This window comes from Streptomyces sp. NPDC051315 (assembly GCF_044455165.1).
GTDB lineage: Bacteria > Actinomycetota > Actinomycetes > Streptomycetales > Streptomycetaceae > Streptomyces.
On sequence record NZ_JBITEN010000010.1, the window covers coordinates 160345 to 218015 of the forward strand.

49 protein-coding genes and 1 pseudogene (1 of these 50 running past the window's edge) are annotated in these 57671 nt (G+C 71.3%); 36 read left to right on the forward strand and 14 right to left on the reverse strand.

Annotated features, from left to right (window positions below; all coding sequences use genetic code 11):
• The first annotated feature begins 235 nt into the window (after positions 1–235).
• Positions 236–1012 carry a chaplin family protein gene (locus ACIBBD_RS20625; protein ID WP_399420893.1) on the forward strand — a complete coding sequence of 259 codons (777 nt, stop codon included), beginning with the start codon at positions 236–238 and terminating at the stop codon, positions 1010–1012.
• Positions 1013–1093: 81 nt separating this feature from the next.
• Here ACIBBD_RS20625 and ACIBBD_RS20630 read toward each other — a convergent pair whose 3' ends face one another.
• Positions 1094–1282 carry a DUF5703 family protein gene (locus ACIBBD_RS20630; RefSeq protein ID WP_365455908.1) on the reverse strand — a complete coding sequence of 63 codons (189 nt, stop codon included), beginning with the start codon at positions 1280–1282 and terminating at the stop codon, positions 1094–1096.
• 47 nt (positions 1283–1329) lie between these two features.
• Between ACIBBD_RS20630 and ACIBBD_RS20635 the strand changes: the two genes are divergently transcribed.
• Positions 1330–2127 carry a hypothetical protein gene (locus tag ACIBBD_RS20635; RefSeq protein ID WP_399420894.1) on the forward strand — a complete coding sequence of 266 codons (798 nt, stop codon included), beginning with the start codon at positions 1330–1332 and terminating at the stop codon, positions 2125–2127.
• Positions 2128–2218: 91 nt separating this feature from the next.
• On the opposite strand, the gene ACIBBD_RS20640 is transcribed toward ACIBBD_RS20635, so the two are convergent.
• Together ACIBBD_RS20640 and ACIBBD_RS20645 are read right to left on the reverse strand one after the other, a co-directional pair.
• The gene (locus tag ACIBBD_RS20640; protein ID WP_399420895.1) at positions 2219–4717 is read right to left on the reverse strand and encodes a helix-hairpin-helix domain-containing protein; all 2499 of its coding nucleotides are present in this window, start codon (positions 4715–4717) and stop codon (positions 2219–2221) included.
• Positions 4714–5700: an aldo/keto reductase gene (locus ACIBBD_RS20645; protein ID WP_399420896.1), complete on the reverse strand. Its 987-nt coding sequence runs from the start codon at positions 5698–5700 to the stop codon at positions 4714–4716. The genes ACIBBD_RS20640 and ACIBBD_RS20645 overlap by 4 nt, the downstream gene beginning before the upstream one ends.
• Before the next feature lie 200 nt (positions 5701–5900).
• On the opposite strand from ACIBBD_RS20645, the gene ACIBBD_RS20650 reads away from it, so the two are divergent.
• Positions 5901–6956, forward strand: coding sequence for an LLM class F420-dependent oxidoreductase (locus ACIBBD_RS20650; RefSeq protein WP_399420897.1), 1056 nt, complete (start codon positions 5901–5903; stop codon positions 6954–6956).
• Positions 6957–7335: 379 nt separating this feature from the next.
• Here the strand turns inward: ACIBBD_RS20650 and corA are convergent, their stop codons facing one another.
• Positions 7336–8331 carry a magnesium/cobalt transporter CorA gene (gene corA, locus ACIBBD_RS20655; RefSeq protein WP_399420898.1) on the reverse strand — a complete coding sequence of 332 codons (996 nt, stop codon included), beginning with the start codon at positions 8329–8331 and terminating at the stop codon, positions 7336–7338.
• Positions 8332–8393: 62 nt separating this feature from the next.
• Here corA and ACIBBD_RS20660 point away from each other — a divergent pair, with 62 nt between their 5' ends.
• From ACIBBD_RS20660 to ACIBBD_RS20685, 6 genes are all read left to right on the forward strand, one after another.
• Positions 8394–9080 (forward strand): histidine phosphatase family protein, encoded by a 687-nt coding sequence (locus tag ACIBBD_RS20660; RefSeq protein ID WP_399420899.1) that lies wholly within the window; start codon positions 8394–8396, stop codon positions 9078–9080.
• A gap of 87 nt (positions 9081–9167) precedes the next feature.
• On the forward strand, positions 9168–9758 hold the full coding sequence (locus tag ACIBBD_RS20665; RefSeq protein WP_399420900.1) for a DUF3090 domain-containing protein: 591 nt from the start codon (positions 9168–9170) through the stop codon (positions 9756–9758).
• On the forward strand, positions 9722–10555 hold the full coding sequence (locus ACIBBD_RS20670; protein WP_399420902.1) for an SCO1664 family protein: 834 nt from the start codon (positions 9722–9724) through the stop codon (positions 10553–10555). The genes ACIBBD_RS20665 and ACIBBD_RS20670 overlap by 37 nt, the downstream gene beginning before the upstream one ends.
• A gap of 107 nt (positions 10556–10662) precedes the next feature.
• The gene (cpt, locus tag ACIBBD_RS20675) at positions 10663–11184 is read left to right on the forward strand and encodes a chloramphenicol phosphotransferase CPT (RefSeq protein WP_399421029.1); all 522 of its coding nucleotides are present in this window, start codon (positions 10663–10665) and stop codon (positions 11182–11184) included.
• Positions 11185–11415: 231 nt separating this feature from the next.
• On the forward strand, positions 11416–12645 hold the full coding sequence (gene mshC, locus ACIBBD_RS20680) for a cysteine--1-D-myo-inosityl 2-amino-2-deoxy-alpha-D-glucopyranoside ligase (protein WP_399420903.1): 1230 nt from the start codon (positions 11416–11418) through the stop codon (positions 12643–12645).
• A gap of 243 nt (positions 12646–12888) precedes the next feature.
• On the forward strand, positions 12889–13848 hold the full coding sequence (locus tag ACIBBD_RS20685) for an SMP-30/gluconolactonase/LRE family protein (protein ID WP_399420904.1): 960 nt from the start codon (positions 12889–12891) through the stop codon (positions 13846–13848).
• Between the two features lie 42 nt (positions 13849–13890).
• On the opposite strand, the gene ACIBBD_RS20690 is transcribed toward ACIBBD_RS20685, so the two are convergent.
• The 6 genes from ACIBBD_RS20690 to ACIBBD_RS20715 form a co-directional block, all read right to left on the reverse strand.
• Positions 13891–14826 carry a PAC2 family protein gene (locus tag ACIBBD_RS20690; protein ID WP_399420905.1) on the reverse strand — a complete coding sequence of 312 codons (936 nt, stop codon included), beginning with the start codon at positions 14824–14826 and terminating at the stop codon, positions 13891–13893.
• A 142-nt stretch (positions 14827–14968) separates the two neighbouring features.
• Positions 14969–15640, reverse strand: a complete 672-nt coding sequence (locus ACIBBD_RS20695; RefSeq protein ID WP_399420906.1) for a FadR/GntR family transcriptional regulator — start codon at positions 15638–15640, stop codon at positions 14969–14971.
• A 276-nt stretch (positions 15641–15916) separates the two neighbouring features.
• Positions 15917–17533, reverse strand: coding sequence for an FAD-dependent oxidoreductase (locus ACIBBD_RS20700; protein WP_399420907.1), 1617 nt, complete (start codon positions 17531–17533; stop codon positions 15917–15919).
• 63 nt (positions 17534–17596) lie between these two features.
• The gene (glpK, locus tag ACIBBD_RS20705; protein WP_399420908.1) at positions 17597–19135 is read right to left on the reverse strand and encodes a glycerol kinase GlpK; all 1539 of its coding nucleotides are present in this window, start codon (positions 19133–19135) and stop codon (positions 17597–17599) included.
• A gap of 78 nt (positions 19136–19213) precedes the next feature.
• Positions 19214–20008 carry an MIP/aquaporin family protein gene (locus ACIBBD_RS20710; protein ID WP_399420910.1) on the reverse strand — a complete coding sequence of 265 codons (795 nt, stop codon included), beginning with the start codon at positions 20006–20008 and terminating at the stop codon, positions 19214–19216.
• A gap of 339 nt (positions 20009–20347) precedes the next feature.
• Positions 20348–21112, reverse strand: coding sequence for an IclR family transcriptional regulator (locus tag ACIBBD_RS20715; protein WP_399420911.1), 765 nt, complete (start codon positions 21110–21112; stop codon positions 20348–20350).
• 296 nt (positions 21113–21408) lie between these two features.
• Between ACIBBD_RS20715 and metH the strand changes: the two genes are divergently transcribed.
• The 4 genes from metH (at position 21409) to ACIBBD_RS20735 (ending at position 29553) form a co-directional block, all read left to right on the forward strand.
• A complete protein-coding gene (metH, locus tag ACIBBD_RS20720) occupies positions 21409–24924 on the forward strand; it encodes a methionine synthase (RefSeq protein WP_399420913.1) in 3516 nt (1171 codons plus the stop codon).
• A 204-nt stretch (positions 24925–25128) separates the two neighbouring features.
• On the forward strand, positions 25129–25827 hold the full coding sequence (locus ACIBBD_RS20725) for an HAD family hydrolase (RefSeq protein ID WP_399420914.1): 699 nt from the start codon (positions 25129–25131) through the stop codon (positions 25825–25827).
• A 467-nt stretch (positions 25828–26294) separates the two neighbouring features.
• Positions 26295–27902: an ABC transporter substrate-binding protein gene (locus tag ACIBBD_RS20730; protein ID WP_399420915.1), complete on the forward strand. Its 1608-nt coding sequence runs from the start codon at positions 26295–26297 to the stop codon at positions 27900–27902.
• Between the two features lie 70 nt (positions 27903–27972).
• Complete coding sequence (locus ACIBBD_RS20735; protein ID WP_399420916.1) at positions 27973–29553, forward strand: ABC transporter substrate-binding protein; 1581 nt, start codon at positions 27973–27975, stop codon at positions 29551–29553.
• Between the two features lie 87 nt (positions 29554–29640).
• Here the strand turns inward: ACIBBD_RS20735 and ACIBBD_RS20740 are convergent, their stop codons facing one another.
• Both ACIBBD_RS20740 and ACIBBD_RS20745 read right to left on the reverse strand, forming a co-directional pair.
• Complete coding sequence (locus ACIBBD_RS20740) at positions 29641–30312, reverse strand: response regulator (protein WP_399420917.1); 672 nt, start codon at positions 30310–30312, stop codon at positions 29641–29643.
• 14 nt (positions 30313–30326) lie between these two features.
• On the reverse strand, positions 30327–31292 hold the full coding sequence (locus tag ACIBBD_RS20745; protein ID WP_399420918.1) for a RecB family exonuclease: 966 nt from the start codon (positions 31290–31292) through the stop codon (positions 30327–30329).
• 177 nt (positions 31293–31469) lie between these two features.
• On the opposite strand from ACIBBD_RS20745, the gene ACIBBD_RS20750 reads away from it, so the two are divergent.
• From ACIBBD_RS20750 to ACIBBD_RS20760, 3 genes are all read left to right on the forward strand, one after another.
• The gene (locus ACIBBD_RS20750) at positions 31470–33053 is read left to right on the forward strand and encodes a site-2 protease family protein (protein ID WP_399420919.1); all 1584 of its coding nucleotides are present in this window, start codon (positions 31470–31472) and stop codon (positions 33051–33053) included.
• A gap of 58 nt (positions 33054–33111) precedes the next feature.
• Positions 33112–34014: a tRNA (adenine-N1)-methyltransferase gene (locus ACIBBD_RS20755; RefSeq protein WP_189996165.1), complete on the forward strand. Its 903-nt coding sequence runs from the start codon at positions 33112–33114 to the stop codon at positions 34012–34014.
• Between the two features lie 234 nt (positions 34015–34248).
• Positions 34249–34824 (forward strand): hypothetical protein, encoded by a 576-nt coding sequence (locus ACIBBD_RS20760; RefSeq protein ID WP_399420920.1) that lies wholly within the window; start codon positions 34249–34251, stop codon positions 34822–34824.
• Between the two features lie 57 nt (positions 34825–34881).
• Here the strand turns inward: ACIBBD_RS20760 and ACIBBD_RS20765 are convergent, their stop codons facing one another.
• Entirely contained in the window at positions 34882–35187 is a 306-nt protein-coding gene (locus ACIBBD_RS20765; RefSeq protein WP_399420921.1) for a ferredoxin, read from the reverse strand.
• A gap of 243 nt (positions 35188–35430) precedes the next feature.
• Here ACIBBD_RS20765 and arc point away from each other — a divergent pair, with 243 nt between their 5' ends.
• The 5 genes from arc (at position 35431) to prcA (ending at position 41211) form a co-directional block, all read left to right on the forward strand.
• The gene (gene arc, locus ACIBBD_RS20770; RefSeq protein WP_399420923.1) at positions 35431–37197 is read left to right on the forward strand and encodes a proteasome ATPase; all 1767 of its coding nucleotides are present in this window, start codon (positions 35431–35433) and stop codon (positions 37195–37197) included.
• A 229-nt stretch (positions 37198–37426) separates the two neighbouring features.
• Positions 37427–38938, forward strand: coding sequence for a depupylase/deamidase Dop (dop, locus tag ACIBBD_RS20775; RefSeq protein ID WP_399420924.1), 1512 nt, complete (start codon positions 37427–37429; stop codon positions 38936–38938).
• 189 nt (positions 38939–39127) lie between these two features.
• Complete coding sequence (locus ACIBBD_RS20780; RefSeq protein ID WP_062154959.1) at positions 39128–39346, forward strand: ubiquitin-like protein Pup; 219 nt, start codon at positions 39128–39130, stop codon at positions 39344–39346.
• Positions 39347–39568: 222 nt separating this feature from the next.
• Complete coding sequence (prcB, locus tag ACIBBD_RS20785) at positions 39569–40414, forward strand: proteasome subunit beta (RefSeq protein ID WP_399420925.1); 846 nt, start codon at positions 39569–39571, stop codon at positions 40412–40414.
• A gap of 59 nt (positions 40415–40473) precedes the next feature.
• Entirely contained in the window at positions 40474–41211 is a 738-nt protein-coding gene (prcA, locus tag ACIBBD_RS20790) for a proteasome subunit alpha (RefSeq protein WP_399420926.1), read from the forward strand.
• 56 nt (positions 41212–41267) lie between these two features.
• On the opposite strand, the gene ACIBBD_RS20795 is transcribed toward prcA, so the two are convergent.
• Positions 41268–42284, reverse strand: coding sequence for a LacI family DNA-binding transcriptional regulator (locus tag ACIBBD_RS20795; RefSeq protein WP_399420927.1), 1017 nt, complete (start codon positions 42282–42284; stop codon positions 41268–41270).
• A gap of 135 nt (positions 42285–42419) precedes the next feature.
• Between ACIBBD_RS20795 and ACIBBD_RS20800 the strand changes: the two genes are divergently transcribed.
• From ACIBBD_RS20800 to ACIBBD_RS20870, 15 genes and pseudogenes are all read left to right on the forward strand, one after another.
• Positions 42420–43679, forward strand: a complete 1260-nt coding sequence (locus ACIBBD_RS20800) for an MFS transporter (RefSeq protein ID WP_399420928.1) — start codon at positions 42420–42422, stop codon at positions 43677–43679.
• Positions 43680–43688: 9 nt separating this feature from the next.
• Positions 43689–45050, forward strand: a complete 1362-nt coding sequence (gene pafA, locus ACIBBD_RS20805) for a Pup--protein ligase (protein ID WP_055622880.1) — start codon at positions 43689–43691, stop codon at positions 45048–45050.
• 126 nt (positions 45051–45176) lie between these two features.
• Positions 45177–46184 (forward strand): FKBP-type peptidyl-prolyl cis-trans isomerase, encoded by a 1008-nt coding sequence (locus ACIBBD_RS20810; RefSeq protein ID WP_399420929.1) that lies wholly within the window; start codon positions 45177–45179, stop codon positions 46182–46184.
• A gap of 61 nt (positions 46185–46245) precedes the next feature.
• The gene (locus ACIBBD_RS20815; RefSeq protein ID WP_345586804.1) at positions 46246–46617 is read left to right on the forward strand and encodes an FKBP-type peptidyl-prolyl cis-trans isomerase; all 372 of its coding nucleotides are present in this window, start codon (positions 46246–46248) and stop codon (positions 46615–46617) included.
• Between the two features lie 170 nt (positions 46618–46787).
• Complete coding sequence (locus ACIBBD_RS20820; RefSeq protein ID WP_399420930.1) at positions 46788–47741, forward strand: helix-turn-helix transcriptional regulator; 954 nt, start codon at positions 46788–46790, stop codon at positions 47739–47741.
• 18 nt (positions 47742–47759) lie between these two features.
• Entirely contained in the window at positions 47760–49010 is a 1251-nt protein-coding gene (locus ACIBBD_RS20825) for a helix-turn-helix transcriptional regulator (RefSeq protein ID WP_399420931.1), read from the forward strand.
• The gene (locus ACIBBD_RS20830; protein ID WP_399420932.1) at positions 49007–49300 is read left to right on the forward strand and encodes a hypothetical protein; all 294 of its coding nucleotides are present in this window, start codon (positions 49007–49009) and stop codon (positions 49298–49300) included. The genes ACIBBD_RS20825 and ACIBBD_RS20830 overlap by 4 nt, the downstream gene beginning before the upstream one ends.
• Positions 49301–49330: 30 nt before the next feature.
• Positions 49331–49525: a hypothetical protein gene (locus tag ACIBBD_RS20835; protein ID WP_399420933.1), complete on the forward strand. Its 195-nt coding sequence runs from the start codon at positions 49331–49333 to the stop codon at positions 49523–49525.
• Between the two features lie 259 nt (positions 49526–49784).
• Complete coding sequence (gene tatA / locus ACIBBD_RS20840) at positions 49785–50072, forward strand: Sec-independent protein translocase subunit TatA (protein ID WP_399420934.1); 288 nt, start codon at positions 49785–49787, stop codon at positions 50070–50072.
• Between the two features lie 50 nt (positions 50073–50122).
• Entirely contained in the window at positions 50123–51085 is a 963-nt protein-coding gene (gene tatC, locus ACIBBD_RS20845) for a twin-arginine translocase subunit TatC (protein WP_399420935.1), read from the forward strand.
• Between the two features lie 31 nt (positions 51086–51116).
• Positions 51117–52006 (forward strand): annotated as a pseudogene (locus ACIBBD_RS20850) (diacylglycerol kinase).
• Positions 52007–52053: 47 nt separating this feature from the next.
• Entirely contained in the window at positions 52054–54903 is a 2850-nt protein-coding gene (locus ACIBBD_RS20855) for a DEAD/DEAH box helicase (protein ID WP_399420936.1), read from the forward strand.
• 480 nt (positions 54904–55383) lie between these two features.
• Positions 55384–57012 (forward strand): ATP-binding protein, encoded by a 1629-nt coding sequence (locus ACIBBD_RS20860; RefSeq protein WP_399420937.1) that lies wholly within the window; start codon positions 55384–55386, stop codon positions 57010–57012.
• Positions 57009–57416 (forward strand): roadblock/LC7 domain-containing protein, encoded by a 408-nt coding sequence (locus tag ACIBBD_RS20865; RefSeq protein WP_399420938.1) that lies wholly within the window; start codon positions 57009–57011, stop codon positions 57414–57416. Before ACIBBD_RS20860 ends, ACIBBD_RS20865 begins: the two co-directional genes overlap by 4 nt.
• Positions 57413–57671 carry the 5' portion of a DUF742 domain-containing protein gene (locus ACIBBD_RS20870; RefSeq protein WP_399420939.1) on the forward strand. Its footprint extends 149 nt past the window's final position, so only the first 259 of its 408 coding nucleotides appear in the window; its start codon is at positions 57413–57415; its stop codon lies off the right edge, out of view. The genes ACIBBD_RS20865 and ACIBBD_RS20870 overlap by 4 nt, the downstream gene beginning before the upstream one ends.

Sequence of the window (57671 nt, forward strand, 5' to 3'; positions counted from 1 at the left end):
ACACCCCCCCCCCTCCCCACCCCCCCCCCAACCCCCCCCCCCCCCCCCCGGCGCGGCCCCCCCCCCCCCGCCCCCCCCCGCCCCCCCCCCCCCCCCCCCCCCCCCCCACCGGTCTTTTCATGTCACTTCGCGCGAAAGCCGAAGGAAAAGCCGAAGAAGTCGAAGAGCCCGAAGTAATCGCGGAGCTGGAATGATGCCAGCAATTCGGGACGAGATCGAAAGCAGGGATTCAGTAATGCGACAGGCCACCCGCAAGGGCCTCATGACGGTGGCGGCGGCGACGGGGGTGTTCGCCGCTGCAGGCGGCTACGCCCACGCCGACTCGGCGGCGAACGGGTCCGCCTCCCACTCGCCCGGCATCCTGTCCGGCAACACCGTGCAGGCACCGGTGGACGTGCCGGTGAACGTGTGCGGCAACACCGTCGACGTGGTCGGCATCCTCAACCCGGCCATGGGCAACGCCTGCACCAACCAGAGCTCCGGCGGCAACGACGGAGGCGGCTACGGCGAGGGCGGCCAGGGCGGCTCGGACACGAACGGCGGGTCCGGCGGCGCGCAGGCGGACGGACACACCGCCGACTCGCCCGGCGTCGCCTCGGGCAACCACGTCGAGGCGCCGGTCCACGTGCCGGTGAACGTCTGCGGCAACAGCGTCGACGTCGTCGGCCTCCTCAACCCGACGGCGGGCAACGACTGCGTCAACGACAGCGGCCCCGGCGGCGACCACGGCACGCCCCCCGGCGGCGACCAGGAGACCCCGGACCACCCCGGCAACCAGGGCCCCGGCAAGCCGGCCGACTCCAGCACCGCCGGTCCGGCCGCACCCGAGGGCACGCCGACCACCCCGGACCACGTGACCCCGGCCGGCCGCTCGTCCGCCCACCAGCCCGCCCACTCCGCGCAGCTGGCGAACACCGGCAGCGAGCTGCCGCTGGGTCTCGCCCTGCCGGCCGGCGCGGGCGCGCTGCTCGCGGGCGCGGTGCTCTACCGCAAGGCGCGCGCCTCGGTGTAACCACCCCCACACCCCCGCCGCCGTACACAACGGAGCGGGCCCCGCCATCGCGGGGCCCGCTCCGTTTCCGTCATGCCCAGCTCACCATGTGGCACGCACCTGGCGGATGATCCGCCGGCGCAACCGCACCTTGCGGCTGCCGTCGCGCAGCAGGCTCAGACGGTGCAACTCCCAGTGTCCGTACTCTGCATGGTCGGTCAGCAGACGTGTCGCCTCCTTGCGGGAGACCCCGCGCGGTACGTACACGTCGACAAATTCGTATTCCGGCATCGCATCTATTGTGCGGGCTGGGGTCCGGTACGGATAGCGTCTGCACTATGTCTGATGCTGCGCAGCCCACCGCTGCCGAGGTACGCGCCGCCGCCGAGGCGGTCAAGACCGCGCTCGACCGCCACCTGGCCGCGGTCGAACGCAGGACGGGGGAGGACGACCCGGCCGTCTACGAGGCGTTCAACCAGCTGGCCGCGGCCGCGGAGGCGTACGACGAACTGCTGTACGACCGCTACGACGAGGTCACCCCCTTCGAGATCCCCGCAGCGGAGGACTCGCTGCCGCCGTACGCGGGCCCCGAGGAACCGAACGCGCTGAGCGTGCTGATCCGCCGCGACTACGCCGTGGCGGAGCCGCAGCGGCTGCTCGCGCAGGCACAGCGGGTCGAGTCGGCGGACTACGACGGCCCCGTCGGCGCGGACACCCGGGCTTCCGGCACCATCCACGGAGCGCTGGGCCTGCTGTTCGGGGAGTTCGAACCGGACGAGATCGCCTCCCGGCACAAGGAGTTCGGCCTGGAGGAGGGCGACTCCACGCTGTGGGTGCTGGCCGCGGAGGAACCGGCCGAGCCGGGCGAGTGGCTGGAGACGCCCTTCGAACAGCTCGACCCGCAGCGGGTGGTCTGCCGCTTCGACGTGAGCTCGGTGTTCGACGACGACCTCGACGACATCGACGAGCCCCGGAGGATCACGGCGATCGAGAGGATCGAGGACATCGAGGACGTCGAGGACGTCGAGGACATCGACGAGGTGGAGGACGACGTCGAGGACGATCTCGACGCCGACCTGGACGAGGACGGGGACGACAACCTGGAGCCGCTGGACGCGGACCGCGTGGACCGGTAGCCGGGCCCGCACCCACGGACGGCGGCGGTGGCCGGGGGAGGTCCCCCGCGCCACCGCCGCCGTCCGCGTTCTCCCGGCCGGGAGCCGTCCGTCAGCCGGCCGCCGGCATCTGCGTGCGCAGCAGCACCGGCAGCCGGGTCGTCCGGGGCTTCGGCGGGACCTCGGCGACCGCTCTCGGCAGGGCCTGCTCCACGCCGTGGACGACGGACAGGTGGCGCACCGCCCGGCCGAAGGCCGTGTACACCCAGGGGCGGGAGAGGGCCTGCGCGGCATCTCCGGGCAGCACCGCGACCGCCGCCGGCCACCGGCCGCCCACCGCCTGGTGCGCCGTCAGCGCCCATCCGTGCCGCACGGACTGCTCCACCCGCTCCCGCGGTACGACCACGGGGACGCCCGCGCAGGTCAGGTGCAGCCCGTCGGCGTCGGCCTTCACCACCTCGCCCGGCACCGTACGGCCCGGGGCGGGGGAGTAGGCGATCCGGTCACCGGGGTCGAAACCGCCGAAGCGGCCGGGGCCGGGGTTGAGGCGCTCCTTGAGCGCGGCGTTGAGCGCGCGCGTGCCGGCCGCGCCGCCGTGGCCCGGGGTGATCACCACCGTCTGCTCGGGCGCGATGCCGAAGGCCCGCGGCACCGAGTCCGCGACCAGCTGCACGGTCCGGTGCACGGCCTCGCCCGCGTCCCGCACCGGCACGATCACGAGCTCCTTGCCGGGCGCGTCGACCTGGTTCAGCTCACCGATGCCGATACCGGAGACCAACTCGCCGAGCGGGCCCGGATCGGGCGTGCGCGAGGCCACCTGCGGGCACACGCGCGCGGCGAGCAGGTCGGCGAAGACACGGCCGGGCCCGGCCGACCACAGCAGCGCCGGGTCCCCGCTGAGCACCAGCCGGGCTCCGTCCGGCAGCGACTCCACCACCATCGCGGCGGTCTCCACGTCCAGTTGCGGCGCGTCCAGCACGATCAGCAGGTCGAGATCGAGGGCGCCCTCGGCGTCCCGGCCGGGCCCCTCGGCGCCGGAGAGCAGGCCGGGAAGGGTGACGACGGCACCCTGGCCCCCGGCCGTCTCCTCCAGGAGGGCCGAGAGCCGGCGCCGTCCGTCCGGTGTGTGGCAGGCGGCGACCGCACGCAGGCCGAGGGTCCGGGCGGCCGTGAGCAGGGCCGCCGGTTCGGCGCGGGCGGCCTCGCCGCCGGTGTGCAGCACCAGGCTGTGCCCGGCGGCCGCGCGGATCAGCTCGGCGGCGCTGCCGGCCGCGTCGGCCGCGACCGACTCCCACCGCTCGGAGGCCTCCTTGGGCAGGGAGTTGACGACGCGGGCCAGGCCGTCGGCGAGGCTCTCCTCGGCGAGCGCGTACCGCTCCAGGCCGACGAGGACCCGGACCGGGCGTGCCGCCTCCTCGTCCCCGTCCGCCTCGGACTCCCCGGCACCGCTCGCGCCGGCCGGGGCGGCTCCGGGTTCCTCCAGGGCGTCCTGGAAGGCGAGGGCCTCGGCCTCCGCGAGCGTGCTCTGCACGGCCGCGTCCGCGTCGGGCACCCCCCGCTGGGTCAGCGCGGCCGTCAGGGCCGGCAGTTCCAGGGCGGTGTGCCCGGCCAGGGCGGCCTGCTCCAGCAGCCACACGGTCATCGCGCGGGCGCGCCGCTCGTCGTCGGGCGCGCACTCGGCCCCGAGCAGCGCCCGCGCGAAGCCGTCGGCCTGCTCGGGGCGTACACCGGGGACGCGCAGCAACTGCCAGGGGTCCTCACCCAGCACGTCCGGGGCACCCTCGCCGAGGACCGCGGCGACCTGCGGTGCCAGCGCCTCGGGGGCGCCACCGCCGGTCAGCACGCGCCGGACGGCCTCGACGGTCTCCGGGGCGGGTCCCGCGGCGGCGGGCTCGGCGGCCACCGGCTGCGGACGCCGTACGGGCTCCGGGGCCGGGCGGCGCCGGGCCGGTTCGGGCTCGGCGAACACGGTGGCCGGGGGCTTCTGACCGCCCTCGACGGCCCGCACGGCCGCGAGCAGGTCGGCGGCCGTGCCGCTCAGCTTGGCGCCGCTGGCGATGGGCGCCTTCTTCTCGGCCTTGCGTCGCTCGATCCGCTCCCGCTCCCGCTTCTGTGCGGCGAGCTCGGCCTCGGCCTCGGAGAGGCGCTCGGCGGCTTCACCGTCCTTCTCGGTGTCGGGCGTGCCGCTGCCGGCGTCCGTCTCGGTGTCCGGCGTGCGGCTGCCGGCGTCCGCGTCGCCATCGGGCGTGCTGCCGGCGCCGGCGTCCGAGGTGGCGGGCCGAGCGTCGGACGTGTCGGCGTCGGAGTGGTCGGCCTCGCCGGCAGTACCCGCTTCGCTGTCCGGCGTACCGGCGTCGGCCCGGGCGCCCGAGGCGTCCGCCTCGGTGTCCTGCGGACCTCCGCCGTCCCCGGTCCCCGCGCCCGGCGTACCCCCGCCCGCTCCCGCCCCGGCGTCTGGGGCTTTGCTGTCCGCCGTGCTCTCCCCGGAGGTCTCGCCCCGCGCGGTCTCCGGGGCCTGCGGGGCCCGGGCGCCGGTGGCCGGCGCGGTGGCGTCCGGTGTGCCCGGTCCCGTGTTCTGCGTGGTTCCGGCGGGCTCCGGCTCCGTGCTCACAGCGTGCTCCAGTCGTGATCGGGATAGCGGTGCACGGGCGCCGACACGTCGTCGAGCGCCCGGCAGATCTCGTCAGGAAGACTAAGGGCCTCCACTGACAACGCGGCCGTGAGCTGCTGCGCGTTGCGTGCGCCGACGATCGGGGCGGTCACGCCGGGCCGGTCGCGGACCCAGGCGAGGGCGACCTGCAGCGGGGTCACCGCGAGCCCGTCCGCCGCGGTCGTCACGGCGTCCACGATGCGGCTCGCGGTGTCGTCGAGGTACGGCTCGACGAAGGGCGCGAAGTGGTCGGAGGCGCCGCGCGAGTCCGGGGGCATGGCGTCGCCCCGGTACTTGCCGGTGAGCACGCCCCGGCCCAGCGGCGAGGAGGGCAGCAGCCCGATGCCCAGGTCCAGCGCGGCCGGCAGCACCTCCCGCTCGACGCCGCGCTGGAGCAGCGAGTACTCCATCTGCGTACTGGCCAGCCGGGTCCGCGTGCCCGGGGCCGCGAGCTGCCAGGTGGCGGCCTTGGCGAGCTGCCAGCCGCAGAAGTTGGAGACGCCGGCGTAGCGGGCGCGGCCGCTGGCGACCGCGATGTCGAGGGCCTGGAGGGTCTCCTCCAGCGGGGTGCCCGGGTCGAAGGCGTGCACGTGCCACACGTCGACGTAGTCGGTGCCGAGCCGGGTGAGCGAGGCGTCGAGTGCGGCGAGGAGGTGCCCGCGCGAGCCGTCGAAACGGCGGTCGGGGTCGGGCACGCTGCCCGCCTTGGTCGAGACGATCAGATCCCGGCGCGGAACCAGGCCTTCCATCAGCTGCCCCAGCAGATACTCGGCCTCTCCGTCGCCGTACACGTCCGCCGTGTCGACGAGGGTCCCGCCCGCCTCCCAGAACGTCTTCAGGAGGTCCGCGGCGTCGTGCTCGTCGGTGTCACGGCCCCAGGTCAGGGTGCCGAGCCCGATGCGGGACACACGCAGGCCGGTGCGGCCGAGATGCCTCTGCTCCATGGACGCCGAGATTACTGGCCAGAACTGGGCCGTGGGTCGCCTGTGGACGACCGGGTTTCGCGCGTCCGAGGGTCCGTTCCGCGCAGGCCGGGGGCCCGCCCGGGCGACGCGAGTCTCGCCACACCGGCCTCCCCCGGGGACCGCCCCCGCGCTACTGTCTCCGGAACAGCGTCGTTACTGATCAGTAAGGGGAATCGGCCATGCAGCTCGGGATCAACCTCGGCTACTGGGGTGCCGGAATGGACGCGGACAACCTGGCCGTGGCCCAGGAGGCCGACCGGCTCGGTTACGCCGTGTGCTGGGCCGCCGAGGCCTACGGCTCGGACGCCGCCACCGTGCTCAGCTGGGTCGCCGCCCAGACCGAGCGGATCGACGTCGGCTCCGCCATCTTCCAGATCCCCGCGCGTCAGCCCGCGATGACCGCGATGACCGCCGCCACCCTCGACTCCCTCTCCGGCGGCCGCTTCCGCCTCGGCCTCGGCGTCTCCGGCCCGCAGGTCTCCGAGGGCTGGTACGGCGTCAAGTTCGACAAGCCGCTGTCCCGCACGCGCGAGTACGTCGAGATCGTCCGCAAGGCGATGACGCGGGAGCGGCTGTCGTACCAGGGCGAGCACTGGACGCTGCCGCTGCCGGACGGCCCGGGCAAGCCCATCAAGCTGACCGTGCACCCGCAGCGCGAGCACATCCCGCTGTACATCGCCGCGATCGGCCCGAAGAACCTGGAACAGACCGGTGAGATCGCCGACGGCGCCCTGCTGATCTTCCCGTCCGCCGACCACATCGAGGACACCGCGGTCAAGTACCTGCGCGCCGGGCGTGAGAAGGCCGGCAAGACGCTGGACGGCTTCGACGTATGCCCCACGCTGCCCCTGGCCGTCGGCGCCGACCAGGACGTCGAGCGGCTCGCCGACACGTTCCGCCCGTACACCGCGCTGTACGTCGGCGGGATGGGCAGCCCCAAGCAGAACTTCTACAACCAGCTCGCCCGGCGGATGGGCTACGAGGCGGCGGCCGCCGAGATCCAGGAGAAGTACCTGTCCGGGGACAAGCAGGGCGCCGCGGCCGCCGTACCGCACGACCTGATCGACCGGACCACGCTGCTGGGCTCGGTGGAGCGGATCGCCGACCGGATGAAGGCCTACGCCGCGGCCGGCGTCACCACCCTCAGCCTCGCCCCCGCGGGCTTCACCCTCGACGAGCGCCTGGCCTCGCTGCGGGCCGGCGCGCAGGCACTGGAGCTGGCCGGGCTGGCCTAGCCGGTGAGGAGGGGGGATTTTCAGCGGCCGTGGTGGGGGCTCGGGGGACTTCCCCGCCACGGCCGTCACGCGGAACAACGCGGCGGGGCGCGTGCGGTTACGCCCCCGCCGTGACTGCGGCGGTCATCGTCTCGGCGGCATGGTCCGAGAGGCTGCTGCCCCGGTACACCTGGACGCCGCACGTGACTCGTTCTGCGCGGAACCTGCGGTGCCGGCGCACCTGCGCGATCCCTGCCCGAACGGCGCGACGCCCTCGGCCCACCGGCCCCTGAGTTCGCCTGCGTGACGGTCCCCCCGCACGCGCGCGTGCGGCGACTCCGGGTACGCCCCGGGCGCGTGCGGCCGGCGGCGTCGGGTAAGCCCCTACACACGCGTGCCGCTACAGCCATCCCCGGTGCTTGAACAGCCGGTACAGCAGCACCTCCAGGCCGGCCATGAACGCGATCACCGCCGGATACGACCACTCCCAGCGCAGCTCCGGCATGTGCTCGAAGTTCATGCCGTAGATCCCCGCGATCATCGTGGGGATCGCGGCCATGGCCGCCCACGCGGAGATCTTCCGCATGTCGTCGTTCTGCCGGACGCTCATCTGCGCCAGGTGGGCCGACAGGATGTCCGACACCAGCCGGTCCAGGCCCTCCACGGACTCGTTCACCCGCGCCAGGTGGTCGCCGACGTCCCGGAAGAAGGGCCGCGCCTTGTCGTTGACGAAGGGCAGCGCCGTGCCGACCGGCCCGGTGTCCGCGAGCCGGGTCAGGGGCGGCGTCAGCGGGCCGGTCGACCGGCGGAACTCCAGGATCTGCCGCTTGAAGGTGTAGATCCGCGACGCGGTGTTCCGCGAGCCGCCGCCGTCCGGGGAGAACACCTCCGCCTCCAGCTCCTCCAGGTCGGTCTGCAGCTCCGTCGCCACGTCCAGGTAGTGGTCGACGGTCGCGTCCGCGATCGCGTAGACGACGGACGTGGGGCCCTTCGCGAGCATCTCCGGCTCCTGCTCCAGCCGGTGCCGTACGGCCGCCAGGGGCGTGCCGTCGCCGTGCCGGACGGTCACCACGAAGGAGTCGCCGAGGAAGACCATGACCTCACCGGACGAGACGGTGTCGCTCCGCGGCTCGTACACCACCGGCTTCAGCACCAGGAACAGTGAGTCGTCGTACACCTCCAGCTTGGGCCGCTGGTGGGCCTTGAGGGCGTCCTCCACGGCCAGCGGGTGCAGCGCGAACTCCTGCGTGACGTGGTCGAACTCCTTCTCGGTGGGCTCGTGCAGCCCGATCCAGACGAACCCGCCCGCGGCGCGTGCCTCGTCGAGCGCGTCGGAGAAGTCCTGCGGGCCCTCGGTGCGGTGGCCGTCCCGGTAGATGGCGCAGTCGACGATCACTGAGTGTGTTCTCCCTTCGGCCGTGCTCCGGTCCTTGCGGGGGTACGCCTACCCTGGGCGGCATGCCCACGCTGATCCTCGTCCGGCACGGACGTTCCACCGCCAACACCTCCGGAGTGCTCGCCGGCTGGACGCCCGGCGTCACCCTCGACGAGCGCGGCGCCGAGCAGGCCGCCGCGCTGCCCGGGCGGCTCGAGGGCCTGCCGATCGCCGAGGTCGTCGCGAGCCCCCTGCAACGCTGCCAGGAGACGATCCGGCCCCTGCTGGACGCCCGCCCCGGCCTGCCCGCGCACACCGACGAGCGGATCGGGGAGTGCCACTACGGCGACTGGTCGGGACGCAAGCTCGCCGAGCTGAAGGACGAGCCGCTGATGGAGGTCGTCCAGGCGCATCCCTCGGCGGCCGCGTTCCCCGGCGGGGAGTCCATGCGGGCCATGCAGACCCGCGCCGCCGAGGCGGTGCGCGAGTGGAACGCGCGCGTGGAGCGCGACCACGGCGCCGACGCCGTCTACCTCATGTGCTCGCACGGCGACATCATCAAGTCGCTCGTGGCGGACGCGCTCGGACTGCATCTCGACCTCTTCCAGCGGATCTCCGTCGAACCGTGTTCCATCACAGCGATCCGTTACACCCGCCTGCGGCCCTTTCTGGTGCGCCTCGGGGACACCGGTGACTTCGCCTCCCTCGTGCCGCGCGAGGAGCCGCCGTCGGAGGAGGCCACGGTCGGGGGCGGTGCGGGCGCACCGTGATCGTCGGCCGCAGTAGGGTGAAGCGGTCCGCATACGCGCGTTCACGCATGGACGTTCACATACCCACGATTCCCAGGGAGACAGGACGTGTCCCGTCAGGTGTTCCTCTACGACCCCCCGGACCGCTTCGTGGCCGGTACGGTCGGACTGCCCGGGCGCCGTACCTTCTTCCTCCAGGCCACCGCCGGCTCCCGAGTGACCAGCGTGGCCCTGGAGAAGACCCAGGTCGCAGCGCTCGCCGAGCGCATGGACGAGCTGCTGGACGAGGTCGTACGCCGTAGCGGGGGAAGTGCCGCCGTGCCCGCCGTGGCGCCCGCCGAGATCACCGACACCGGTCCCCTCGAGACCCCGATCGAGGAGGAGTTCCGGGTCGGCACCATGGCCCTCGCCTGGGACGGCGAGGAACAGCGCATGATCGTCGAGGCGCAGGCCCTCGTGGAGCTCGACGCCGACACCGAGGAGGACCTCGCCGAGGCCGAGGAGCGGTTGCTCCAGGACGAGGAGAACGGGCCCCCGATGCTGCGGGTCCGGCTCACCGGCGCCCAGGCGAGAGCCTTCGCCAAGAGAGCCCTCGACGTCGTCAACGCCGGCCGGCCGCCGTGCCCGCTGTGCAGCCTGCCGCTCGACCCGGAAGGACACGTATGTCCGCGCCAGAACGGATACCGCCGCGGGGCGTGACGACCACCGACCCGGCCTCCGTCGACCTGCTCACACACGGCGAGCTGACCGTGCGCGGACGCATCCGTGACGCTTCCAACGCCGCCCTGTACTGCACGGTCGCGCACGAGGGCCGTGAGGCGGCCTGCGTCTACAAGCCCGTGGCCGGCGAGAGACCCCTGTGGGACTTCCCCGACGGCACCCTCGCCCAGCGGGAGGTCGCCGCGTACGCGGTCTCCGCGGCGACCGGCTGGGGGCTGGTACCGCCCACCGTGCTGCGGGAGGGGCCGTACGGCGAGGGCATGTGCCAGCTGTGGATCGAGGCGTCCCCCGAGGACGGGCTGCTCGCGCTCGTCGAGGGGGAGGAGCCCGCGCCCGGCTGGAAGGCGATCGGGTTCGCCGAGGTGGGGGAGGACAGGACCGCGTTGCTCGTGCACGCGGACGACGAGCGGCTGCGGCGGCTCGCCGTCCTCGACGCGGTCATCAACAACGCCGACCGCAAGGGCGGCCATCTGCTGACCACCGGTGACGGCAGGCTGTACGGCATCGACCACGGCGTCACCTTCCACGTCGAGGACAAGCTGCGCACGCTCCTGTGGGGCTGGGCGGGGGAGCCCCTCACCGGAGAGGCCGTCGAGGTGCTCAAGGGACTCAGGGGCGCCCTGGAACCGGACGGGGAGCTGTCGGCCGCCCTCGCCGCACTCGTCACGCCCGCCGAACTCGACGCCACCCGCGCGCGGGTCGACGCGCTGCTGGAGTCCGGCCGGCACCCGGAGCCCGGCGGTGAGTGGCCGGCCATCCCCTGGCCGCCGGTCTAGGCGGGCTGCCCCCGGACGTCACCGGGCCGTGGAGCGCGGCGGGGCCTGCCGGAAATTGGCTGCCTGTCGGCCGGGAGGCGCCCTACTGTGGCGCGGTGACGACTCGGATGATCATTCTCAACGGTGGCTCCAGCTCGGGGAAGTCGGGGATCGTACGGTGCCTGCAGGCCGTGCTGCCGGATCCCTGGCTGGCGTTCGGGGTCGACTCGTTCGTCGACGCGTTGCCCGCGAGGATGCGAGGGGCGGACGGGGGGATCACGTTCGCGGCGGACGGAGGGGTGAGCGTCGGGGCGGAGTTCCGGGCGCTGGACGCGGCGTGGGCGGAGGGCGTGGTGGCGATGGCCCGCGCGGGCGCCAGGGTCGTCGTGGACGACGTCTTCCTCGGCGGAGCGGCGTCCCAGCAGCGGTGGCGGAAGGCGCTCGGCGGTATGGACGCGCTGTGGGTGGGCGTCCGGTGCGAGCGTGCGGTCGCCGCGGGCCGTGAGACGGCCCGGGGAGACCGGGTCCCGGGGATGGCTGCGGCGCAGGCGGACGCGGTGCACGAGGGAGTGGACTACGACCTGGAGGTGGACACGACGCACACCGAGTCCCTGGAGTGCGCGCGCGCCATCGCGGCCCACCTCGGCTGAACGATTGATCGGTCCCCGGACCGGCTGACCGACGGGATCGTCCCGCGGACCGGCTGACCGACGGGATCCTCCCCGGCCTCCGGAGAGGATCCCCGGCCACCCTCCGGGAGAAGGCCGGCCCCGGTCCGGCGAGCCGGGAGCACACCGGCCGTCAACGTGCAAGAGCGCCTTCCCGGCCATCCGGTCCGCTCCGGTTCGTATCCGGAACTTCGGTCCGGTTACGCTCATGACATGCATGCCTGGCCCGCTTCCGAGGTCCCCGCCCTGCCTGGTCAGGGTCGCGACCTGAGGATCCACGACACCGCGACCGGCGGCCCGGTCACCCTCGACCCCGGTCCCGTCGCCCGTATCTACGTCTGCGGCATCACGCCGTACGACGCGACCCACATCGGTCACGCGGCGACCTACAACGCGTTCGACCTCGTGCAGCGCGTGTGGCTCGACACCAAGCGGCAGGTTCACTACGTCCAGAACGTCACCGACGTCGACGATCCGCTCCTGGAGCGGGCCGAGCGGGACGGCGTCGACTGGGTCGCCCTCGCGGAGAAGGAGACGGCCCTCTTCCGCGAGGACATGACCGCCCTGCGGATGCTCCCGCCGCGGCACTACATAGGCGCCGTCGAGGCGATACCCGGCATAGTGCCGCTCGTGGAGCGCCTGCGGGACGCGGGCGCCGCCTACGAGCTCGAAGGCGACGTCTACTTCTCCGTCGAGTCCGACCCGCACTTCGGCAAGGTCTCGCACCTCGACGCCACCGCGATGCGGCTGCTGTCCGCCGAGCGCGGCGGCGACCCCGACCGGCCCGGCAAGAAGAACCCGCTCGACCCGATGCTGTGGATGGCGGCCCGCGAGGGCGAGCCCAGCTGGGACGGCCGCTCGCTCGGCCGTGGGCGCCCCGGCTGGCACATCGAGTGCGTGGCCATCGCCCTGGACCACTTCGGCATGGGCTTCGACGTGCAGGGCGGCGGCTCCGACCTCGCCTTCCCGCACCACGAGATGGGCGCCTCCCACGCCCAGGTCCTCACCGGCGAGTTCCCCATGGCCAAGGCCTACGTGCACGCCGGCATGGTCGCCCTCGACGGCGAGAAGATGTCCAAGTCCAAGGGCAACCTCGTCTTCGTCTCCCAGCTCCGGCGCGACGGCGTCGACCCCGCCGCGATCCGGCTCACCCTCCTCGCCCACCACTACCGGGCCGACTGGGAGTGGACCGACCAGGTGCTCCAGGAGGCCCTGGACCGGCTCGGGCGCTGGCGCGCGGCCGTCTCCCGGCCCGACGGCCCGCCCGCCGAGACGCTCGTCGAGGAGATCCGCGAGGCCCTCGCCGACGATCTGGACGCCCCGGCCGCGCTGGCCGCCGTCGACCGCTGGGCCGCTCTCCAGCACGAGCGGGGCGGCACGGACACCGCGGCGCCCGGTGTGGTGTCGCGAGCGGTGGACGCGCTGCTGGGCGTGGCGCTGTGAGCCACCGCAGCCCGCGGTAACCCACCGCAGCCCGCGGTAACCCACCGCAGCCGCGGTAGCCCACCGCGGCCGCTGTGACCCGGCGCGGCCACCGGGGCCGTACGACAGGGGCGTTCCCTCCACGTGGGAGGGAACGCCCCTGTGCCGTGATCCCCCCGCGTGGACCCGCGTCGTGTGATGGGGTGTGAGCGTCCGTCACCGGTCCCGCCGGTCCCAGCCGGCCCCCTTGCGGAAGGACGCACAGTGACACCCGCAGACCGTTCCACGACCCGTCGAAGACTGCTCACCGCGGCCGCCGCCCTCTCCGGGACGGCCCTGCTCGGCGGCACCGCCACCGCTCACGCCGCCGGGACCCACGGGGCGGCGTGGCCCACGGCGTTCCCCCTGCCCTACGGCTTCCAGCCGGAGGGCATAGCCATCGGCACCCGCCCCTTCGCCTACTTCGGCTCCCTCGCCAACGGGGACGTCCACCGCGCTAGCCTCGCCACCGGCCGCGGCTCCGTCGTCGTCCGGGGCCTCGGCGCCGGGCACCCCACCGTCGGCCTGAAGATCGACCCGCAGGGCAGGCTCTTCCTCGCGGGCGGCGCGAGCGGCGAGATCCGTGTCGCCGACGCCCGCACGGGCGAGACCGAGCAGGTGTACGCCACCGGTGGCGCCTTCGTGAACGACGTGATCCTCACCCCGGGCGCCGCCTGGTTCACCGACTCCTTCGCCGCGCGGCTCCACAAGCTCGTCCTCGGCCGGGACGGCGCCCCGCGAGCCGTGGAGACCGTGCCGCTCGGCGGCGACTGGGTCCAGGGCGACGACTTCACCGCCAACGGCATCGAGCGCACCCCCGACGGCAGCGCCCTGCTGGTGGTGAACGCCTTCGCGGACGGCGGCCGCCTCATGCGGGTGGACCCGGGGACCGGAGCCGCCCGCACGGTGGACCTCGGCACCGCGAGGCTCCCCAACGGCGACGGCCTGCTGCTGCTCGGCCGGACTCTCTACGCCGTGCAGCAGGCGCAGAACGCGGTCGACGTGTTCCGGCTGAACGCGGCCGGCACCCGGGGCACCGCCGTCGCCCGCATCACCGACCCGCGCTTCCGCATCCCGACGACGGCCGCGGCGTGGGGCGACCGCCTCTACCTGCCGAACGCGCGTTTCGACGTGGAGCCCACACCCGGCACCGAGTACGACGTGGTGGCCGTGGACCGGGTCTGACGGCGGAGGGCGGTGCGCTGCAGCGCACCGCCCCGATCCGGCTCAGTCCTCCGACGAATCGTCGTCGTCGGTGTTCTCCCCGCTCGGCTTCGGCGGCTTCGGCGGCCGCGTCCGCTCCCCGGGGGCGGGCGGGCCGCCGCCGTCCCGGCGCCGCAGATAGCGCTCGAACTCGCGCGCGATCGCCTCGCCCGACGCCTCCGGCAGCTCCGCCGTGTCCCGGGCCTCCTCCAGCGTCTGCACGTACTCGGCGACCTCGCTGTCCTCCGCGGCCAGTTGGTCCACGCCGACCTGCCACGCGCGCGCGTCCTCGGGCAGTTCGCCCAGCGGGATGCGCACGTCGATCAGGTCCTCCAGACGGTTGAGGAGGGCCAGCGTCGCCTTGGGGTTCGGCGGCTGCGAGACGTAGTGCGGTACGGCCGCCCAGAGGCTGACCGCCGGCACACCCGCGTGCGTGCACGCCTCCTGCAGGACGCCGACGATGCCCGTGGGACCCTCGTACTTGGTCTCCTCCAGGTCCATCCGGCGGGCCAGGTCGGCGTCGGAGGTGGTGCCGCTGATCGGTACGGGACGCGTGTGCGGGGTGTCGCCGAGCAGGGCGCCCAGGATGACCACCAGCTCCACGCCCAGCTCGTGCGCGAAGCCGAGCAGTTCGTTGCAGAACGAGCGCCAGCGCATGGACGGTTCGATGCCACGCACCAGCACCAGGTCGCGCGGCTTCTCGCCACCGACCCGCACCACTGACAACCTTGTCGTCGGCCACGTGATCTTGCGGACGCCGGCGTCCATGAACACCGTGGGGCGGTTCACCTGGAAGTCGTAGTAGTCCTCGGCGTCCAGCGCCGCGAACACCTCGCCCTTCCACTCCCTCTCCAGATGCGCGACCGCGGTGGAGGCGGCGTCGCCGGCATCGTTCCAGCCCTCGAACGCGGCCACCATGACCGGGTCGATCAGCTCGGGAACCCCCTCGAGCTCGATCACCCAGTGCCTCCTTCCGACGTGCCCTCGCTTGACCACCCAACCTTACGGCGTCCCGCGGGGGCGCCCGCAGCCCCCTTGCACGGGGGAGTGAACGGATCACTGCCCCGTTCGCCACGCCGGAACACCCCCCGGCGCGAGCCGCTCACAGGGCCGACCTGAGCCACTGCTCGACGCTCGCGATGTGCACGGTCGCCCACGACCGCGCCGCCTCGGCGTCCCGGTCGCGCAGCGCCGCGAGGATCGCCCGGTGCTCGTGCAGGGTGCGGGCGACCGCGTCCTCCTGGGTCAGCCCGCGCCAGATCCGGGCCCGGGTGGTGGGCCCCGACAGACCGTCGAGGAGGGAACACAGCACCGTGTTGCCGGCGCTCCGCACGATCCCCCGGTGGAACTCCAGGTCGCAGGCGACGAGCTCCTCCACCGACGGCTCGGCGCCGAGCTCGTCCAACTGGGCGCCCAGGGCGTCCAGTTCCTGCTCGCTGATGCGCAGCGCGGCCATCGCCGTCGCGGCCGGCTCCAGGATGCGGCGCACGGCCAGGAACTCCAGGACCGTGTCGTCGCGGTGGAAGTCGACGACGAAGCTCAGCGCCTCCAGGAGCAGTTGGGGATCGAGGCTGGTCACATACGTGCCGTCGCCCTGCCGCACGTCCAGGATCCGGATCAGCGCCAGGGCGCGTACCGCCTCCCGCAGGGAGTTGCGGGACAGGCCCAGCCCGGCGGCGAGCTCACTCTCCCTGGGCAGCCGGTCCCCGGGGCGCAGCGCACCGGTGACGATCATGGCCTTGATCTTCTCGATCGCCTCGTCGGTGACTGCCATGACCGGCCTCCCCTGTCGTCCCTCGCCCAGACATCGGATGTCTGGGCGCCATTATGGGGGGGCTGGCCGGAGAACTGCCCCGGTTCCGTGATCGACGCGGGCCGACGTCCTCACCTGACGACGACGGCATGCGGGAGGGGCGGCTCCATCGGCGCGGAGCCGCCCCTCCCGTGGTACCGGCCCCGGTGCGGAGGGGCCGTCCCCGGTGCCGGCCCCGGTCAGGGGAGTGGACCGGCAAAGGGTCTGTTTCCTGGCTGTCGTCCTACTGGCCCTCGTCTACTTCTTGTCGAGCAGGTCCTGGACCTTGGCGCGGACGTCGTCGGTGGCCAGGCCGCGGATCGTCAGCGTCGTCCGGCGGCGCAGCACGTCGTCCGGGGTCTCGGCCCACTCGTTGTCGCGGGCGTAGACGACCTGCGCCCAGATCTCGGGGGCGTCGGGGTGGACGCGCTCACCCAGCTCGGGGTTCTCGTTCGCCAGGCGGGCGATGTCGAAGGCCAGCGAACCGTAGTGGGTGGCCAGGTGCTTGGCGGTGTCGGCGGCCATGCGCGGGCCGGGCGCCGGGTGGTCGACCAGGAGCCGGTGGGCGACCGCGCGCGGGTTGGCGACACCCGGCAGCGGCAGCTTCTTCGGCAGGGAGGAGATCGGCTCGAAGTCGTCACCGAGCGGGTGACCCGGCAGCGCCTCCAGCTTCTGCATGACCGTACGGCCGATGTGCCGGAAGGTCGTCCACTTGCCGCCGGCGACCGAGAGCATCCCGCCCCGGCCCTCGGTGACGACGGTCTCCCGCTTGGCCTTCGCCGTGTCGCCGGGACCGCCCGGCAGCACCCGCAGGCCCGCGAAGGCGTACGTGATGAGGTCACGGTCGAGCTGCTGGTCCCGGATGGAGAACGCGGCCTCGTCCAGGATCTGGGCTATGTCGCTGTCGTTGACGGCGACGTCCGCCGGGTCGCCCTCGTACTCCTCGTCCGTGGTGCCGAGCAGGAGCATGTCCTCCCAGGGCAGGGCGAAGGTGATGCGGTACTTGTCGATCGGGGTCGCCAGCGCGGCCTTCCAGGGGGAGGTGCGCTTCAGGACCAGATGCGCGCCCTTCGACAGGCGGATGGACGGCGCGGCATTCGGGTCCTCCATCCGGCGCAGGTGGTCCACCCACGGGCCGGTCGCGTTCAGTACCAGACGGGCGTTGACGCCGAACTCGTCGCCGGAGAGCCGGTCGCGCAACTCGGCACCGGTGACCCGGCCGTTGGTGAAGCGCAGACCGCTGACCTCGGCGTGGTTGAGCACGACCGCGCCCGCCTCCACGGCCGCGCGGACCGTCATCAGCGCCATGCGGGCGTCGTTCATCTGGTCGTCGCCGTACACGGCGACGGCCTTGAGGTTCTCGGTGCGCAGCTCGGGCACGTCCTGCGCGGCCTTCGACGGCGACAGCAGGTGTCCCACGCCGTCGCCGAAGGCCGACAGCGCGGAGTAGGCGAAGACGCCCGCCCCGAGCTTCGCCGCGCCGTGCGGCCCGCCCTTGTACACGGGGAGGTAGAAGGTGAGCGGGTTCGCCAGGTGGGGGGCCACCTGGCGGGAGACCGCACGGCGCTCGAAGTGGTTCTCCGCCACCAGCTTCACCGCGCCGGTCTGCAGGTAGCGCAGACCGCCGTGGAGCAGCTTGGAGGAGGCGGAGGAGGTGGCACCGGCGAAGTCGCCGGCGTCGACCAGTGCCACCCTGAGGCCGGACTGCGCGGCGTGCCAGGCGGTGGAGATGCCCAGGATGCCGCCGCCGATCACGAGAAGGTCGTACGACGCCTTGGCGAGCTGCTCCCGGGTCTCGGCTCGGCTCGGGTTCGAGCCGGAGGCCGGGTGTGTCCCCAGGGCAGGCACGGACTGCAGGGTGGACTGACTGGTCATATCGGGTTCTTACTCCTCATTCAGAGCTCGTGTCGGAGCCTTGGCCGGCCCGCGCGGCTCTCGTCAGTTCTCGTCCTCGAGCCAGCCCATGGTCCGTTCGACGGCCTTGAGCCAGTTCTTGTACTCACGGTCGCGGCTCTCCGCTTCCATGCGGGGGGTCCACTCGGCGGCCCGCCGCCAGTTGGCGCGCAGGTCGTCGGTGCTGTTCCAGAAGCCGACGGCCAGGCCGGCGGCGTAGGCGGCGCCGAGGCAGGTGGTCTCGGCGACCATCGGACGCACCACCGGAGCGTCCAGGAAGTCCGAGAGGGTCTGCATCAGCAGGTTGTTGGAGGTCATGCCACCGTCGACCTTGAGGGCCGCGAGCTCGACGCCGGAGTCCTTCGTCATGGCGTCGGTGATCTCACGGGTCTGCCAGGCCGTGGCCTCCAGGACGGCGCGCGCCAGGTGCGCCTTGGTGACGTACCGGGTGAGGCCGGCGATCACACCGCGGGCGTCGGAGCGCCAGTACGGGGCGAACAGGCCGGAGAAGGCCGGGACGAAGTACGCGCCGCCGTTGTCCTCCACGGAGAGCGCGAGCGTCTCGATCTCGGCGGCGGTGGAGATCAGGCCCATCTGGTCGCGCATCCACTGCACCAGCGAACCGGTGACGGCGATGGAGCCCTCGAGGGCGTAGACCGGCTGCTGGTCGCCGATGCGGTAGCCCACGGTGGTGAGCAGGCCGGAGTACGAGTTGATGATCTTCTCACCGGTGTTCATCAGCATGAACGTGCCGGTGCCGTACGTCGACTTCGCCTCACCCTCGGAGAAGCAGGTCTGGCCGAACAGCGCCGCCTGCTGGTCGCCGAGCGCGGAGGCGACCGGGATGCCGCCGAGGAGGTCACCCAGCTTGCCGCCCGTGACCTCGCCGTAGACCTCGGCGGAGGAGCGGATCTCGGGGAGCATCGCGAGCGGGACACCGATGGACTCGGCGATCTTTTCGTCCCACTCCAGCGTGTGCAGGTTCATCAGCATGGTGCGAGAGGCGTTGGTGACGTCCGTGACGTGCTTGCCGCCGTTGACACCACCGGTCAGATTCCAGATGACCCAGGTGTCCATGGTACCGAAGAGGATGTCGCCGGCCTCGGCGCGCTCGCGCAGGCCCTCGACGTTGTCCAGCAGCCAGCGGGCCTTCGGACCGGCGAAGTAGGAGGCCAGCGGCAGGCCCGTCTCGCGGCGGAAACGGTCCTGGCCGACGTTGCGGCCGAGCTCCTTGCAGAGGGCGTCGGTGCGGGTGTCCTGCCAGACGATGGCGTTGTGGACGGGCTCACCGGTGTTCTTGTCCCACAGCAGCGTGGTCTCGCGCTGGTTGGTGATGCCGATGGCCTTGATGTCGTCGCGGGTGATGCCGGCCTTCGCGATGGCCCCGGCGACGACCTCCTGGACGTTGGTCCAGATCTCGTTGGCGTCGTGCTCGACCCAGCCCGGCTTGGGGAAGATCTGCTCGTGCTCCTTCTGGTCGACGGAGACGATCCGGCCGTCCCGGTCGAAGACGATGCAGCGGCTGGAGGTGGTCCCCTGGTCGATGGCGGCGATGAAGGGGCCGGCGGTGTGGGCGTCGGTCACAGTGTGCTCCTGAAGGTTCCGTGGTCGAGGGGCGGTACGTACGGCGCGTGCCTGCGGTGCGGCTGAAGCCGGGGGTTCCTAAGCAAAGGCGACGTTGTATATGCCCGCAGCGATGGCGCCGCCGATCAGCGGACCGACCACCGGGACCCAGGCGTAGCTCCAGTCGGAGCCGCCCTTGTTGGGCAGGGGCAGGAGGGCGTGCACGATGCGCGGACCGAGGTCACGGGCCGGGTTGATCGCGTAGCCGGTCGGGCCGCCCAGGGACAGACCGATCGAGACCACCACGAGCGAGGTGATCAGGGCACCCAGCGTGCCGAGGCCGTTGCCCTTGTCGTTCAGGCCCTGGGTGAGCACGGCGAGCACCAGCACCACGGTGCCGACGATCTCCGTGGCGAGGTTCTGCACCGCGTTGCGGATCTCCGGGCCGGTGGAGAAGATGCCGAGCACCGGGCCGGCGCCCTTCTCCTGGGCTTCGACGGCCTTCGCCGCCGTGGCCTGCGCGCCCGGGCCGCCGACGATCTCGCGGTCGGTGAGGTGCGCGTGGAACTGGCCGTAGTAGGTGACCCACACCAGGGCCGCGCCGATCATGGCGCCGAGCAGCTGCCCGGCCCAGTAGGTCGGAACGTTGCTCCAGTCGCCGTCCTTGATGGCGATCGCGAGCGTCACGGCCGGGTTCAGATGGGCGCCGGAGAGCGGCGCCGACGTGTAGACGGCCGTCAGAACGGCGAAACCCCACCCGAAGGTGATGGCGAGCCAGCCGGCGTTTCGGGCCTTGGAGGCCTTCAGCGTCACGGCGGCGCAGACGCCTCCGCCGAGCAGGATGAGTATGGCGGTACCGATGGTCTCGCCGATGAAGATGTCGGAGCTGGACACCCGCGACTCCTTTGTCCTTCGTCCAGGGAAGCCGGACCCCGGGTCCCACCGGGGGTCTGGCGCCCTCGGGGGTGAGAGCGATTCCGGCCCTTGGCGTTGCCACACTCTAGCGCGTATTGCCGGTAGGTGTTCGACAATGCCGACCGATGGACGGGAGTCTTGCTCCGGCGTCACGGGTGCGTCAAGAGTTCCGTAATCGAAAACACGATCGTTACTGATCGATGCCGGTTATCGGTCCGAGGGCGGGCGCGTCGGCGCTGCGGCGCGGGCGCGACGAAAGCCGGGACGTCGTACGACGCCCCGGCCCGCTCCTGCCCGGTGCTGTGGACCGCCGGCTGCTCAGAACCGCCCGGCGCCCAGGTCCCGCGAGACCGCGCGGGCGCAGTCGCGCACCGCCGCGATCAGCTCGGGCCGCAGCTCGCCGTCCCGGCACACCCGCTCCACGGCACCGGTGATGCCCACCGCCCCCACCGGCATCCGCCGCCGGTCGTGGATGGGCGCGGCGATGGAGGCGACGCCCTCCCAGGTCTCCTCGACGTCCGCCGCGTACCCCCGCGCGCGCGTGACGTCGAGAAGCCGCTCGAAGTCCTCCAGCTCGCACACGGTGCGGTCCGTGAACGGTTTGCGGTCGGCCTCCAGCGCCTCGCTGTGCGCGACCGGGTCGTAGGCGGACAGCACCTTGCCCAGCGCCGTGGAGTGCAGCGGCTGCATGGCCCCGATCTCCAGGACCTGCCGGCTGTCGTCGGGGCGGAAGACGTGGTGCACGACCAGGACGCCCTGCTGGTGCAGCACGCCGAGGTGGACGCTCTCGCCGCTGGAGCGGGCCAGGTCGTCCGTCCACACCAGCGCCCGCGCCCGCAGCTCGTGCACGTCGAGATAGGTGGTGCCCAGGCGCAGCAGCTCCGCACCCAGCTGGTAGCGCCCGGAGACGTCGTCCTGCTCGACGAAACCCTCCTGCTGGAGGGTGCGCAGGATGCCGTGGGCGGTGCCCTTGGCCAGGCCCAGGGCCGAGGCGATGTCCGAGAGGCCGAGCCGTCGCTCGCCACCCGCGAGCAGCCGCAGCATCGCGGCCGCCCGTTCGAGCGACTGGATGTTCCGTGCCATCGCCGTCCTGCCTCCGTCCCCTTCGACCGCCCACGCGCGGCTAGCGCCACCGTCGTTCGGCAATGTCGAACACTACCGGTCCATGACGACCTCCCGCTAATGGTCGGTCAAGACGTTTTCCGCCACTCGCCCCTCAGGAGTGACCCGGACACCATCTCGTCCGTCCCGTGGACGCCCTGACCATAAGCCCCCGGTCCCGGCTACCCTGACGGCGTGCGCTCTCCTCGGGAAGCCGTCCGGCACGCATCCTGAGGTGACGCAAAGCCGACAGCCGTCGCATCAAAGGGAGCCCCTTCATGGCCTCTGTGCCGCCGACCCCTTCCGCCGACAGCCGGGCCCGTGTGTCCGCGCTCCGCGAGGCCCTCGCCACCCGAGTGGTGGTCGCCGACGGAGCCATGGGCACCATGCTCCAGGCCCAGGAGCCCACCCTCGAGGACTTCGAGAACCTCGAGGGCTGCAACGAGATCCTCAACATCACCCGGCCCGACATCGTCCGCTCCGTCCACGAGGCGTACTTCGACGTCGGCGTCGACTGCGTCGAGACCAACACCTTCGGCGCCAACCACGCGGCCATGGCCGAGTACGACATCGCCGACCGCGTCTTCGAACTGTCCGAGGCGGGCGCCCGCATCGCCCGCGAGAGCGCGGACGCCTACGCCGCCCGCGACGGACGCCCGCGCTGGGTGCTGGGCTCCATCGGCCCCGGCACCAAGCTGCCCACCCTCGGCCACGTCCCCTACACCACGATCCGCGACGGTTTCCAGGCCAACGCCGAGGGACTGCTCGCCGGCGGCGCCGACGCCCTGATCGTGGAGACCACTCAGGACCTGCTCCAGACGAAGGCCTCGGTCCTCGGCGCCCGCCGCGCCATGGAGGCGACCGGCACCGACGTCCCCCTGGTGGTCTCGATGGCGTTCGAGACCACCGGCACCATGCTCCTCGGCTCCGAGATCGGCGCCGCGCTCACCGCGCTGGAGCCGCTCGGCATCGACATGATCGGCCTGAACTGTTCCACCGGCCCGGCCGAGATGAGCGAGCACCTGCGCTACCTCACGCGCCACTCCCGCATCCCGCTGCTGTGCATGCCGAACGCGGGCCTGCCCATCCTCACCAAGGACGGCGCCCACTTCCCGCTCGGCCCCGAGGGCCTGGCCGAGGCGCAGGAGAACTTCGTCCGCGACTACGGCCTGTCCCTCATCGGCGGCTGCTGCGGCACCACCCCCGAACACCTGCGCCAGGTCGTCGAGCGCGTCCGCGACCTCGTCCCCGCCGAGCGCAGCCCGCGCCCCGAGCCGGGCGCCGCCTCCCTCTACCAGACCGTCCCCTTCCGCCAGGACACCTCGTACCTGGCCATCGGCGAGCGCACCAACGCCAACGGCTCCAGGAAGTTCCGCGAGGCCATGCTGGAGGGCCGCTGGGACGACTGCGTGGAGATGGCCCGCGAGCAGATCCGCGAGGGCGCGCACATGCTCGACCTCTGCGTGGACTACGTCGGCCGCGACGGCGTCGCCGACATGGAGGAGCTGGCCGGACGCCTCGCCACCGCCTCCACCCTGCCGATCGTGCTGGACTCCACCGAGGTCGAGGTCATCCGGGCGGGGCTGGAGAAGCTCGGCGGCCGCGCCGTCATCAACTCCGTGAACTACGAGGACGGCGACGGCCCCGAGTCGCGGTTCGCGAAGGTCACCCGGCTGGCCCGGGAGCACGGCGCGGCCCTGATCGCGCTGACCATCGACGAGGAGGGCCAGGCCCGCACCGCCGAGAAGAAGGTCGAGATCGCCGAACGGCTGATCGCCGACCTCACCGGCAACTGGGGCATCCACGAGTCGGACATCCTCATCGACTGCCTGACCTTCACCATCTGCACCGGCCAGGAGGAGTCCCGGCGCGACGGCATCGCCACCATCGAGGCGATCCGCGAGCTCAAGCGCCGCCACCCCGACGTCCAGACCACCCTGGGCCTGTCGAACATCTCCTTCGGCCTCAACCCGGCCGCCCGCATCCTGCTCAACTCCGTCTTCCTCGACGAGTGCGTCAAGGCGGGCCTCGACTCGGCGATCGTCCACGCGTCGAAGATCCTTCCGATCGCCCGCTTCAGCGAGGAAGAGGTCCGCACGGCCCTCGACCTCATCCACGACCGCCGCAGCGAGGGCTACGACCCGCTGCAGAAGCTCATGCAGCTCTTCGAGGGCGCCACCGCGAAGTCCCTCAAGGCCGGCAAGGCCGAGGAACTCGCCGCCCTGCCCCTGGAGGAGCGCCTCAAGCGCCGCATCATCGACGGCGAGCGCAACGGCCTGGAGGCCGACCTCGACGAGGCCCTGCAGAGCCGCCCGGCGCTCGACATCGTCAACGAGACCCTCCTGGACGGCATGAAGGTCGTCGGCGAGCTGTTCGGCTCCGGCCAGATGCAGTTGCCGTTCGTCCTTCAGTCCGCCGAGGTCATGAAGGCCGCGGTCGCCCACCTCGAACCGCACATGGAGAAGTCCGACGCCGAGGGCAAGGGCACCATCGTCCTCGCCACCGTCCGCGGCGACGTCCACGACATCGGCAAGAACCTCGTCGACATCATCCTGTCCAACAACGGCTACAACGTCGTCAACCTCGGCATCAAGCAGCCGGTCTCCGCGATCCTGGAGGCGGCCGAGGAGCACCGCGCCGACGTCATCGGAATGTCCGGGCTCCTGGTCAAGTCCACGGTGATCATGAAGGAGAACCTGGAGGAGCTCAACCAGCGCGGTCTGGCGGCGGACTACCCCGTCATCCTCGGCGGCGCCGCCCTGACCCGCGCCTACGTCGAGCAGGACCTGCACGAGATCTACGAGGGCGAGGTCCGCTACGCCCGCGACGCCTTCGAGGGCCTGCGCCTGATGGACGCCCTCATCGGCGTCAAGCGGGGCGTGCCCGGGGCGAAGCTGCCGGAGCTGAGGCAGCGCCGGGTCCGTGCGGCCGCCGCCGTCGAGGTCGAGGAGCGCCCGGAGGAGGGCCACGTCCGCTCCGACGTCGCCACCGACAACCCCGTGCCCACCCCGCCCTTCTGGGGCACCCGCGTCATCAAGGGCGTCCAGCTCAAGGAGTACGCCTCCTGGCTGGACGAGGGCGCCCTGTTCAAGGGGCAGTGGGGTCTGAAGCAGGCCCGCACCGGCGAGGGGCCGACCTACGAGGAGCTCGTCGAGACCGAGGGCCGGCCGCGGCTGCGCGGCCTGCTGGACAGGCTCCAGACCGAGAACCTCCTCGAGGCCGCCGTGGTCTACGGCTACTTCCCGTGCGTCTCCAAGGACGACGACCTGATCCTGCTGGACGAGCACGGCAACGAGCGGACCCGGTTCACCTTCCCGCGCCAGCGCCGTGGCCGCCGGCTGTGCCTCGCGGACTTCTTCCGCCCGCAGGAGTCGGGGGAGACCGACGTCGTCGGCCTCCAGGTGGTCACCGTCGGCTCCCGCATCGGCGAGGAGACGGCCAAGCTCTTCGAGTCCAACTCCTACCGCGACTACCTCGAGCTGCACGGCCTGTCCGTGCAGCTGGCGGAGGCGCTCGCGGAGTACTGGCACGCGCGCGTACGCGCCGAGCTGGGCTTCGCGGGCGAGGACCCGGCCGACGTCGAGGACATGTTCGCCCTGAAGTACCGCGGCGCCCGCTTCTCCCTGGGCTACGGCGCCTGCCCCGACCTGGAGGACCGCGCCAAGATCGCCGAGCTGCTCCAGCCCGAGCGGATCGGCGTCCACCTGTCGGAGGAGTTCCAGCTCCACCCCGAGCAGTCCACGGACGCCATCGTGATCCACCACCCCGAGGCCAAGTACTTCAACGCACGGTGACAGCACAGGCACGGTGGCATCACACGCGGGGAGACGGCACCCGCACGCCGGCACCAGGCGCGCGGTGACGTCTCACGCACGGTGAAGCGCGTCTCGCCCCGCGCACCGATGCGACACGTCGTACACTGGTCGGTCCACTGCAGGCCGGTCGCCTCTTTGCGAGAAAAGGCGACCGGCCTGCTCGTCCCTCAAGGAGGTACGCGGATGACCAGCACGGTTCCCGCACTAGGAACCCGTACGGCGGAGGGCTCGGCCCTCCAGGCCGTGCTCCTCGACATGGACGGCACCCTGGTGGACACCGAGGGCTTCTGGTGGGACGTCGAGGTCGAGATCTTCGCCGGCCTCGGCCACACCCTGGACGACTCCTGGCGCCATGTCGTGGTCGGCGGACCCATGGCCCGCAGTGCCGGGTTCCTGATCGAGGCGACCGGCGCCGACATCACCCTCGCCGAACTCACCGTCCTGCTCAACGAAGGGTTCGAGGACCGCATCGGACGCGCCCTGCCCCTGATGCCGGGAGCCGCCCGGCTGCTGGCCGAACTGGCCGAGCACGAGGTTCCCACGGCCCTCGTCTCCGCCTCGCACCGGCGCATCATCGACCGCGTCCTCACCTCGCTGGGCGCCCAGCACTTCGCCCTGACGGTGGCAGGCGACGAGGTCCCGCGCACCAAGCCGCACCCGGACCCCTACCTGTTCGCCGCCGCCGGACTCGGTGCGGATCCGGCCAGATGCGCGGTCGTCGAGGACACCGCGACCGGGGTCGCCGCAGCCGAGGCCGCCGGCTGTCACGTCGTCGCCGTGCCCTCCGTGGCCCCCATCGCCCCGGCCGCCCGGCGCACCGTCGTGACCTCGCTGGAAGAGGTCGACCTGACATTTCTGCGCGGCCTGATGCCGCTCCGATGATCACCGGGACGATCATTGGTGATCGCTCGATGACAGAAATGCGATAGACGTTCACCCAGCGTGCACCGCCGAAACAAGGGAATTCGGCGCGTGTGCGCGCGGCGAATTCGGATCATCGACGGCGGCCGAATTCCGCCCCGCGCGCACCCCCTTGAGTGTGTGACGTTCCCCACCCGGCAGGGGGTCGACAGGGGCGCTTCCGTGTGCTGTTCACCCTCGTTCGGGGGGTTCGGGCATGCCCTTGTGTCCCGATTGGTGAGACGCTGTACGAATCATTCCGCTGTCGGTCTTTCGGTGTGTCCGCACCCGGCTTCGCTGCGTGATGGGGTTTCAACTCCGGTGGCCGCGAACCCTCGTGCAGGTGCGGACTAATCTCGTCGCGAGAACATCGCCCCTACCCCCGTGATCGGCCGCGACACCCCTGCATGCCGGGTACACGGACTTGACAGCTCTGGAGAAACTCGAGCATGAACCGCAAGACTTTGGTGCTGCCGGCCGTGGTCGGCCTGCTCGCGCCCGCCCTCGCCGCCTGCGGCGGGACCGACAGCGGGAGCGGCAGTGGTGACGCCATCGTCGTGGGCACCACCGACCGGTTCACCGCCACGAAGGACGCCCCGGCGCCGCTCGACCCGGCGTACTCCTACGACGTCGGCTCCTGGAACATCCTGCGCCAGACCGTGCAGACCCTGATGATCCAGCCCAAGGGCGAGGGCGACCCCGTCCCGGAGGCCGCCGAGAGCTGCGGCTTCACCGACAGCGGCAACGAGCGCTACGCCTGCAAGCTGCGCGACGGTCTGAAGTTCTCCAACGGCGACGCCGTCACCGCCGAGGACGTGAAGTTCTCCATCGACCGCGCCCGCGCCATCAAGGCCGACTCCGGCGTGTTCGCCCTGCTGTCCACCATCGACACGGTCGAGACCCAGGGCGACGACGAGGTCATCTTCCACCTCAAGACCGCCGACGCCACCTTCCCGTTCAAGCTCTCGACCCCGGTCGCCGGCATCGTCAACCCCGACGACTACGCCAAGGACAAGCTGCGGGACGGCTTCGCGGTCGACGGGTCGGGCCCGTACACGCTCAAGGCCGAGACCGACGGCGACGAGATGACCAGGGCCGTCTTCACCAAGAACCCCGAGTACAAGGGGACCTTGGACGTGAACAACGACAAGGTCGAGATGGTCTCCTTCGCCGACGCCGACGCGATGGGCACCGCCCTGGACAAGGGCGACATCGACCTGATGACCCGCACCATGTCGCCGGAGCAGATCAAGAAGCTCTCCGACGCCTCCGCCGACGACAGCGTCGACATGGTCGAGCTGGCCGGCCTGGAGATCCGCTACCTGGCCTTCAACACCACCGCCCCGGTGGTGAAGACCAAGGCCGTCCGCCAGGCGATGGCCCAGCTCATCGACCGCAGCGAACTCATCGCCGAGGTGTACGGCACCCAGGCCGAACCGCTCTACTCGCTGGTCCCGGCCTCCATCACCGGCCACTCCAACGCGTTCTTCAACACCTACGGCGACCCCAGCGTCGCCAAGGCCAAGGCGCTGCTGGAGGAGGCCGACGTCAGCACCCCCGTGAAGCTGACGCTGAACTACACCACCGACCACTACGGCACGGCCACCAAGAAGGAGTTCGAGCAGCTCCAGAAGCAGCTGAACGCCAGTGGCCTGTTCGACGTCTCCGTCAAGGGCACCCCGTGGGAGACGTTCGTCCCCGCCGAACGCAAGGGTGAGTACGCGGTCTACGGCATGGGCTGGTTCCCCGACTTCCCCGACGCCGACAACTTCGTCGCGCCGTTCCTCGACAAGGACAACTTTCTCAAGTCCCCCTACGCCAACGGCGAGATCATCGACACGCTGATCCCCGAGTCCCGCCGGGAGGCCGACCGCCTCGCCGCGGCCAAGAGCCTGACGGAGATTCAGGACATCGTCGCCGAGGACGTGCCCGTCCTGCCGCTGTGGCAGGGCAAGCAGTACGTCGCCTCCCGCGACGACGTCACGGGCACGGCGTACGTACTCAACTCCTCCGCGACCCTGCAGCTGTGGGAGCTCTCCCGCGGCGTGAGCGGCTGAGGAACCCCCCCATGCCCGGGGCCCGTGACCACGGCCCCGGGTCACGAGAACGACGACAAGGCACACGCGAGTGAACATGCGCAACCAGTGGCCGGTCCTGCCGATCGTGGCGGGACTGGCCTCCGGCCTCTTGACCGGCTGCGGCACGGAGAGCGGGGACTCCGGGAGCGACGGCTCCTCCGTGGTCATGGGGATGTCCGACGACGTCCTGGCCACGGACCCCGCGGCCGGCTACGACCCCGGTTCCTGGCTGTTGTTCAACAACGTCTTCCAGTCACTGCTGAGCTTCCCCAAGGGCGGCACCGAACCCGAGCCCGACGCGGCACAGGAGTGCTCCTTCACCGACACGCAGACCAAGGTCTACGAGTGCACGCTGAAGGACGGCCTGAAGTTCAGCAACGGTGACGCGCTCACCTCGGAGGACGTCAAGTTCTCCTTCGACCGCATGCTGAAGATCAACGACGACGCCGGTCCCGCGATCATGTTCCCCATGCTCGACAAGGTCGAGACGCCGGACGACAAGACCGTCGTCTTCAAGCTGAAGGTCCCCGACGCCACCTTCCCCAGCAAGATCGCCTCGGGCGCCGGCTCCATCGTCGACCACCGCTCGTACGACGCCGACGGCCTGCGCCAGGACGGCCGGGCAGTCGGCTCCGGCCCCTACAAGCTGGACTCCTTCAGCGAGGACGAGGCCGTCTTCTCCGTCAACGAGAACTACCGGGGCACCGCCCAGGTCCAGAACACCGGCGTCACGCTGAAGTTCTTCCACGGCGACCAGAGCGGCCTGGAGAAGGCCCTCCTCGCCGACGAGGTCGACATCGCCTACCGGGGCCTCACCGCCGCCGGCATCGCCGACATCGAGGCGAGCAACGACAGCTCCGGCGTCGAGGTCGTCGAGGGCAGCAGCGCCGAGGTCCAGCACCTCGTCTTCAACATGGACGACCCCGTCGCCGGGAAGCTCGGCGTCCGCCAGGCCATCGCCTACCTGATCGACCGCGAGGCCCTCATCAAGGACGTCTACCAGGGCACCGCCGACCCGCTGTACTCGATCATCCCGGCCGGAATCGGCGGCCACAACACGGCCTTCTTCGACCGCTACGGCGCCCGCCCCTCGAAGGCCAAGGCCGCCGCCGCGCTCCAGGAGGAGGGCATCACCGGCAAGGTGAAGCTCACCCTCTGGTCCACGCCCTCCCGTTACGGCCCCGCCACGGACGACGAGCTGAAGGCCATAGCCGCCCAGCTCAACGCCAGCGGCCTGTTCGACGCCGACGTCAAGTCCGTCGCCTACGACCAGTACGAGAAGGACATCGCCGACGGCAAGTACGGCGTGTACGTCAAGGGCTGGGTGCCCGACTACCCGGACGCCGACAACTTCACCGCGCCCTTCTTCGGCGAGGGCAACGTGCTGGCCAACAACTACGCCAACGGCACGATCACCGGCACCCTCATCCCGCGCACCGCCGCCGAGAGCAACCGCGCCGCCACCGACGACGACTACGCCCGGCTCCAGGACATCGTCGCCGAGCAGCTGCCCGTCCTCCCGGTCTGGCAGGCCAAGCAGTACGCCGTCGTCCACGACGACGTCTACGGCCTGGAGAACTGCCTCGACGCCTCCACCGTGTTCCGCTTCTGGGAGCTCAACAAGGGCTGAGGCCACGACCGGTCCACACACGCGGAGGGCGCCCCTTGTCAGGAAGGGGCGCCCTCCGTGCCGTGTGCGGGGCGTCGGTACGCCGTGTCACTGCGCGCCGGGGCGCACCAGCCCGCTCTCGTAGGCGTACACCGCGGCCTGCACCCGGTCGCGCAGCCCGAGCTTGGTCAGCACATGCCCGACATGCGTCTTGACGGTGGTCTCGCTGACGAACAGGTCGGCGGCGATCTCGGCGTTCGACAGCCCCCGCGCCACCAGCTTCAGCACCTCGACCTCGCGGTCGGTGAGCGTGTGCAGGGTGTCCGGCACCGGCTCGTCACCGGACGGCAGATGCGTGGCGTACTTGTCGAGCAGCCGGCGCGTGATGCTCGGCGCGAGCATCGCCTCGCCGGCGGCCACCACCCGGATCGCCTGGACGAGCTCGTTGGCCGGCGCGTCCTTGAGCATGAACCCGCTGGCTCCGGCCCGCAGCGCCTCCACCACGTACTCGTCGAGGTCGAAGGTGGTCAGCACGAGAACCTTCGCCGGACCGTCCCGTCCGGGCCCGGTGATCTGCCGCGTCGCCTCCACCCCGTCCATCCGGGGCATGCGGATGTCCATCAGAACCACGTCGGGCTGCAGGGCCCGCACCTGGTCGAGGGCCTGGAGGCCGTCGCCGGCCTCGCCGACCACCGCGAGGTCCTGCTCCGCCTCCAGGATCATCCGGAAGCCGGTACGCAGCAGCGGCTGGTCGTCGACCAGTAGGACGCGGATGGCCACGTAAGTCTCCTTCGCTAGTCCGGCCCCATTCTGCCCTGCGCGCCGGCACCGGAGTCGGCCGCCCTCACCGGCAGCGGATAGGGCGGGGGAGTGCCGCCGAATTCGGGGCAGTGCGCCTGGTGGTCGCACCAGCCGCACAGCTTCGTCGGCCGCGGCCGCCACTCACCCGTCTCCGTCGCCAGCCGGATCGCCTCCCACAGGGCGAGCAGCTTGCGCTCGACCCGCTCCAGGTCGGCGCGGACCGGGTCGTACGTCAGGACGTCGCCGCTGCCCAGGTACACCAGCTGGAGCCGGCGCGGGATCACCTTCTTCAGGCGCCAGACCACGAGGGCGTAGAACTTCATCTGGAACAGCGCGCCCTCGGCGTACTCCGGCCTGGGTGCCTTGCCCGTCTTGTAGTCGACGATCCGCACCTCGCCGGTGGGCGCCACGTCGACCCGGTCGATGATCCCGCGCAGGGTCAGCCCGGACTCCAGCTCCGCCTCGACGAACAGCTCCCGCTCGGCCGGCTCCAGCCGGGTCGGATCCTCCAGGGTGAACCACCGCTCGACCAGACGCTCGGCCTCCGTCAGCCAGCCCGCCAGCCGCTCCCCCTGCGGATCGTCGGCGAACAGCTCCACCAGCTCCGGCCGCGACGTGCGCAGCCGGTCCCACTGACCGGGGATGAGCGCCTTGGCCCGGGGCGCGGTCCGCTCGGCCGCCGGGGCGTCGAACAGCCGCTCGAGCACGGCGTGCACCAGGGTGCCCTTGGTGGCCGCCGGGCTCGGCTTCTCCGGCAGCCGGTCGATGACCCGGAACCGGTACAGCAGCGGGCACTGCATGAAGTCGCCGGCGCGCGAGGGCGAGAGGGAGGCGGGCGCTATGGCGAGGAAGGTCCTCTCGCCGCCGTCCGCCACCGCCTCCGGTACCCCCACCTGCGGTGGGGCCTGCACGACACCGGCGTCGCCCGTCTCGGCGACGCCCTCGCTGCTGCTCTCCATGCCCACAGACCTTACGGCCCGCCACTGACAGTCACCCACTCGCGGCCCGGACACCGGTGCCGACCGGGAAAACACGGGGGGTGCCGGGGCGGAACGCGTCACGAGGGACGCATACCATCGGTCCCGAGACCCTTCCCGCCCGGCCGGAGCGGGAGTTGCAGCGATCGAGGGGACACCGTGGTGGAAAGCGGCGGGAGCGGGCGGCCGCGGCCGGACAGCGAAGAGTCGGCCGAGCGCTCCGTCACACCTGCGCCCCCGCCGGTGACGCCCGAGGAGGGTCCCGCGAGGGAGCGGGTGACGCCCGGGGAGGGGCCGGCCGAGGACCGGGCGACGCCCGGGGAGGGTCCGGCGAGGGACCAGGTGACGCCCGGGAAGGGTCCCGCGAAGGAAGCGGACGGTTCCCCGGGGAAGGGCGCGCAGGCCTCGGCGGGAGAGGAACGGGACGCTCCCACCGAGCAGGCCGGATCCGCCACCCCTTCCCCGTCCACCACCCCCACCGACCTCCACCCCGACCGCCCCCGGGCCCACACCCACGGCGACCCGGGTCACGTGCCCGCCCTCGGCGAAGCGCCGGCCCCCGCCAAGGGCCGCCGCCCCCCGCGCCCCCCGGAGCCCCGCGGCGGCCTGCTGATGGGGCGCCCCTTCGGCGTGCCCGTCTACGTGGCCCCCAGCTGGTTCCTCGTCGCCGCGCTGATCACCTGGGTGTTCGGCGGCCAGCTCGACCGCGTGCTGCCCGAACTCGGCGCCGCCCGCTACCTCGTCTCCCTCTTCTTCGCGGTCGCCTTCTACGCGTCCGTCCTCGTCCACGAGCTCGCCCACACGGTCGCCGCCCTCCGCTTCAAGCTCCCGGTCCGCCGCATCCAGCTGCAGTTCTTCGGCGGCGTCTCCGAGATCGAGAAGGAGGCCGAGACCCCGGGCCGGGAGTTCTGGCTGGCCTTCGTCGGCCCGCTGCTCTCCCTCGTCCTGTCCGGGCTCTTCTACCTCGCCCTGCAGCCCGTCGAGCCCGGCACGGTCCCCGGCGTCCTGCTGGCCGGCCTGATGATCTCCAACCTCATCGTGGCCGTCTTCAACCTCCTGCCCGGCCTCCCCCTCGACGGCGGCCGCATGCTCCGCGCCGTCGTCTGGAAGATCACCGGCAAGCCCATGAGCGGCACGATCGCCGCCGCCTGGGTCGGCCGCGCCCTCGCCGTCTCCGTCCTCATCGGACTGCCCCTGCTGACCCAGTCCGGGGCGCTCGGAGACGCCGCCGAGGACAGCGTCGGCATGGACACGGTCATGGACGCCCTGCTCGCCGCCATCCTCGCCGCGATCATCTGGACCGGCGCCGGCAACAGCCTGCGCATGGCGAGGCTGCGCGAACACCTCCCCGAGCTGCGCGCCCGCAACCTCACCCGCCGCGCGGTCCCCGTCGAGTCCGACACCCCGCTCTCCGAGGCCCTGCGCCGCGCCAACGACGCCGGCGCCCGCGCCCTGGTCGTCGTCGACGCCCACGGCGAACCCCTCTCCCTGGTCCGCGAGGCCGCCATCGTCGGCGTACCCGAACACCGCCGTCCCTGGGTCGCCGTCAGCGGACTCGCCCAGGAGCTCACCGACGGCATGCGCGTCTCCGCCGAGCTGGCCGGTGAGGACCTCCTGGACGCCCTGCGCGCCACCCCCGCCACCGAGTACCTGGTGGTGGAGGAGACCGGCGAGATCTACGGCGTCCTGTCCGCGGCCGACGTCGAGCGGGCCTTCGTCAAGGCGATGGCCCGCCCCAGCTGAGCCCCGCTCCGCCGCAACGGTGGTCGGCGGCCCCCCGAAACGCCGGTAGGCTGGTCACATGTCCGAACCGACCGGTGCCGCCCGCAGGCGCGGGCCCTTCAAGGTCGGGGACCAGGTTCAGCTGACCGACCCCAAGGGCCGCCACTACACGTTCACGCTCGAGGCCGGGAAGAACTTCCACACCCACAAGGGTTCCTTCCCGCACGACGAACTGATCGGCGCTCCCGAGGGCAGCGTTGTCCGCACCACCGGGAACGTCGCCTACCTCGCGCTGCGCCCCCTGCTCCCCGACTACGTCCTGTCCATGCCCCGAGGGGCAGCCGTCGTCTACCCCAAGGACGCGGGGCAGATCCTCGCCTTCGCCGACATCTTCCCCGGCGCGCGTGTCGTGGAGGCCGGCGTCGGCTCCGGCTCGCTCAGCAGCTTCCTGCTGCGCGCCATCGGCGACCAGGGCATGCTGCACTCCTACGAGCGCCGCGAGGACTTCGCCGAGATCGCCCGGCAGAACGTGGAGCGCTACTTCGGCGGCCCGCACCCCGCCTGGCAGCTCACCGTCGGCGACCTTCAGGACAACCTGTCCGACACCGACGTCGACCGGGTCATCCTCGACATGCTCGCCCCCTGGGAGTGCCTCGAGGCCGTCTCCAAGGCGCTCGTCCCCGGCGGCATCCTGTGCTGCTACGTGGCGACCACCACCCAGCTCGCCCGGACCGTCGAGTCCATCCGGGAGATCGGCTGCTTCAACGAGCCGACCGCCTGGGAGACGATGATCCGCAACTGGCACATCGAGGGCCTGGCCGTCCGCCCCGACCACCGGATGATCGGCCACACCGGCTTCCTCCTCACCGCCCGTCGCCTCGCCGACGGCGTCGAGCCGCCCATGCGCCGCCGCCGCCCGGCCAAGGGCGCCTACGGCGAGGACTACGCGGGCCCCAACGCCGACGGCGGCACGGGCCGCTGAGACGGCCCGCGTACCACGGTCAACGAATCGGCGCCGTGGCCGAGTTCCCCACCACGTAAGAACTCGGCCACGGCGCCGCCCTGTTGGGGCCGGCCCACGGCAACGCCCCGGCCGCCGCACGGGATCCCGCGGCCCCGGCGTCCGAGATTCCGGACCCCGCCGTTCCCCCGCACTGTGACGTGTGGCACGATGCTGGCCACCCCACCGGCACTGCCCTCTCAGGAGACGCTCCTAGTGCATTCCGCCGTCCCGGAACTGGCGCACACCCACACCCGGCCGATCCACTGGCTCGCGACCGCCACCGCCGTGGCCGGCGTCGTCGCCCTCTCCTCGGTCCTCCAGCCCGACCCGGCGACGGCGGCCCAGGCCACCGGCCAGGAGCACCGGTCCGCCCCCGTGACCGCCGCCGCCCCGGCCACCACCGGCGTCGACTTCCCGATCGAGTGCGGCCCGGTCAAGGCCCTGGTGGTGAAACAGGCTTCCGGAGACCTCGACGGCGACGGCAGGCCCGAGACGGTCGCCGTGGTCCACTGCGACGCCCCCATGGGCACCCCGCCCGACGGCGTCTACGTCCTGACCCGGGCCACCGGTTCCGCCCACGCGCGCGTGGTGGCCACCCTCGTCGATCCGAAGGACCGGCGCACCGTCGCCAGCCTCTCCGTCGACGACGGCGCCGTCCTCGCCTCACTCCTCGGCTACTCCTCGGCCGACGTGCCCAGTTGCTGTCCCGATGTGAAGGACAGCGCCAAGTGGCGGTGGAAGGACGAGGCGTTCGTCCGCTCGACGCCCGCCGGTACCCACAGCGTCTGAACCGGCCGCCGAGGGCTGTGAGAAATCAGACAGTCGTAACGGGCCGTACGCGTCCGCTCACTCGGCGTCCGGGCCGTAGACCTCGACCCTGTCCGAAACCCTGCGCACGTGGATGCACTCGCCCGGGCACTCCCGGGCCGAGTCCACCACGTCCGTCAACAGCGGCAGAGGCACGGGCGTCGAGGCCCCCTTGTCCTGCAGGAGCTCGTCCTCCGGGCTCTTGACGTACGCCAGACCGTCGATGTCCAGCTCGAACACCTCCGGCGCGTACTGGGCGCAGATGCCGTCGCCGGTACAGAGATCCTGATCGATCCAGACCTCCAGCGCCTCGCCGCCGAGACCGGCTTCCTGCTGCACGCTCATATCTCCTGCCGTTTACTGTCGAGCCGCACGGGAACGATGCAGGCTCTGACGGGTGTTGAACACTTCGACCCTACCTCCGGCCGCTTTCCAATCATGTTCGGTGGGTATTCCCCTGGCGTGAGGGAGAGCGCAAGGGTGAAGATCGGACACACCCCGACAGTCTTTGTGATCTAGGGGTTTCAATCGACACCCACCCAGGTAGGGTCTGGAAGCGTCCAGCTCCCCTTGGAGGAGGTGAGGACCGTGGCAGCCCACGACGACGACATGAACCGCGGCATCCGCCCGGGACGAGGGTCCGACGACCCGGCCGGGCAGATTGCCTACCTTGAGCAGGAGATCGCCGTCCTGCGACGCAAGCTCGCCGACTCTCCGCGACACACGAGGATTCTCGAAGAGCGGATCGTCGAGCTGCAGACCAACCTGGCCGGCGTGTCCGCCCAGAACGAGCGACTCGCCAACACGCTCCGCGAGGCCCGCGACCAGATCGTGGCCCTCAAGGAGGAGGTCGACCGGCTCGCGCAGCCGCCGGCCGGCTTCGGTGTCTTCCTCGCGGCGAACGAGGACGGCACGGCCGACATCTTCACCGGGGGCCGCAAGCTCCGGGTGAACGTCAGCCCCAGTGTCGAGCTCGAGGAGCTCCGGCGCGGCCAGGAAGTGATGCTCAACGAGGCGCTCAACGTGGTCGAGGCCATGGAGTTCGAGCGCGTCGGGGACATCGTCACCCTCAAGGAGATCCTGGAGGACGGCGAGCGGGCCCTGGTGCTCGGGCACACCGACGAGGAACGGGTGGTACGGCTCGCCGAGCCGCTGCTGGACGTCACCATCCGTCCCGGCGACGCCCTGCTGCTCGAACCCCGGTCCGGCTATGTCTACGAGATCGTTCCGAAGAGCGAGGTCGAGGAACTCGTCCTCGAAGAGGTCCCGGACATCGGTTACGAACAGATCGGTGGCCTGGGCGGCCAGATCGAGGCCATCCGCGACGCGGTCGAGCTCCCGTACCTCTACCCGGACCTGTTCAAGGAGCACGAACTGCGGCCGCCCAAGGGTGTCCTGCTGTACGGGCCCCCCGGATGCGGCAAGACGCTGATCGCCAAGGCCGTCGCCAACTCGCTGGCCAAGAAGGTCGCCGAGGTCACCGGCCAGGCCGCGGGCAAGAGCTTCTTCCTCAACATCAAGGGCCCCGAGCTGCTGAACAAGTACGTGGGCGAGACCGAGCGGCAGATCCGCCTGGTCTTCCAGCGGGCTCGTGAGAAGGCCAGCGAGGGCACTCCCGTGATCGTCTTCTTCGACGAGATGGAGTCCCTCTTCCGCACCCGTGGCTCCGGTGTCAGCTCGGACGTGGAGAACACCATCGTCCCGCAGCTGCTCGCCGAGATCGACGGTGTGGAAGGCCTGCAGAACGTGGTCGTGATCGGCGCCTCCAACCGTGAGGACATGATCGACCCGGCCATCCTGCGGCCCGGCCGGCTGGACGTGAAGATCAAGATCGAGCGTCCGGACGCCGAGGCGGCCAAGGACATCTTCGGCAAGTACCTCACCGAGCGCCTCCCGCTCCACGCGGACGACCTCGGCGAGCACGGCGGCGACAAGACCACCACCGTCCAGAGCATGATCCAGACGGCCGTGGAGCACATGTACGCCGAATCCGAGGAGAACCGCTTCCTGGAAGTCACCTACGCCAACGGTGACAAGGAAGTCCTCTACTTCAAGGACTTCAACTCCGGCGCCATGATCGAGAACATCGTGGGCCGCGCCAAGAAAATGGCGATCAAGGACTTCCTGGAGAAGAACCAGAAAGGCCTTCGCGTCTCCCACCTCCTCCAGGCCTGCGTGGACGAGTTCAAGGAGAACGAGGACCTGCCGAACACCACCAACCCGGACGACTGGGCCCGGATCTCCGGAAAGAAGGGCGAGCGGATCGTCTACATCCGCACCCTGATCACCGGAAAGCAGGGTTCCGACACCGGACGCTCCATCGACACGGTGGCCAACACCGGACAGTACCTGTAAAAACAGGGCGGCTGCGGGTGCCCTTTCCGGGTACCCGCAGCCGACTGCTTTTCGGGCCACGGCTGGAGCAGTCAATGACGCAAATGATCTCCCCACCAGCGCAGAGGCGTTCTAGGCTCTTCCGTATCGCCCGGCGCAGTGCGGGGACGGGCACCGCACACGCACCGGAGCACCAGCGGTATCTGAGCGGTGCCCACGACCGAGGGCGCCGCCGGGCAAGGAGGGCCGCATGACCGTACGGCGAGTAATGGGCATCGAGACGGAGTACGGGATCTCCGTCCCCGGCCACCCGAACGCCAATGCCATGCTCACCTCGTCCCAGATCGTCAACGCCTACGCGGCGGCGATGCACCGGGCCCGCCGGGCCCGCTGGGACTTCGAGGAGGAGAACCCGCTGCGGGACGCGCGAGGCTTCGACCTCGCCCGCGAGGCCGCCGACTCCAGCCAGCTCACCGACGAGGACATCGGCCTCGCCAACGTGATCCTCACCAACGGCGCGCGCCTCTACGTCGACCACGCGCACCCCGAGTACAGCGCCCCCGAGGTCACCAACCCGCGCGACGCGGTCCTCTGGGACAAGGCCGGCGAGCGGATCATGGCCGAGGCCGCCGAGCGGGCCGCCGCGCTCCCCGGCGCCCAGCCCATCCACCTCTACAAGAACAACACCGACAACAAGGGCGCCTCCTACGGCACGCACGAGAACTACCTGATGAAGCGGGAGACCGCCTTCTCGGACATCGTGCGCCACCTCACGCCCTTCTTCGTCTCCCGCCAGGTCTTCGCCGGAGCGGGCCGGGTGGGCATCGGCCAGGACGGTCACGAGCACGGCTTCCAGCTCAGCCAGCGCGCCGACTACTTCGAGGTCGAGGTCGGTCTGGAGACCACCCTCAAGCGCCCGATCATCAACACCCGCGACGAGCCCCACGCCGACGCGGAGAAGTACCGGCGCCTGCACGTGATCATCGGGGACGCGAACCTCTCCGAGATCTCCACCTACCTCAAGCTGGGCACGACCGCCCTGGTCCTGTCCATGATCGAGGACGGCTTCATCGCCGTCGACCTGGCCGTCGACCAGCCCGTGCGCACCCTCCACCAGGTCTCCCACGACCCGACGCTCAAGCGCCTGGTCACCCTGCGCAGCGGCCGCACACTCACCGCGGTCCAGTTGCAGATGGAGTACTTCGAGCTGTCCCGCAAGTACGTGGAGGAGCGCTTCGGCGCCGACGCCGACGACCAGACCAAGGACGTCCTGGCGCGCTGGGAGGACACCCTCACGCGCCTGGAGAACGACCCGATGAGCCTCGCCGGCGAGCTGGACTGGGTCGCCAAGCGCGAGCTCATGGAGGGCTACCGGCGCCGCGACGGCGTCGACTGGGACGCCGCCCGCCTGCACCTCGTCGACCTGCAGTACGCCGACGTACGGCCCGAGAAGGGCCTCTACAACCGGCTCGCGGCCCGTGGCCGCATGAAGCGGCTCCTGGACGAGGCGGAGGTCGAGCGGGCGAAGTCGAAGCCCCCGGAGGACACGCGCGCGTACTTCCGCGGCCGCTGCCTGGAGCAGTACGCGGACGACGTCGCGGCCGCCTCCTGGGACTCGGTGATCTTCGACCTGCCCGGCCGCGACAGCCTGCAGCGCGTCCCAACCCTGGAACCGCTTCGCGGAACGCGAAATCACGTCAAGGAGCTCCTGGACCGCTGTCGCACGGCGGAAGACCTGGTCAGGGTCTTGTCGGGCGGCTGAACGGGTACTCGGCCCGGCCCGGGCGGCCGGGGTGGAAACCCCGGCGCCAGGGAATCATCGAGGTGGCCCCCGTACGTTGTAGGAACTGCGGGGCCGATTGTCGGACCCGGCTTGTAGGGTCTGATCATCACCGATCGGCAGGATGCCGACCTGTCGACCATGTCGGGCGAATTGAGCGGGGTGAGGGTAATGGCGACCAAGGACACCGGCGGCGGGCAGCAGAAGGCCACGCGTTCCACGGAGGAGGTCGAGGAGCAGGCGGCGGAGGCGCAGGCTTCGGAGGACCTCAAGGAGCGCCACGAGAAGCTGAGCGACGACGTCGACTCCGTCCTGGACGAAATCGACGACGTCCTGGAGGAGAACGCCGAGGACTTCGTCCGCTCTTTCGTACAAAAGGGCGGGCAGTAGGCCGTCTTTGCCTTCGAACCGAAGGTTTGAGGGTGCGGGGGTGTGAGGGACCGGTGAGCCCGCGATCCGTCGTGGGTCCACCGGTCCTCGTGCTCAGGACCGGGTGCCACGTGATCTGCAGGAAGGCTTCGGCCGAACATGTGGATCACCCCCGCGAGCCGGGTAAGGTCCCTGCCATACCGATGCTTCACCTGTGAATTCGGCTTATCCGGAAGGAACCTCGTGGAAGCCAACTCTCGTGGCGTCGGGCGTCTACCAGCAGCCTTCCTGACGCCTGGATCCTCTTCGTTCATGGACTTCCTGTCGGAGCACCAGCCCGAGCTGCTCCCCGGCAACCGGCAACTGCCGCCCACCCAGGGTGTGGTCGAGGCGCCGCACGGCACCACGATCGTGGCCGTGACCTTCCCCGGCGGCGTGGTGCTCGCCGGTGACCGGCGGGCCACGATGGGCAACGTCATCGCGCAGCGGGACATCGAGAAGGTCTTCCCGGCGGACGAGTACTCGGCCGTCGGCATCGCCGGCACCGCCGGTCTGGCCGTCGAGATGGTCAAGCTCTTCCAGCTGGAGCTGGAGCACTTCGAGAAGGTCGAGGGCGCGCAGCTCTCGCTCGAGGGCAAGGCGAACCGGCTGTCGACCATGATCCGGTCCAACCTCGGCATGGCCATGCAGGGCCTGGCCGTGGTTCCCCTCTTCGCCGGGTACGACGTGGACCGGGGCAGGGGACGGATCTTCTCCTACGACGTCACCGGCGGCCGCTCCGAGGAGCACCACTACGCGGCGACGGGCTCCGGCTCGATCTTCGCGCGCGGCGCCATGAAGAAGCTCTTCCGTGACGACCTGACCGAGGACCAGGCCACGACCCTCGTGGTGCAGGCCCTCTACGACGCGGCAGACGACGACTCGGCGACCGGTGGTCCCGATGTCGCCCGCCGGATCTACCCCATCGTCACCGTGATCACCGAGGACGGCTTCCGCCGGCTCACCGAGGACGAGTCGGCCGAGGTCGCCCGCTCGGTGCTGGCACGCCGCCTGGAGCAGCCGGACGGCCCGCGGGCCGCGCTGCTGTAGCCGGCCGCACCGCTGGGCAAGGTGATCGAGTGACTTCCACAGAAAGGGACGGATAACCGGTGTCGACGCCGTTCTATGTCTCACCCCAGCAGGCGATGGCCGACCGCGCGGAGTACGCGCGCAAGGGCATCGCCCGTGGCCGCAGCCTGGTCGTGCTGCAGTACGCCGACGGCATCGTCTTCGTCGGCGAGAACCCGTCCCGCGCGCTGCACAAGTTCAGCGAGATCTACGACCGGATCGGCTTCGCGGCCGCCGGCAAGTACAACGAGTACGAGAACCTGCGCATCGGCGGTGTGCGCTACGCCGACCTGCGCGGTTACACCTACGACCGGGACGACGTGACCGCCCGCGGTCTCGCCAACGTCTACGCCCAGACGCTCGGCACGATCTTCTCCTCGGCGGGGGAGAAGCCGTACGAGGTGGAGCTGGTCGTGGCCGAGGTCGGCGAGACGCCGGACGGCGACCAGATCTACCGGCTGCCGCACGACGGGTCGATCGTGGACGAGCACGGCTCGGTCGCGGTCGGTGGCAACGCCGAGCAGATCAGCAGCTACCTGGACCAGCGCCACCAGGACGGCATGACCCTCGCCGAGGCCCTCAAGCTGGCCGTCCAGGCGCTGTCCCGCGACACCAACGGCACGCAGCGGGAGATCCCCGCCGAGCGCCTGGAGGTCGCGGTGCTGGACCGTACGCGACCGCAGAAGCGGAAGTTCAAGCGGATCGTGGGCCGCCAGCTGTCGCGTCTGCTGGAGGCCGGGGGAGCGGCCACCGAGGCGGAGAGCTCCGACGAGGAGTAGTCCCGCTCGCGTCCTTCCGTGCCCCGGCCGACGACTCGGCCGGGGCACAGCTCGTCTCAGGAGGCGCCAGGCGCCGCCGTGGAGCCCCGTACGACCAGCTCGACGGGAATGTCTCCGCCCTCGGGGGTACGGCCCTCCAGGACCGCCAGGAGGGCGCGCATGCCCCTTTCCCCGAAGAGTTCGGCGTCCAGCCGGACGGTGGTCAGCTCGGGGTCGAGGGCGGTGGCCAGGGCGATGTCGTCGACGCCCGTGACCGAGAGGTCGTCCGGGATGCGCAGGCCCCGTCGCCGGGCGGCCTTGTAGACCCCGGCCGAGAGCTTGTCGTCGTCGCAGACGACGGCGGTGGGGCGGGGGCCGGGCGCGTCCAGGGCGGCCTCCGCGGCGGCGAGCGCGCCCTCGATGGACATGGGGGTGTGCGCCGTCCTGAGCGAGGTCCCCGGTACCGCGCCGACCCGTGCGGCGAGCTCGCGCGCGCGTACCTCGAACGTCCAGGACGGCACGTCCGCCGCCAGGTGCAGGAAGTGCCGGTGGCCGAGGCCCAGGAGGTGGTCGGCGACCTGGCGGGCGCCGTCGGCGATGTCCAGGTTGACCGTGGCCGCGCCGAGGCGCCCGGACGGGTCGCTGTCGAGCATCACCAGGGGCAGCTGGTCGCCGTGGATGGCGGTGAGGGCGTCGGCGGCCATGGAGGAGGCGATGACGCCGTCCAGGGCGGCCTGGGCGGAGGCGAAGGGGTCGCGGGCCGGACCGACGCCCTCGGGAGAGGGGTAGAGCACCACACCGAAGCCGTGGTCGGCGGCGACCCGGGCCGCGCCCGTGTAGACGCCGGCGAAGAACTCGGTGGTCAGGGCCGGGACGACGAGCAGGACCGTGCGGGTGCGGCCGAGGCGCAGGTTGCGTGCGGCGAGGTTGGGCCGGTAGCCCAGCTCCCGCGCGGCGTCCCGTACGCGCTCGGCCGTGGCCTCGGAGACCCGGCCGCGCCACTTGTCGCCGAGCACCAGGGAGACCGCGGCCTGCGACACCCCCGCGGCCTGGGCGACGTCACGGCTGGTCGGGCGCGTGCTACCTCGTACCACCGTGGGCCCCGCTCTTTCCTCTGACGCGTGAACGCTGGACTCGTGAACAGCGCACATGGTACGTATGACAAGAGACGTTATACGTAAAACCCGTGGGTGGCGCACTGCCTCGGGTGAGCCGACGGAGGCGGGACGATGGCCGCGGGATACCTGGAGATCCTCAGGGCGAGGCACGCGGCGAGACTGCTGGCGGGCACGCTCGTCGGCCGGCTCCCCAACGCCACGGCCGCCATCGCGATCGTGCTGTTCGTGCGTGCCGAGGGCGGCACCTACAGCCTCGCGGGGGCCCTCGCGGCCGTCTACGGCGTCGCCAACGCCGTCGGCCAGCCCGTGCTCGGACGCCTCGTCGACCTGCGCGGCCAGCCCCGCGTCCAGCTGCCCGCCGCCCTCGCCTCGGCCCTCGCGATGGCCGTCTTCGCCTTCACGGGCATCGGCCCGCTGCCGCTCGCGTACACCGCCGTGGCGGCCGCCGGACTCCTCACTCCGCCGCTGGAGGGCGGCCTGCGGGCCCTGTGGCCGTCGGTGCTGCGCCGCCCCGACCAGGTGCACACCGCGTACGCCATGGACGCGGTGGCGCAGGAGGTGATGTTCACCGTCGGCCCGCTGCTGGTCACCCTGTGCGTGTCGCTGTGGTCGGCGCAGGCCGCGCTGCTCGTCCTGAACGCCGTCGGCGTGCTCGGGGCGCTGACGGTGGTCGTCTCGCCGCCCTCGCGCGCGTGGCGCTCCGACCCGCGCGAGGCGCACTGGCTCGGCGCCCTGCGCTCGCCCGGGCTGCTGGCGCTGCTCGCCGCCTTCCTGTTCGTCGGCATCGCCCTCGGCTCGATCACCGTCGCCTCCGTGCCGTACGCGGACGACCACGGGGGCGACGCGGTCTACGGCTGGCTGATGGCCGCCCTGGGGCTGGGCGCGCTCGTCGGCGGAGTGGTGTACGGGGCCCGGCCGTGGCCGGGAGTGCCCGAGCGGCGACTGCGGGTCCTGGTGGCGTTCCTGGCGGTGTGTTACCTGCCGCTGATGCTGATGCCGGGTGCCGTCGCCATGGTGGCGCTCACGGTGCTCGCCGGCGTGTTCCTCGCACCCGCCATCGCCTGCGCCTTCGTCATCGTCGACCGGCACGCGCCGCGGGGCACGGTCACCGAGGCGTTCTCCTGGCTGGTGACCACCTTCACGGTCGGTCACTCGCTCGGAACCGGCCTGGCCGGGCCGGTCGTCGAGGCGGGCGGCGCCCTGTGGGGCTTCGCCGTACCGGGGGCCGCGGGGGCCGTGTCCCTGCTGGTTTTGCTGGCCACGGGGCGGGTACTCGCAGCTCCCGCGGGGAGTGCGGTGGTTGCGGCTTCATCGGAAAATGATCCGAACCGTGCCGCCGAACCCCGTTTCAGTTCCAAGGATCGGGCGTAATGTTCAGTCATGGACCGCCGCATTTTCGGGCTGGAGAACGAGTACGGCGTCACGTGCACGTTCAGGGGACAGCGCCGCCTGTCGCCTGACGAGGTGGCGCGGTACCTCTTCCGCCGTGTCGTGTCATGGGGCCGAAGCAGCAATGTCTTTCTGCGGAACGGCGCCCGCCTCTATCTCGACGTGGGATCGCATCCGGAATACGCCACACCCGAATGTGACAACGTGACCGAACTGGTCACCCACGACAAGGCCGGCGAGCGCATTCTCGAAGGACTCCTGGTGGACGCGGAACGACGCCTGCACGAGGAGGGAATCGCGGGCGACGTCTACCTCTTCAAGAACAACACCGACTCGGCGGGCAACTCCTACGGGTGCCACGAGAACTACCTGGTGGCCCGGCACGGGGAGTTCTCCCGGCTCGCGGACATCCTCATCCCCTTCCTGGTGACCCGCCAGCTGCTCTGCGGCGCGGGCAAGGTGCTGCAGACGCCCCGCGGGGCCGTCTACTGCGTCAGCCAGCGGGCCGAGCACATCTGGGAGGGCGTCTCCTCGGCGACGACCCGCTCGCGGCCCATCATCAACACCCGCGACGAGCCGCACGCGGACGCCGAGCGCTACCGCCGGCTGCACGTCATCGTCGGCGACTCGAACATGTCCGAGACGACCATGCTGCTCAAGGTCGGCGCCACCGACCTGGTGCTCCGCATGATCGAGGCGGGCACCGTGATGCGCGACCTCACCCTGGAGAACCCGATCCGGGCGATCCGCGAGGTCAGCCACGACATCACGGGCCGGCGCAAGGTGCGCCTGGCCAGCGGCCGCGAGGCCTCCGCCCTGGAGGTGCAGCGCGAGTACTACGAGAAGGCCGTGGACTTCTGCGAGCGCCGCGGCATCCGCACCGGCACCGTCGAGCAGGTCCTGGAGCTGTGGGGCCGCACGCTCGACGCGATCGAGACCGAGGACCTCGACCGCATCGGCACCGAGATCGACTGGGTGATGAAGTACAAGCTCATCGAGCGGTACCGGGCCAAGCACAACATGACCATGTCGCACCCGCGCGTGGCGCAGATAGACCTCGCCTACCACGACATCCACCGCCGTCGTGGCCTGTACTACCTGCTGGAGAAAAAGGGCCAAGCCACGCGGATCTGCAACGACTTGAAGATCTTCGAGGGCAAGTCGGTCCCCCCGCAGACCACTCGCGCGCGCCTGCGCGGGGACTTCATCCGCCGCGCCCAGGAACAGCGCCGGGACTTCACCGTCGACTGGGTCCACCTCAAGCTCAACGACCAGGCTCAGCGCACCGTGTTGTGCAAGGACCCGTTCCGTTCGGTGGACGACCGGGTGGAGAAGCTGATCGCCGGAATGTGAGCCACGCGTTCCGGTGAATACCGGAACGCAACACGGGCGCCGTACGTTTTCCGTACGGCGCCCTTCTCACGCCGTAGAGTTGCGCGCACGCCATCTACAAGATCGACGGATTACGAGGCCCCCACCGTGCGCCGACGCTCACTCATTCTCGCCGCCGTACCCGCAGGACTGGTCACGCTCGCCGCGTGCGGCGACGACAAGTCCGACGACTCGAACGCGGCGGACAGCAGCGCGTCGCCCTCCGCCTCGGACACCTCCGCCGCGCCCGCGCCCAAGATCGTCGACGGTCCGCTGCCGGCCGTCACGGCGGGCGTGGAGTTCGGTGAGAAGCCGACGGTCGCCAAGGGCACCGGCACCCCCTCCGACCAGCTCGCCGTCAAGACGCTCATCGCGGGCAGCGGAGCGACCGTCGCGGAGAACGACTACGTCTGGGCCCACTACCTCGGTCAGATCTGGGACACCGCGAAGGTCTTCGACAACTCCTACGACCGCAAGACGCCGCTGTTCATCCAACTGGCCAAGGGCGGCATCATCGACGGCTGGCGCTACGGCCTGGCCGGAAAGAAGGCCGGCAGCCGCGTGGAGCTGGCCGTGCCCCCGACCTGGGGATACGGCAAGGAGGGCCAGCCGCAGGCCGGTATCGAGGGCACCGACACGCTGGTCTTCGTGATCGACCTCCAGGGCACCTTCAACGCCAAGAGCTCGGCCCGGGGCGAGGACGTGCCGCAGGACGACGCCGCGCTGCCGAAGGTCGGCACCAACACCGACGGCAAGGCGCCCCCCGTGGAGGTCCCCAAGGCCGACCCGCCGAAGAAGCTCGTGGCGAACTACATCATCGAGGGCGACGGCGAGGAGGTCGCGGCCGGCGCCAGCGTGGTCGTGCAGTACCGGGGCGTCGTCTGGGAGACCGGCAAGGACTTCGACTCCACCTACACCCGCAGCGCGCCCACGGCGTTCTCGCTCGAGCAGGTCGTCAAGGGCTGGTCGCAGGGCCTGACCGGCAAGAAGGTCGGCAGCCGCGTCCTCGTCGTCGTCCCGCCGGACCTGGGGTACGGCGACAACCCGCCGAGCGGAAGCGACATCAAGAAGGACTCCACGATGGTCTTCTCGGTGGACATCCTCGCGGCGGTGTGAGGCCGCCCGAGGTGTAAGACTGTGCACGTTGCCTTATCGAGAACAAGCAGGAGCTACAGACGTGAGCATCGACAAGCCCGAGATCGACTTCCCGGGCGGCGAGCCCCCGGCGGACCTCGAGATCAAGGACATCTGGGAGGGCGACGGCGAGGTGGCGCAGGCGGGCCAGACCGTCACCGTGCACTACGTCGGCGTCGCCTTCAGCACCGGCGAGGAGTTCGACGCCAGCTGGAACCGCGGCACCCCGTTCCGCTTCCCGCTGGGCGGCGGCCGCGTCATCAAGGGCTGGGACCTCGGCGTGCAGGGCATGAAGGTCGGCGGCCGTCGCCAGCTGACCATCCCGGCCCACCTCGCCTACGGCAACCAGAGCCCCACCCCGGCGATCAAGCCCGGCGAGACGCTGATCTTCGTGGTGGACCTGCTCGGGGTCTGATCGCGGTCGCGGCCGACCGGCGTACGACAGGTCCTGGCTGATCGTCGCGCGACCGGTCCCGACCACCTGGGGCCCATGCCTGTCCGGGCATGGGCCCTCGGCTTTTGCCGGGGCACCGCGGAGCGGTACGGTCAGGCGTCAAAAGCACCATGAGGAGGCGAAGGGCGTCGATGGCCATTGCCAAGGCCGAGCGGCTGATGAACCTGGCGCTGTGTCTGCTCGGGACGCGGCGGCCGCTCAGCAAGCGCGAGCTGCGTCAGTCCATCGAGGCCTACCTCGAAGCGGGCAGTGACGACTCCTTCAACCGCATGTTCGAGCGGGACAAGGACGACCTGCGTGAGCTGGGGCTGGTCATCGAGACCGTGGAGAGCCTCGACGGTGAGATCGGCTACCTCGCCCGCCGCGACAGCAACCGTCTCCCGCCCATCACCCTCGACGCCGAGGAGGCCGCGGCGCTCGGCCTGGCCGCCAAGGTCTGGCAGCAGGCCCGGCTCGCCGGCGCGGCCAGCGGCGCCCTGCAGAAGCTGCGCGCCGCCGGACTGCCGGAGGACGTCGACCCCTACGAGGCCCACGGTGCCCTGGAACCGCGCATCCCGGTGCACGAGGCGGCCTTCGAGCCGCTGATGCTGGCCTGCCGCGACCGCCGGCCGGTCGTCTTCGACTACCGCAAGGCCACCGCCGCCCGCCCCGAGCCCCGGCACGTCGAGCCCTGGGCGCTGGAGTGCTGGCGCGGCCACTGGTACCTCGCGGGCTGGGACCGCGACCGGGGCGCCGAACGCGTCTTCCGGCTGTCCCGGATCACCGGCAAGGTGCGCTCGCGCGGCGGGCGCTTCACCGCCCCCGTCCCCGACGTCGTCACCGTCCGGGAGACCGTCGCCGGCTGGGCGGGGGAGACCGCCGACCGCAGCGCGCTGATCCGGCTGCGCACGGATGCCGGGTACCCCCTGCGGGCGAAGGCCACGGCGGTGCGGGAACTCGGCGACGGCTGGGACGAGTTGGAGATTCCGTACGGCCACGGACTGGACGCCTGGCTGGTGGAGTTCGGACCGGACGTGGTGGTCCTCGAGCCCGCCGAGCTGCGGGCCGACGTGGTGGACCGGCTGCGCGCCGTGGCCAAGGGCTGAGGGGGAGCGAGCAAGACAGTGGCAGGCAAACCGGTCAGGCCGGCGAACGCGATCGACCAGACGCGGCGGATGCTCTCCCTGGTGACGTACCTCCGGGAGCGGCCCGGGGCGCGGATCGAGGACGTGGCGCGCGCCTTCGGGATCACCGAGGACGAGCTGGTCTCCGACCTCGACGTGCTGCCCATGTGCGGCACCAGCTTCCGCGGCGGCGATCTGCTGGACATCGACACCGACGGCGAGCGCATCTGGTGGCACAATCCGGCCGCCCTCGGCGCGGAGGCCGCCGAGCCGCTGCGGCTGGCCGCCGACGAGGCGACCGCCCTGCTGGTGGCCGCGCGGGCCGTGGCGACACTGCCGGGCCTGCGCGAGAGCGACCGCCAGGCGCTGCTGCGCGCCACCGCCAAGGTGGAGACCGCGGCCGGCGAGGCGGCGGGCGCCAGCTCCCGCCTCTCGGTCACCTTCGAGTCCGAGGGCGGTGTCTTCGCCGACGTGGACCGGGCCATCTCCGAGCGGCGCCGCCTGTGGATCCGCTACTACTCGCCCGCCCGCGACGAGGTCACCGAGCGCGAGATCGACCCCATCCGCCTGGTCAGCGTGGGACACACCTACGTGGAGGCCTGGTGCCGCCGTTCCGAGGCGCGCCGCACCTTCCGCCTCGACCGGGTCGCCGAGATCAGGATCCTCGACGAGCCCTCCGCGCCGCCCGAGGTGGAACTGCGGGACCTGTCGGAGGGGCTGGTGCAGCCCGCGGCCGAGGACCCGGAGGTCGTGGTCGAGGTCGGTCCGGGAGGGCGCTGGGTCGCCGAGTACTACCCCCACGACAGCGCCGACGAACTTCCCGACGGCGGCCTGCGCATCACCCTGCGCACACCCGACCCGGCCTCACTGCGCCGCCTGGCCCTGCGCCTCGGCCGTGACGGCCGGATCGTCTCGCCGCCGGAGCTCGCCGACAGCGCCCGCCGGGCCGCCCGGGAGGCGCTGGCGGCGTACGACGGGGTCGAGGCGCAGGAGGCACGGCAGGAGGCCACCGGGACGCCCCACGGGCAGCCCGGAGAACGGTTGGGCGGGCCGGTCCACGGACAGGCCGGCGCGACGGCCCCCGGCCAGGCGCACGGGCTGTCCGAGCGGCCGGTCCACGGCCGGGCCGAAGGGCAGGCCGACGGACAGGTAGCCGCACAGGCCGTCCAGGAGGCCGGCGGGGCGGTCCGCGGAGCGGGCCGTGGGCGGTTGTTCGACGGGCAGTTCGACGGGCGGGAGCAGCGGCTTTGAGCGGGTCGGCGGTGTCGGGTGGACAGGGCGTCTCGGTGGCCTCCGCCTTCGCGGGGATGCGGAGTGTGGCTCCGGTGATGTTCCGGGCCGGCTGCCCGGACTGTCGAGGCCGGTTCGAACTCGCCGCGAGTGCGCTGCGGCTGGCCATCGGTGCCTCCAGCCGGACCACCTTCTACTCCTTCACCTGCCCCGACTGCGGGGCCGCCGTGCGCAAGCCGGCCGGGGAGCGGATCGTCGAACTGCTCACCGGCGGCGGGGTCAGGACCCTGCGGCTGCACTCGACGCTCTAGACCGGCCCCGGAGGGTCTAGGCTCGGCGTCATGTTCTGGCCGATGTTCGCGGTAGCCATGGGTTTTCTGGGTCTCGCCGTCCTCGCTGTGTTCGCCGTCCGGGTCTTCCTGGAGGCGCAGCGCCTCGGACGACAGGTCGCGGACTCCACGGCCCGGATCAACAGGGCGGCCGAGGACCTGGAACGGGCCACCCTGAGCGCGGCCCGTGCTGTGGACAGCGTGTGAGTCCTGCTGTGGCACGCCTGTGAGTCCCGCGCCGAATGCGTTTTGGGCCACTTCGCCCTCCCGCCCCGGCGGCGCGGACAGGTACGCTGCTGGTCGCGGTCCGGAGAACGAGGCCCGGATCGCGAACCGGGAGTACGCACGGGGATTGCCTCACGTTTACCCCTGAGCGTTACGATCGCTGCCAACACGATCGTTCGGACACATGTCCGACCGGTCGGACAGCACCCACCCAGCCGCCTCGGTGAGAAGGTAAAGACTTATGTTCGGACGGCTCGGCGCCCCCGAGATCATTCTCATCCTCGTCGTCATCATCCTGCTGTTCGGCGCGAAGAAGCTTCCGGACATGGCCCGCTCGCTCGGCAAGTCCGCGCGCATCCTCAAGAGCGAGGCCAAGGCGATGAAGGAAGAGGGCAGCAACTCGGCCACCCCGGCCGGCCCGCCGAACAACGGCGAGCAGCCCCCCGCCCAGCGCACCATCCAGGCCGCCCCCGGTGACGTGACCAGCTCGCGCCCGGTCAACGAGCCCACGGACACGACCAAGCGCTGACGCAGCGCCGGTGACCCCCGCCGGCCTGCCGCACGAGATGGGAACGTGGGTTGCTCAAGCCTGCCCGCAAGAAGGAGAAGGATCCCGAGGGGCGGATGCCCCTCGCGGAACACCTCCGTGAGCTTCGCAACCGGCTCGCGAAGGCGCTGCTCGCCATCGTCCTCGTGACGGTCGTCGCCGCCTTCTTCTACAACGACATCATCAACTTCCTCACCAAGCCGATCCTCGACTCGGTCGGCTGCGGGAAGACGTTCGAGCAGATCCAGAACGAGCTGCGGACGTCCGGCGAGACCAGCAAGCAGTGCGCGCGGATCACCATCAACGGCCTCCTCGCCCCCTTCACGCTGGCCCTCCAGGTCTCCCTGATGGCCGGTGTCGTCTTCGCCTCGCCGGTCTGGCTCTACCAGTTGTGGGCCTTCGTCGCTCCCGGCCTGCACAAGCACGAGCGCAAGTACGCCTACGCCTTCGTCGGCACCGGCGTCCCGCTCTTCCTCGGCGGCGGCTACTTCGCCTACCGGGTGCTGCCGACCACCGCCGAGGTGCTGATCCAGTTCACCCCGACCGGCGTCGACAACTTCCTGCCCCTGGACGACCTGCTGCAGCTCGTGACGCGCATGGTCGTGGTCTTCGGCCTCTCCTTCGAGCTGCCGCTGCTGCTGATCATGCTCAACCTCACCGGATCGATCACCGGCAGGCGGATGGCCGGCTGGTGGCGGGCCATGATCATCGGTATCACGGTGTTCGCCGCCGTCGCCACACCCAGCACCGACCCCATCTCGATGCTGGCGCTCGCCGGACCCATCTGGATCCTGTACTTCACCGCCGTCGCCTTCTCGCTGCTGAACGACCGCCGCAGGCGCCGCCGCGACGCCCTGGGCCCCGCCGACGACGAGGCGTCCGAGCTGGACCTCACCCCCGAGGACATCGGCCAGGTCGAGACGGTGTCCGCGAGCCGTGCGCTGCCGGAGCAGGCGAGCACCGAGCGGGTCAACGGTTATGACGACGTGACCTGAAGATCGCCGCGAGGCTCGTAGGGTCACCTGCGTGACCAGCGAGATCACCCTCTTCGTCAACCCCACCGCGGGCCGCGGCCGGGGCGCCCACGCGGCGCTGCCGGCCGCTTCCGCGTTGCGGGCGGCCGGCTACTCGGTGCGGACGGTCCTCGGCGAGAACGCCGAGGAGGCCCTGGCCCGCGCGCGGAGTGCCGTCGCCGACGGCACCGGCGCCCTGGTCGCCGTCGGCGGCGACGGACTGGTCCACCTCGCGCTCCAGGCCGTCGCCGGCACCCGCACCCCGCTCGGGGTGGTCGCCGTCGGCACCGGCAACGACTTCGCCCGCGCCCTCGGTCTGCCCGTGCGCGACCCGGCCGCCGCGGGCCGGCTGGTCGCCGACGCCCTCAAGGGCGAGCACATCCGGGACGTCGACCTCGGACAGGCGGGCGGCCGCTGGTTCGGCACCGTCCTCGCCTCCGGCTTCGACTCCCGTGTCAACGACCGGGGCAACCGGATGCGATGGCCCGCGGGACGCGCCAAGTACGACCTGGCGATGCTGGCCGAACTGGCCGCCTTCCGTCCCTTCCCGTACCGGCTCACCCTCGACGACGGCACCGTCCGGGAGGTCGAGGCCACCTCGTCGCGGTCGGCAACGGGTCGTCGTACGGCGGAGGCATGCGGATCTGCCCGGGGGCCGACCCCACCGACGGGCTGTTCGACGTGACGGTGGTCGGGGACTGCGGCCGGGCGACGCTGCTGCGGGTCTTCCCCCGGGTCTACCGGGGCACGCACGTCGAGCATCCCAAGGTCACCGTGTACCGGGCGGCCACGGTGGGGATAGCGGCGCCGGGCATCACCGGGTACGCCGACGGGGAACCGCTGGGTCCGCTCCCGCTGACCGCGCGCTGTGTGCCCGGGGCGGTACGGATCGTAGGCCCCTGAGCCGCTGAACTGCGCGGATCCAGGTTTGAGAGCGCTGGATCCGGATAATGATCGTCCTGTTGTCAGTGGGGCCCGGTACGCTCGAAAGCACGATGACAGAGGACCTCTCACCGGCCGAGCGGTACGCGGCTGCGCGCAGGCGCGCTGCCGAGCAGGCCACCGCGCTCGCCTCCTTCCGCGAGATGTACGACTTCGGCCTCGACCCCTTCCAGATCGAGGCCTGTCAGGCACTCGAGGCGGGCAAGGGCGTCCTGGTGGCCGCACCCACCGGCTCGGGCAAGACGATCGTGGGCGAGTTCGCCGTCCACCTCGCCCTCCAGCAGGGCAAGAAGTGCTTCTACACGACACCCATCAAGGCGCTGTCGAACCAGAAGTACTCCGACCTGTGCCGTCGCTACGGCGCCGCGAAGGTCGGCCTGCTCACCGGCGACAACAGCGTCAACTCCGACGCCCCGGTGGTCGTGATGACCACCGAGGTGCTGCGGAACATGCTGTACGCCGGTTCGCAGACCCTCCTCGGCCTCGGGTACGTGGTGATGGACGAGGTGCACTACCTCTCCGACCGCTTCCGCGGTGCCGTGTGGGAGGAAGTGATCATCCACCTTCCCGAGTCGGTCACCCTGGTCTCGCTCTCCGCGACCGTGTCCAACGCCGAGGAGTTCGGCGACTGGCTCGACACCGTCCGCGGCGACACCGAGGTGATCGTCTCCGAGCACCGGCCCGTGCCGCTGTTCCAGCACGTGCTCGCGGGGCGGCGGATGTACGACCTGTTCGAGGAGGGCGAGGGCCACCGCAGGGCCGTCAACCCCGACCTCGCCCGCCTGGCGCGCATGGAGGCGAGCCGGCCCTCGTTCCAGGACCGCCGGCGCGGGCGCATGCGTGAGGCCGACCGGGAGCGCGAGCGCCGGCAGCGCTCACGGGTGTGGACGCCGGGCCGTCCCGAGGTGATCGAACGCCTCGACGCCGAGGGTCTGTTGCCCGCCATCACCTTCATCTTCAGCCGTGCCGCCTGCGAGGCGGCCGTCCAGCAGTGCCTGTACGCCGGCCTCAGGCTCAACGACGACGTCGCGCGGGAACAGGTCCGTGCCCTCGTGGAGGAGCGCACGGCCTCCATCCCGCACGAGGACCTGCACGTCCTCGGCTACTACGAGTGGCTGGAGGGCCTGGAGCGGGGCATCGCCGCCCACCACGCCGGCATGCTGCCGACCTTCAAGGAGGTCGTCGAGGAACTGTTCGTCCGCGGCCTGGTCAAGGCCGTCTTCGCCACCGAGACCCTCGCTCTCGGCATCAACATGCCCGCCCGCTCGGTGGTGCTGGAGAAGCTCGTCAAGTGGAACGGCGAGCAGCACGCCGACATCACCCCCGGCGAGTACACCCAGCTGACCGGGCGCGCGGGCCGGCGCGGCATCGACGTCGAGGGGCATGCCGTCGTGCTGTGGCAGCGCGCCATGAACCCCGACCACCTAGCCGGTCTCGCCGGCACGCGCACGTACCCGCTGCGCTCCAGCTTCAAGCCGTCGTACAACATGGCGGTCAACCTGGTGGAGCAGTTCGGGCGGCACCGCTCGCGCGAGCTGCTGGAGACCTCGTTCGCGCAGTTCCAGGCCGACCGGTCGGTGGTCGGGATCTCCCGGCAGGTGCAGCGCAACGAGGAGGGGCTCGAGGGCTACAAGGCCTCCATGACCTGCCACCTCGGTGACTTCGAGGAGTACGCGCGGCTGCGCCGCGAGCTCAAGGACCGCGAGACCGAGCTGGCCAAGCAGGGTGCCGCCCAGCGGCGGGCCGAGGCGGCCGTGGCGCTGGAGAAGCTCAAGCCCGGAGACGTCATCCACGTCCCGACCGGCAAGTACGCCGGTCTGGCGCTGGTGCTCGACCCCGGCCTGCCGGCCGGCCGCGCCAACGGCCACCGCGGTTTCGACCACCACGACGGGCCGCGCCCGCTGGTGCTGACCGCCGAGCGGCAGGTCAAGCGGCTGGCCTCGATCGACTTCCCGGTGCCGGTCGAGGCGCTGGAGCGGATGCGGATCCCGAAGACGTTCAACCCGCGCTCCCCGCAGTCGCGCCGCGACCTCGCCTCCGCGCTGCGCAGCAAGGCCGGGCACATCCCGCCGGAGCGGGCCCGCAAGCAACGGTCCCAGGCCGCCGACGACCGGGAGATCGCCCGCCTGCGCACGGCGATCCGCGCGCATCCCTGCCACGGCTGCTCCGACCGCGAGGACCACGCCCGCTGGGCCGAGCGCTACCACCGGCTGCTGCGCGACACCTCGCAGCTGGAGCGGCGCATCGAGGGCCGGACGAACACCATCGCCCGTACCTTCGACCGGATCGTGGCGCTGCTGACCGAGCTGGACTACCTGCGCGCCGATGAGGTCACCGAGCACGGCAAGCGGCTGGCCCGGCTGTACGGCGAACTCGACCTGCTGGCGAGCGAGTGCTTGCGGGCCGGTGTCTGGGAGGGGCTGTCCCCGGCCGAACTCGCCGCGTGCGTCTCGGCGTTGGTGTACGAGGCCCGGGTCGGCGACGACGCGATGGCGCCGAAGCTGCCCTCCGGCAAGGCGAAGGCCGCGCTGGGGGAGATGGTGCGGATCTGGGGACGACTGGACGCTCTGGAGGAGGAGTTCCGGATCAACCAGACCGAAGGGGTCGGGCAGCGTGAGCCCGATCTGGGCTTCGCCTGGGCCGCGTACATGTGGGCTTCCGGCAAGGGCCTCGACGAGGTGCTGCGCGAGGCGGAGATGCCCGCGGGCGACTTCGTGCGGTGGTGCAAGCAGGTCATCGACGTGCTGGGGCAGATCTCCGCCGCGGCTCCGCCGGAGGGGTCCAGCGTGGCCAAGACCGCGCGCAAGGCCGTCGACGGGTTGCTGCGGGGAGTGGTGGCCTACTCGTCCGTGGGGTGACGGTCCTTCGGCGGGCGCGGGTGGTGCGGGGTGGCTCCCGCGCTTCCCCGCGCCCCTGAAGGACGTCGCACTGCCGGCGGTCGACGACATGGGGCGTTCGCCCCGCCCCGCCTTCCGCGATCGGTTTCACCGCTCGGACCCCGAGCGCTCCCTCTGCGCATTCACCCCGCGCCACCGCTGATGCCGCACTGTGCGCCGTCGGCGTCCGCAGGGGCGCACGCACCCTCTTGGTTCACCCGTACCGGTGAACCTTTTTCGTATGCCTGTATGTCGTCACGCTGGGTGTTCGAACAATGTCGCAGCGTGTAAACGGTCGAGGCTACTGCAGGTGCCCGCTCGGTTTCAGGCGGTCGCCGAATATGACACGGCGATGATCTGGTCGGACTAAGCTCGCCCGCGGCGCACCGAGTTGATGCGAAATCGTGCGCTTGTTCCCCAATATCCCGAAGATGCCGACACGTCCCTACAGAGGGTGCCCATATGGCGAGTGTTCAGTCCCCACCCGGTCGCCGAGAACTGGCCTACGTACGCGTGCTGTTGCTCCCGGCGATACTGATGGCCGCGGCGACCGGGGCCGCCGCCGCTCTCGTGGCGCCGTCGGCCCGGCTCGCCGTCGGCGTCTGCGGAGCCGTCGCCACCCTCCTGGTGAGCGCCGCCGGGACCGAGTCGGTCCGCCGCGGCCGTCAACTGCGTGCCGTGCGCGCTGAGAAGGACCGGCGCGTCGCCTACCTGGAACAGCGCGTCTCGGAGCACGAGGCGCGAAACCGCGCCGTCGCCCAGCGTTTCGTGCCCCAGGCGGTGGAATGGCTGCGCAAGGGCGGATCCCCCAGAGAGGTGTTGATCCACTACGCCGAGGTGGATCCCGACTTCAACGAACTCGACGACGGCCAGCGACTGGTCCTCAAGAAGATCCTGGACATCGTCGACCACGAGGAAGCCCTGCGCGACTCCGCCCAGCGCTCGTTCGTCAGCGTCGCCCGGCGCGTTCAGGCGATCGTCCACCAACAGGCCAAGGAACTCCGCGAGATGGAGGAGGACCACGGCCGCAACCCCGAGGTCTTCGACGACCTCCTGCGCATCGACCACGGCAACGCGCTGATCGGCCGCCTCGCCGACTCCATCGGCGTGCTCGGCGGCGGCCGCCCCGGCCGCAACTGGCCCGGGCCGGTACCGCTGTACAGCGTGCTGCGCGGCGCCATGTCCCGGATCCTGGAGTACCGGCGCATCCAGCTTGACTCCATCGCCAAGGTCAACATCCGCGGCCTGTCCGTCGAGCCGCTCATCCACGCCGCCGCGGAGCTCCTCGACAACGCCACCCGCTACTCGCCGCCGCAGAGCAAGGTGCACGTCAACGCCGTCGAGGTGCAGACCGGCATCGCGATCGAGATCGAGGACGCCGGCGTCAGCCTCAGCGAGGAGGCCCGCGCCAAGGCCGAGCGCATGCTGGAACTGGCCAAGGCCGGCGTCGACATCCAGGACGTCGGCGGCACTCCGCGCCTCGGCCTCGCGGTCGTCGGCCGTCTGTGCACGTCGTTCAACATGCAGGTGTCGCTGCGCACCTCGGCGTACGGCGGCGTCCGCGCCGTGCTCGTCGTGCCGAGCGAGATGCTCACCAGCGACCCCGCCCCCGGCTTCGCCCACGGCATCGGCGCCACCGCCGTACCCCAGATCGACCTGGGCGCCATCGAGGGCCCCAAGCGTCCGCCCAAGAAGCGCCGGCCCACCAACCCGCGCATCCCGGCCGGCATCTCCCTCGACGACGACGAGGTGCCGATCATCACCGAATGGACCGACAAGGGCCTGCCACAGCGCCGCAGCAAGGCGACGGTCCCGATCGCCCAGATCTACGCCGAGGCCTACGCCGCCAAGGAGGCGGCCGAGGCCGCCGAGCGCGAGGGCAGGCCGGACCCGTTCGCCCGACCGGAGCCCGAGCCCCAGATGAAGGGCGCCGAGCCCGGAGTGCACTTCGAGGCCTTCTGGGAGGGCCTCAAGAAACAGTCCCCGCCGGGCGTCCACCCCACCGACTTCACCCGCAATCCCACCGCTTACCTGCACCTGATCGAAGACAAGGCCGAGACCGAGGCCGACGACGAGGGGGACCTCAAGTGATCCAGCAGCGCGCCAACTTCGACTGGCTGCTCAAGGAGCTCTACGACGGAGTTCCGGGCATCGAGATGATCGTGGTGCTGTCGGCCGACGGACTGCGCATCGCCCGCTACGCCGGCGACCCCGACGCCGCGGACCGCGTCGCCGCCGCCTGCGCGGGCCTGCAGAGCCTGGCCAACGCGGTCGCCCAGGAGATCCATGCCAGCGACGGCGAGATGAAGATGGTCGTCATCGAGCTGAACGGCGGCTACTTCTACATGATGTCCGCCGGCGCCAACGCCTACCTCGCGGTCCTCGCCGACGTCCGCTGCGAGGCCGGCCGGATGAGCGGCATGATGCGCGACCTCGTGGTGCGCATCGGCGCCCATCTGACCACCCCGCCCCGGCGCAACGGGCAGAGCGTATGACGCCTCCGCAACGCCAGCGGCGACACCCTCTGCCGACCCCGCCCGCGCAGCAGACCGCGCAGACGACGGAAGACAAAGAGCCCAAGAACGTCGAGCGGCTGTACGTCATCTCGGGCGCGGACGGGGAGCGGGCGCCCCTCGACCTGGTCACGTTGATCGTGGCGAGCGGCGAGCCGCCCACCTCCGCGACCCCCGAACAGACGGCGGTGCTGCGGATGTGCCAGGCCCCCCTGTCGGTGGCCGAGGTCTCGGCCT

Excerpts from the sequence above, each read along its gene's own strand:
- ACIBBD_RS20780 (WP_062154959.1), top strand. The coding sequence starts at position 39,128 with ATGGCGACCAAGGACACCGGCGGCGGGCAGCAGAAGGCCACGCGTTCC.
- cpt (WP_399421029.1), top strand. The coding sequence starts at position 10,663 with ATGATCATTCTCAACGGTGGCTCCAGCTCGGGGAAGTCGGGGATCGTA.
- ACIBBD_RS20715 (WP_399420911.1), bottom strand. The coding sequence starts at position 21,112 with ATGGCACGGAACATCCAGTCGCTCGAACGGGCGGCCGCGATGCTGCGG.
- ACIBBD_RS20730 (WP_399420915.1), top strand. The coding sequence starts at position 26,295 with ATGAACCGCAAGACTTTGGTGCTGCCGGCCGTGGTCGGCCTGCTCGCG.
- ACIBBD_RS20670 (WP_399420902.1), top strand. The coding sequence starts at position 9,722 with ATGTCCGCGCCAGAACGGATACCGCCGCGGGGCGTGACGACCACCGAC.
- ACIBBD_RS20800 (WP_399420928.1), top strand. The coding sequence starts at position 42,420 with ATGGCCGCGGGATACCTGGAGATCCTCAGGGCGAGGCACGCGGCGAGA.
- ACIBBD_RS20645 (WP_399420896.1), bottom strand. The coding sequence starts at position 5,700 with ATGGAGCAGAGGCATCTCGGCCGCACCGGCCTGCGTGTGTCCCGCATC.
- ACIBBD_RS20855 (WP_399420936.1), top strand. The coding sequence starts at position 52,054 with ATGATCGTCCTGTTGTCAGTGGGGCCCGGTACGCTCGAAAGCACGATG.
- ACIBBD_RS20630 (WP_365455908.1), bottom strand. The coding sequence starts at position 1,282 with ATGCCGGAATACGAATTTGTCGACGTGTACGTACCGCGCGGGGTCTCC.
- ACIBBD_RS20635 (WP_399420894.1), top strand. The coding sequence starts at position 1,330 with ATGTCTGATGCTGCGCAGCCCACCGCTGCCGAGGTACGCGCCGCCGCC.
- pafA (WP_055622880.1), top strand. The coding sequence starts at position 43,689 with ATGGACCGCCGCATTTTCGGGCTGGAGAACGAGTACGGCGTCACGTGC.
- mshC (WP_399420903.1), top strand. The coding sequence starts at position 11,416 with ATGCATGCCTGGCCCGCTTCCGAGGTCCCCGCCCTGCCTGGTCAGGGT.
- ACIBBD_RS20725 (WP_399420914.1), top strand. The coding sequence starts at position 25,129 with ATGACCAGCACGGTTCCCGCACTAGGAACCCGTACGGCGGAGGGCTCG.
- ACIBBD_RS20765 (WP_399420921.1), bottom strand. The coding sequence starts at position 35,187 with ATGAGCGTGCAGCAGGAAGCCGGTCTCGGCGGCGAGGCGCTGGAGGTC.
- tatA (WP_399420934.1), top strand. The coding sequence starts at position 49,785 with ATGTTCGGACGGCTCGGCGCCCCCGAGATCATTCTCATCCTCGTCGTC.
- ACIBBD_RS20745 (WP_399420918.1), bottom strand. The coding sequence starts at position 31,292 with ATGGAGAGCAGCAGCGAGGGCGTCGCCGAGACGGGCGACGCCGGTGTC.
- metH (WP_399420913.1), top strand. The coding sequence starts at position 21,409 with ATGGCCTCTGTGCCGCCGACCCCTTCCGCCGACAGCCGGGCCCGTGTG.
- ACIBBD_RS20860 (WP_399420937.1), top strand. The coding sequence starts at position 55,384 with ATGGCGAGTGTTCAGTCCCCACCCGGTCGCCGAGAACTGGCCTACGTA.
- ACIBBD_RS20695 (WP_399420906.1), bottom strand. The coding sequence starts at position 15,640 with ATGGCAGTCACCGACGAGGCGATCGAGAAGATCAAGGCCATGATCGTC.
- ACIBBD_RS20755 (WP_189996165.1), top strand. The coding sequence starts at position 33,112 with ATGTCCGAACCGACCGGTGCCGCCCGCAGGCGCGGGCCCTTCAAGGTC.
- ACIBBD_RS20835 (WP_399420933.1), top strand. The coding sequence starts at position 49,331 with ATGTTCTGGCCGATGTTCGCGGTAGCCATGGGTTTTCTGGGTCTCGCC.
- ACIBBD_RS20625 (WP_399420893.1), top strand. The coding sequence starts at position 236 with ATGCGACAGGCCACCCGCAAGGGCCTCATGACGGTGGCGGCGGCGACG.
- ACIBBD_RS20660 (WP_399420899.1), top strand. The coding sequence starts at position 8,394 with ATGCCCACGCTGATCCTCGTCCGGCACGGACGTTCCACCGCCAACACC.
- ACIBBD_RS20820 (WP_399420930.1), top strand. The coding sequence starts at position 46,788 with ATGGCCATTGCCAAGGCCGAGCGGCTGATGAACCTGGCGCTGTGTCTG.
- ACIBBD_RS20700 (WP_399420907.1), bottom strand. The coding sequence starts at position 17,533 with ATGACCAGTCAGTCCACCCTGCAGTCCGTGCCTGCCCTGGGGACACAC.
- ACIBBD_RS20650 (WP_399420897.1), top strand. The coding sequence starts at position 5,901 with ATGCAGCTCGGGATCAACCTCGGCTACTGGGGTGCCGGAATGGACGCG.
- dop (WP_399420924.1), top strand. The coding sequence starts at position 37,427 with ATGACCGTACGGCGAGTAATGGGCATCGAGACGGAGTACGGGATCTCC.